Here is a 41,936-nt window from a genome sequence, read left to right on the forward strand (position 1 = left end):
GGGTGGGGGTGGACAGGGCAGGGGGCATGGGTGCTCCTTCCCGATGGGGTGTGACGGAGCATCGACCATAATCATAAACCGAGTGCTCGGTCTAATAATGGCCGTTGGGTAAGGTGTTGCCCTGAGCTTCGATCAGGAAGGATGCGATGAGGAAGGTCGACCCGGCCAAGCACCAGGCACGTCGACGGCACATTCTGGGTGTCGCGGCCGGCCTGTTCGCCGCGAAAGGGTACGAGCGCACCACGACTGCCGAGATCTGCAAGGCGGCAGGCATGAGCGCGGGCAACCTGTTCCACTACTTCCCCAACAAGCGGGCGATCTTCCTCGCCGTGTTCGAGGACGACGAGGAAGGTAAAGCCGAACGTCTGGCGCAGGCGCAGGCCGCCGCCGACCCGTGGGAAGCGCTGTTGGAGCTCGTGGATTTCCTCGCCGCCCCGGCGGCGGAACCGCTGGCCCCACCGCTGGTGATGGAGGCGATGGTCCAGGCGTACCGCGACGCCGAACTCGAAGCGCTGCTGAGCCGCGGCAACGCCCACGAGCACGCGGCGATCGCGGCACTGCTGTCGAAGGCCTCCGATGCCGGTCGGATCGACCCCGGCCTGGACCCGGACGACACCGCGACATGGGTCCTGGCCCTGATCGGCCTGCTCTACACCAGTGCGGCCACGAGCCCGGCATTCAAGCCGACCGAGCAGTTGCCCACCCTCCGCCTCATCTTGCAGCGGTACCTCCGGGCCGAGCAGCCTGACAGCTGACCTGAGGGCCGTCCCAGGGTGTCAGCTTGAAGACGCGTGAGCCGCGGCCGACGTGATCACAGAGGCCGGCCGGCTCCACGTCAATCCTCTGCCTCGGATGCAGCACTTTCCCGAGGTCAGTTCCGCTGTCGACGGGCCTGCTTCACCTCGCGGTCGAGGGCCCAGGCGTCCGCGACCGGCCCGATGTGGCCGAGCTTGTCGGGGTTGATCACCGTGCGGATGGTCTGAATCTGCCCGTCGAGTACGTCGAGGGCCAGGGCGAAGAGCACCTTTCCGTCCCGGTCGCGGAAGATCGCGCCGGGCTGGCCGTTGACCTCGTGCAGCTCGAACGACACGTCGACGCGGCTCATCAAGGGGAAGACCGTGCCCAGCACCCGGGCCACGTTCTCCGTGCCCATGATGGCCCTGGCCAGCTGCGGCGCCTTGCCGCCGCCGTCCCCGACCAACTGCACATCGGCGGCCAGTAGATGCTGCAACCCGCCCACATCGCCGTCCTTCAGCGCGTCCAAGAACCGCGTCGCCAGCTCCTGCCGCTCCTGCCGGTCCGCTGCGAACCGTGGTCGCCCGGCCTCCATGTGCTGCCGCGCCCGCACCAGCAACTGCCGGCATGCCGCCTCCGAACGCCCCACCGCCGCCGCGACCTCGTCGAACCCGAAGGCGAACACCTCCCGCAGCACGAACACCGCCCGCTCCAGCGGGCTGAGCCGCTCCAACAGCAGCAGCGCCGCCATCGATACCGAGTCGGCCAGCTCCACCGCCCGCGCCGGATCCTGATACGGATCGCTCAGCAGCGGCTCGGGAAACCAGGGGCCCACGTACTCCTCCCGCCGTACCCGCGCGGAGCGCAGCACATCGATCGAGATCCGTGTCACCGCGGCCGACAGGTAGGCCTTGGTCGACGTGGGCCGGGTCGCCGAGCCGTCAAAGCGCAGCCATGTCTCCTGCACCGCGTCCTCGGCCTCGCCCACGCTGCCCAGAATCCGATAGGCGATCGAGAACAGCAGTGGCCGCAGCTCCTCGAACTCCTCGACTTTGCCCACGCCGAACCCCCTTGCCGTGCATGCCTTCACACCCGGCCGCACCCGTCGGCGCAGGCATCTTCCGTTGATCATCCGCTGACGGGACACAGTAACGCCCCGAACCCGGCGGCCCGGAGCCCGCAGCAGGGCCCCGAGCCTGGTGCAGATGCCGGTATCGCCTCCCCACCTCTCAGTGGAACTGCCCGACCTCGTAGTCACCGGCCGGCTGCTGGGAGATGATGTTCAGCCGGTTCACCGCGTTCATGAAGGAGACCAGGACTACCAGGGCGGTGAGCTGCTCCTCGTCGTAATGCTTGGCGGCGTGCGCCCACACCTCGTCGCTGACCCCACGGGCCGCATCCGCCACCCGCGTCCCCTCCTCCGCCAGTTCCAGCGCGGCACGCTCGGCCTCGGTGAAGACCGTGGCCTCCCGCCACGCCGCGACCAGGTTCAGCCGCACCGGGGTCTCGCCGGCAGCGGCGGCTTCCTTGGTGTGCATGTCGATGCAGACCGCGCAGCCGTTGATCTGGCTCACGCGCAGCGCCACCAGCTCCTGCGTCGCGGCCGGCAGCGGCGAGTCCTTGAGTGTCTTACCGGCCGACATGAAGTGCTTGAGCGTCTTGCCGGCGGTCGGGCTCGCGAAGTAGTTCAGCCGGGCGTTCATGGTGTGCTCCTCTGTGTTCGTCCGTGGCTACACCTCCTGAGACGAGGTAGCCCGGCCTCCTGTGACATGGACGAATGTGACCTGCGTCTCCCGGTCGTCGGTGCGCGTCAGCCGACGAAGTGCTCCAGTGCCCGGAGGGGAGGTGACAGCCCTCGGCAGTCGAGCGGCAGTGCCGTCCGTCGCGTTGATGACGGGGGCTGCGGGCAACCGCGTGCGGGAGACGAGGCGGGCCGTTGGGTCTGTCAGTTCGAACAGCCGGTGCAGCGAGGCGCTGGCGGAAGCGACAGGCTCTGTCCTATCGTGAGGTGTCTTCACCGTGAGGCACCTCCGCTGAACATCGGAGCCCGCGATCACCGTCGGACAACACCCTGGAGAGGAAGCCGGTGACCCGCCATGGTCCAACCGATTCTCCGTCGCCCCGTGTTCGCCCGGTACTACGCCGCGGTCGCAGGACCCGCCCTGGAGAAGGCTGGCATCACCCAGTACCGCAGGAAACTCCTCGCCGGCCTGTCCGGCCAGGTCATTGAGATCGGTGCGGGCAACGGACTGAACTTCCCGCACTATTCGCCCGAGGTGAAACGGATTCTGGCCATCGAGCCGGAGCCGCGGCTGCGTGCCCTGGCCGAACAGGCGGCCCGGACCGTCCCCGCCGAGGTGCAGGTCGTTGATGGCCGTGCCGAGCAACTCCCCACGCCCGACGCCTCGTTCGACGCGGCCGTGGTCTGCCTCACCCTGTGCTCAGTGGCCGACCAGGCCGCGGCACTCGCCGAGATCCGCCGCGTCCTGCGGCCCGGCGGCCACTTGCGTTTCTTCGAGCACGTGCAGGCGGACACGCCGGGCATGCGCCGCGTCCAGCGGGCTGTGGACGCGACCGTCTGGCCGCTGCTGTGCGGCGGCTGCCACACCGGCCGCGACACCCAAACCGCCATCATTGCAGCCGGGTTCACTCTCACACAGATGGAGAAGTTCGCCTTCCCTCCCACCCGAATCCCCTTCCCGGCCGCCACCCACATCCTCGGTACTGCCGAGCGCCCTCAGGAAGCAGATCCCCGATGAGCGGTACCGACGAGACGAACGCACCCGTCCCACCCAGGGATCCCACCGCGGACCACGCCTCCGTCACCCTGATGGAACGGCTGGCTGAGAAGCTCGGCGGCCGTGCGTCGGTGACCGCCGTGTACGGCGAACCGGTCACCCAGGACGGCATCACCGTCATCCCCGTCGCCCGCGTCGGCTTCGGATTCTGCGGCGGCGCCGGACGCGAGACCGGCACCGCCAAAAACACCGAGGGCGGAGGCGGCGGAGGCGGTGTCGGAGCCAGGCCGCTCGGCTTCATCGAGATCAAGGACGGCACAGCCGTCTACAAGCCCATCCGCGGCCCCTGGAAAGGTGTCGCGCTCCCAATAGCGGTACTCCTGGCCGGAATCATGGGATCCAAGTCAGTGCGCGCTTTGTTCCGGGGCAAGCAGCCCCGCCGCTGACTGCGCCGCTCATGGCACGGTGTGAAGCCGTGCCGGCGCCGTCACCGGACCGAGTCTCCAGGCGGTGTCGAACTCAGCTGTCTGTGCCTTCTCCGCTCGCCCGACGCTCCGCCAACTGCCGAAGGGTCGCCCAGCGTGTCACGGTGTACCTCAGCAGGCCGGTGTACACGGCCGTGAACGCCGCGAATCCCGCCAGGGGGAGACCCGACAGCCCCAGTGCGCCGAGCAGCCGCACCACGGCGACTTGCGAGCGCTTGCGCTACCTCGACCTGCGCACGCTCCCGTCCGCGGCCCGCACCTGGCTGAACACCGCACGCCCCACCTACGACGCCGGCACGGTTTTCAAGAAGGGCACCACCCTCACCATCGGCCAGGCGTACGACGTACTCATCCACCTCCACCAGGTCCGGGAGACCGACAAGCTCTGACTCCGCCGACGGCCAGGCCCCCCTCCGAGAAGCCGATCACCGTGTGACACGGAGCGCCGAAGCGGGGGCCCGTGCCCACCCGGCCGGGGGATATCCCTACCAAGAAGAGCCTGGCTGACTGTATGGCCGGCGCTTTACTCCCTGATTACCGTCGATGACGCAGTTGACCAGCAAAGGAAGGAACGTCATGGCGTGGCGCCGCGACAGCATGGACACCGAGCGGGACCGGAGCAGGCCCCCTGCGATCGAGCTGCGTGCCGCCACCCGCGCTTATGGGCGAGGCGCTACGGCCGTGCAGGCGCTACGCGGGGTGGATCTGGCGCTGGAGCGGGGCAGCTTCACCGCGGTGATGGGCCCGTCGGGGTCGGGGAAGAGCACGTTCCTGCAGTGTGCCGCCGGTCTGGACCGGCCGACCTCGGGGCAGGTGCTGCTCGGTGGGGAAGAGATCACCCACCTGAGCGAGGACCGGCTGACGAAGCTGCGGCGCACGCGCGTCGGGTTCGTCTTCCAGTCCTTCAACCTTTTGCCGTCCCTGACCGTGCTGCAGAACGTGCTGCTGCCCCAGCGGCTCGCGGGTGAGCGGCAGGACCGGCGGCGGGCACAGCAACTCCTGGCCGAAGTCGGACTCCCAGACCACGGGAGCAGGCGTCCTGGGCAGTTGTCGGGCGGACAGCAGCAGCGCGTGGCCATCGCCCGCGCGCTGATAACGGAGCCGGAGGTGGTGTTCGCGGACGAGCCGACCGGCGCCCTGGACACCCGGACCGCCCGGGAGGTCCTGGGGCTGCTGCGCCGCGCGGTCGACGCGATGGGTGCCACGGTCGTCATGGTCACCCATGACCCGGTGGCCGCGTCCCACGCGGACCAGGTGCTCTTCCTGGCCGATGGGGCGCTGGTGGGGAATCTGTGGCACCCCGACCCGCAGACGGTGGCCGACCGGATGGTGAAACTGACCGCTGAGGCCGATGAGTTCGCGGGGGCGGCGGCGTGACGAACGGTCTCGCGCGGGCCTCCGTGCGCTTCAGGCCCGCGTCCTTCGCGGGCAGCTTCGTCGCATTGCTGCTGGGAGCGTTGATCATCACCGCCTGCGGCACCCTGCTGCAGACCGGCATCACCGCGCACGTGGAGGCCGTGCGCTACGCGGATTCCCCCGTGGTGGTCTCCGGTGATCCCTACGCCCGGTTCAGTTACCAGGAGGGCGGGGAGAGGGCATCGACGCAGATCGCTCTGCCGGAGCGCAGCCGCGTCGACAAGGCACTGGTGGCCAAGATCGCCGCCCGCCCCGCAGTGGCCGCGGTCGTGCCGGATCTGTCCTTCCCCCTCCAGGTGGTGAAGAAGGCGGGCGCGCTGCCCGCGCTGACCGGACGGAACTTCTCGGCAGCCGCCCTCACCGCTGCTGACTCCTCCGCCACGCAGAAGAGGCACGCGCCTGGGGCCGGGGAGGTCGTACTGGAGGAGAGCGCCGCCCGAGCCGCAGGCCTTGCGCCGGGAGACCGGCTCTCGCTGATCGCCCCCGGCGGCAGCGGGAGTTACGTGGTCTCCGGGCTGATCTCCGCGAAGGCTGACGGCCCCAGTGTGTGGTTCGCGGACGGTGTGGCCGAGAAGCTGTCCGGGCACCCCGGGACGGTGGATGCCATCGCCGTGACCCCCCGTGCGGGCGTGACCGTCTCCGCCCTGGCCGGGCAGGTACGTCAGGAAGTGCACGGCCGCGCCAAGGTTGCCACCGGTGACGAGCGTGGAGCCGTGGAAGTGGCGGCTCTCACTGAGGGCAAGGAGGTTCTGACCGGGGTGGGTGGTTCCTTCGGCGGCGTCGCGGCGCTGACCGCCGTGTTCGTGGTCATGGGCACGATCGCTCTGGCCACGGGGCAGCGTGCGCGTGAGTTCGCCATGCTGCGTGCGATCGGCGCGACGCCCCGTCAGATCCGCCGTACCATCGCCACCGAGGCAGTGATCCTCGCACCCGTCGCAGCCGCCCTGGGAGTGCTGCCGGGCCTGGCACTGGCCCGCTGGTGGTTCGGTGAACTCGTCGACCGCGGTGCCGTACCCGAGCAAGTGTCCCTGGACGTCGGTGTGCTGCCGATGGTGGTCGCGGTGGGGGCCTGCTTGCTGGCCGCGCTGACGGCCGGCTGGGTGGCCGCCCGTCGACCCGCGAGGCTTCGCCCCAGCCAGGCGCTCGGGGAAGCCTCCGTGGAGCGCGCCCGGCCCGGCGTGATCCGGATCGTCATGGGGCTGGCCGCCCTCGCGGGTGGTGGTGTACTCGCCAACCTCGCCGCCCGTCTCGGCGGCAGCGACGCCGCCAACACAGCCCTCGGCGTGATCATGTGCTTCCTGCTCGCCGTCGCTCTGCTCGGCCCCCTGCTGGCCCGCCTGTGCGCGAGCGTCCTCGGCCTGCCCCTGCGGGCGGGCGCCGCCGGAGCCGCCGGCTCCCTGGCCGCCGACAACACACGCGCCCAGGCCCGCCGCCTGGCCTCCGCCATCACTCCGATCATCATGGTCACCGCCTTCTGCGGAACGCTGCTCTTCATGCAGAGCACCATCCGCCACGCCTCCGCTGAGAACGTCAAGCGCGCGGTCGTCGCCGACCACGTGCTCGGCTCGACCGGCCCTGGCCTGCCCGCGACCACCGTCGAGCGGGCGGCCCGGGTACCGGGCGTGGATTCCGCGACCGGAGTGCTGCGCACCGGGGCCGTCTACCGGGCCGGCAGCGAACTGAACTCGACGACGGTCCTGGGCGTCTCCGGTGACCCGGGCAGCCTGCCCAAGGTGCTCGACCTCGGCGTGCAGAGCGGGTCGCTGAGCGCACTCGGATCCGGGACGGTCGCGCTGGACACCACGATCGCCAAGGACCTGGACGTGAAAACCGGTGACCGGGTCTCCCTGCGGCTGGGCGACGGCACCAAGGTCCGGCCCATCGTGGTCGCCACCTACGAACGCGGCCTGGGAGTGGGAGGGGCCGTGATGCCCCGTGCCGCGGTCGCCGCGCATGTGACGGCCGCCCTGGACAGCCAGGTGCTCATCGCGGCCACTCCTGGTGCCGACCGGCAGGCCATGGCCCGGCAACTGACCGCACTCGCTCCGGGGGCGACCGTCACCGACGCGGCCGGGTACGGCGCCCAGGCCGACCGGGACCAGGAGCTCAACGCCTGGGCCAATACCGTCATGGCTGCCGTGCTCGGCGGATTCGCCGCCGTCGCCGCCGCCAACACCCTCGTGATGACCGTTCTCGACCGCCGCCGCGAAATCGGCTTGCTCCGCCTCTCCGGCACCACCCGCCGACAAGTGCGGGACATGATGAGCTGGGAAGCCCTCCTCGTCGCCGTATCCGGCCTCGTCGTCGGTGGCGCCATCGCCTGGACCACCCTTGTCCCCATCGCCCGCGGCCTCACCGGAGCCGCCCCGTACATCCCGATCGGCACCGCAGGGCAACTGGTCGCCGGAGCCGTCCTCCTCAGCCTCGCCGCCACCGGCCTGCCCACACTCGCACTGTTGCGCACGCGGCCGATCGAAGCCGGTAGCGCACGGCAGTAGTGCCTGCTCACCGAGCACGCCGGGAGCCGGTCGCGGACGGTCAGAGAGGGGTCGACCGCGACCGGCACCGGCTCGCCGTGGAGAGCTGGACGGTTCTGCGCGCGCTGGGATCGGGTGCCACCGATGAGACAGCCGCGCGGGAACTCGGCATGTCCCTGCGGACCTGCCGTCGCCGGGTCGCCGAACCACTCGACGTCCTCGGCGCGAGTTCGCGATTCCAGGCCGGGGTGCGCGCGGGTGAGCTGGGCCTGAACGGCTGAGGGGAGCCCGGGTCGTTGGCCTTGTCGATGACCCGGCCCGTTCTCCAGAGTGGCCACCGTCGCCCTGCGCGGCGATCAGCCCCGTACAATTTCCCCCTGGCTATATGAGTGGGGATCATGGGTGAAGTGACCGTCACCGACGTCGACATGCTCGCGAAGAGAGCGCATGCCGGACAGGTCGACAAGGTCGGCGTGCAATACGTCGACCACGTCCGCGCCGTCGCCGCAGGACTCGCACCGTTCGGCCCGGACCTGGAGATGGCCGGCCTGCTCCATGACGTCATCGAGGACACCGACTACACGGCCCGACAACTGCGCGCCTTCGGCGTCCTGGATCGAGTCGTCGGCATCGTCGAGGTCGTCACCAACATCCCCGGCGTCCCCTACGAGGAGAAGATCCGGCGCATCACTTCCAGCCGAGACGCCACCCTGGTCAAGATCGCTGACAACGCGCACAACTCCCACCCCGACCGCGCCGCCCAGCTCCCTTCGGAGCAGCGGGCACGCCTCACCGCGAAGTACCGGGCCGCGCGGGACATCCTGTGGCCCGCCGTCGATCCCGAGCAGATCGAGACCGTCATTTCGATCGTCAACCCAGGGCTTCTCGGTGAACTCCGCCAGCGGGCTGGATCATGACCGACCGTCGACGCAGAGATGGCCGACGCCGAGCTGGTCGAGGGTGACATCCTGCCCGTGATCGTCGGCTTCTCAGCTTCGTGATCGCGGGGTGCAGCTCACCCTTTGACATCCGGGTGGGCCCGTCCCTGCCATGACGGCGCGGACGGGCCCGGTGTGCCGGAGCGGGCGGCTCACGCCACGCCGCTCTCCCACCACCACGAGCCGGAGCCGTAAGAGGGGTACTGGACGCGGCTGTCGACGTGCTGCCACGAGTGCGTGTACGCCTCGAGGCCGGAGAAGCCGCAGGTCTCGGCGATCCTGTAGGTCTGCAGGGTGCTGTGGCCGGAGACGACGATGTCCGCGGCGACGCCGTAGAGGTGCATGCTGTTGGACGCGCCGCCCGACGCGGCGTTGTGCGCGATGCTGCGGAAGCCGGAGTTGATCGTGATCGCGCTGTTGCCGGCCTTCATACGCACGGCTTCCAGCTTGTACATCAGCCGGCGTACGTTCTCTTTGACGGTCGCGGACCCGACCTTGCCGTTGTTGAAGCCGGCGCCGTCCTTGGAGTAGAACTCGCTGAAGTTGAAGTGGGCGGTCGACCCGTCGCCGGCTTCGAGGCTGTTCAGCACACTCTGGGTCTGCGGGCCGACGATGCCGTCCGCGCTCAGGCCGTAGACGGACTGGAAGCGTTGGACGGCGGCGGCCGTGGCCGGGCCGAAGGCGCCGTCCCAGGAGACAAAGGTCTGCTGGGCGCTGGACGCGGCCCAGCCGCCGACGCGGATCTGCAGTTCCACCACGTCGGAGCCGGACGCACCCTGCTGAAGGGTACGGGTCCAGCCGTAGGCCGAGGCTCTGCCCGCCGTTCCGAGGCTGACGGTCGCCGCCAGGCCGAGCGTGGTCGTGAGCCCCGCCGCTCCCCGGAGCAGGGCGCGGCGGTCGATACCGGGACTGGAGTGTCGTGCCGGATTCATGGAAGTCTCCTCCTTTGGTGATGACGCGCCGACGGTCAAGCGACCAGGGCCTGCCAGGTGTTGGAACCGACGATGCCGTCGACGGTGAGACTGTGCGCGGACTGGAACGAACGCACCGCGGAGTCGGTCGCGGGCCCGAACGAGAGGGACGCTGCGATGCGCTCGGGCCGGGGTGGCCGTGGTGGGGTCATCGACGGTCGGTAGTGGGGGCGTCGGAACTGTGAGCGGTTGGTGAGTGCCGGTCGCGGTCGGGTGGTCAGTAGGTACCGGCAATGCCATCAACTCTTCAGCGTGCCAGTCGAGTTGACGCGCGTAAACATAAAGGATGCATTGACATGCCCGCAACATACCCTTGGTTGCAGGAAGTTGAATCCCAGCGGGCCCCGCCCGGATCGGACCTGAGGTTTCTGCGTTCTCGGCGGCCGAGGAACGGGCGACCAGAACCGGCCACGCGAGGATCCGCGTGGTGATTCTGGAGTGGTACGGGCGGAAACCCGGCAGAAAATCCTGGGAGCCGGTTGGCGGTGAATTGTTCACCTACGGCTCGCCGGGGTGTCACCGAGATTATTCAGCGCATTGGGCGATCAATCGCACGCTGGCCGTCGACATTCTCCCTATCGCAAGGAGCAGTTGTCATGCGCATCGGATCTCCGTCCCGCCGGGCCTCGGTCCTCGGGGTGGCCCTCGCCGTCACCGGGGCCGGCGTTGCCGCACTGGCGCCGGTCGCTGTAGCCGCACCTGGTGCTCCGGGCATCCGGCCGTCGTTCTGCGGCCACGACAACCGCAGTACGCCGTTCGCGAGTTACCTCTGTGCCGAGCCCGGTGACCTGCTCGACGTCCGCATCGGAGACGTGCACCCGACCCAGCCGTCGCTCGGCTATGACGAGGTGTACTACAAGCTCGGCCGCTACACCCTCGGCAAGGACGGGATCAACAAGAAGTTCGACGATTGGTGCGAGGCCGACGGGCGGACAGCGGCGGCGACCGTGCCGCCCGGCGCGCGCCTGGACGACCCGTCGTCGTTCACCTGTGAACTCCCCGTCGGGGCGGAGACGGCGGACAGCGTCGCCCTCATGAAGACCGTCGTCATCGGCCCCGGTGGCGAACCGTTCCTCACCGACGGGCACCACACACTCACATCCTTCTACGAGACCCCCGACGGCGGGGCCAGCCTGCACGTTCGGCTGCGGGTGCAGGCCAACTTGAGCAACCTTCCCCGCCAGACCTTCTGGGACGAGATGAAGGCACACAAGTGGGTGTACCTTCGCGACCCCGAGGGCAACCAGGTCGCTGTGAACAAGCTGCCGACCAGCCTGGGCCTGGCCAACTTCGCCGACGACAGGTACCGCAGCCTGCTCTACTTCGGCCGTGACATCGGGTACGCACAGAACGGGCTGCCGTTCCAGGAGTTCTACTGGGGCAGCTGGGCCCGTGACGCCGAGCCGATCGACCTTGCCGACTGGAACCCGAACGACCTCGACAACTACCTGGCCACCGTCAAGTCGCTGACCGAGGCGATGACGGCGTTGCCCAAGGCCGCCGTCGTCGCCAGCGGCTTCACCGCCGCCGATCTCGGCGCGCTGGATCAGTGGAACGACGGCAGTGCGGCAGACAAGGGTGAGTTCAACAAGCTGAGCAAGCCGTATTCCAACGCCAAGCCCGGGAAGCTCGCCTACGCGCTGGAGTACAAGCGCGCGCACGGCCTGGGCTGAGATGCCCCCAACCGGCGGGACCGCGATCCTCGGCGACGTCGGCGGCCGACGCGGTCTCGTCGCTGCCGGCGTCGCCGGTCGAACCTCCCTGTCGGCCCTGCCGGACCCGGGGTTCGCAGGGATCGGGCCGTTCATGACCACGGCGCCGCTCTGCATCGTCGCCTTTCTGGTGACGGCACCCGCCGAGTGGGCCTCCTCGTTCGACCGGCTGAGCCCCTTGATCTTCTCCGTCCGCGCGGCCCTGTCCGGGCTGTTCAACGCTGTGCTGTTCGGCCTGCCGGCACGCAGGCTGCGGGCACGGGATGCGCCCGGCCGCCTGAAGGAGGCGCATGCGTCGCGACCTTCCGGTTACCGGTCGCGCCGGGTGCGCCGGGCCGTCGAGGACGGAGCGCGCCCGGCCCAGCCCTCACCGGGTGTGCAGCCCGTCAGCCAGGTGGTCGTGGCTGTGCCGCCAGCCGTTCGGTATCCGTACCGCGCCCACCAGGTGGGGGTGACCGTCGTGCAGGTCGGTGTGCTCGTGCTCGACGACCCTCCGCTCCCTCGCCGGCCACAGACGCACCGCCAGAAGGCCGGCCGCCAGAGCGATCGCGCCCAGCGTGACCACCGCCGACTGCAGGCCCGCCGCCGCGCCGAGCCAGCCGGCCAGCGGATATGTCAGCAGCCAGCAACTGTGCGAGAGGGAGAACTGCGCGGCGAACGCCGACACACGCTCTTGCGGCGGCGCGCAGCGGCGGATCAGACGCCCGCTCGGCGTGAGCACCATCGAGCACGCGGCGCCGAAGGCCGCCCAGGTCAGCAGCAGCGCAGGCCGGCGCCAACCGCCGCTCCCGGCCGCCGTGACGGCGCCGAGCGCGGCGAAGACCGGCGTGAGCAGCAGGGCGCCACGCAGCATCACTGCGCGGTCGCAGACGCGGTCGAGGACACGGGGTAGCAGCAACGCCGCGATCACCGAACCGCCGCCGTACGCACCCAGCGCCAGCGACACGTCCGCCGCGCTTCCCCCCATCCGGTCGCGGACGTACACCACGCTGTTGACTGTCACCATGGCGCTCGCCGCCGCCACCGCGAGGTTGAGCGCGAGCAGGGCACGCAGTTGCGGGGTGGCGAGGAAGAGGCGGGTGCCGGCGGTGGCCTTGGCGTACGCGCTGCCGGTGCGTGGAGTGCCGGTGGTGAGCGGCTTGGGCAGGACGGCGCAGACCACCAGGGCGGCCGAGGCCAGGAAGCCGGTCACCGTGCCCAGGAACAGCCAGCTGTACGAGATCACCGAGAGCAGCGCGGCGGCGAGGGCCGGACTGAACAGACTTTCCATGTCATAAGCGAGGCGCGACAGTGTCAGAGCCTGGGTGTAGTCGCGCTCCTTGGGCAGCACGTCGGGAATGACGGCCTGGAAGGTGGGCGTGAACGCGGCCGACGCCGACTGGAGCAGGAAGACGAGGACGTACACCTGCCACACCTGGTCCACGAACGGCAGCATTACCGCCACCGCGGCCCGGGTCAGGTCCGCGCCCACCATCAGCGCGCGGCGCGGCAACCGATCGGCAATCGCGCCGATGGCCGGGGCGATCGCGACGTACGCCACCATCTTGATCGCCAGCGCCGTGCCGAGCACAGAGCCGGCGCCGGCGCCCGCGATGTCGTACGCCAGCAGGCCGAGCGCGACCGTGGCCAGACCCGTACCGATCAGGGCGATGATCTGGGCGGTGAAGAGGTGACGGTAGGTGCGATTGCGTAGAACGGAGAGCATGCGGCGATCCGTTGGACGGGTAACGGGACCCTCGAGAGCCCACGATACCTATAGGTGCGCATGTGTGCACATGTTGATGCTTGGGTTCGGTATGCGGCGACTGACTGCGCGCCGCGTGCGGGTTCTACGCTGTCCCTATGCCCGCCCGCGAAACGTTGCTACCTGCTACCAATGCGCATGTGCACGCGCCCAACACCGCTCGCCTCGTCGAGGCGACCGAAGTTTTCGCGCTGCTGGCAGATGTGACCCGGCTGCATCTGCTGTGGCTGCTCACGCAGGGCGAGTCGGACGTCGGCTCGCTGGCCGAGCGATGCCAGGCCTCGCGCACGGGCGTGAGCCAGCATCTGGCGAAACTGCGGCTGGCAGGGCTGGTGGAGACGCGCCGCGAGGGGCGCCACGTCTACTACAGCCTGCGCGACGGGCACTTGCGCCGACTGGTGACGGAGGCGCTCGGCCATGCAGACCACCGGGTGAGTGGGCAGGCTTCGCACGGCTGAGCGCTGCCCGCCCCCGCGGGCTGCCGGTGCGGAACCCCCAGATCACCACTTGAACTGCTCACGCAGCCGCCCTGGGTATGGGCCGAACCTGTAATACGGCCAGCCGCGGGGGTCGGTGGCGCTAGGGGGCTGCCCATACTCCCGCCCGTGCTGCGGCTGATGCCGCTTGGGCGGCGCGTTGGGCGTCTTGCTCTGTGAGGGGTCTGCCGGTGTTGAGGAAGGCGTAGTAGAGCGGGGCGGAGACGGCGGCGATGACGGCGTGCGCGTCGGTGTCGGCCGCAAGTTCGCCGCGCGTGACCGCGTCGGCGACGCAGCCGGCCCACTCGTTGACGCGGACCGTGTAGAAGCGGTGCAGGGCCTCGGCGGTCTGCGCGTCGCAGAGTGAGGCGGCGATGAGCGCTCTGAAGAGGCGGCCCTGTTGGGGGTCGGTGAGGGTTTTGACGACGAGTCGGGCGTTGGCGAGGAGGTCGTCGTCGAGGCTCCCGGTGTCGGTGCGCGGGAGAGATTGCTCCGCCATGTCCTCGAGCAGGTCTGCGGCGAGAGCTGCCGGGGTTCCCCAGCGGCGGTAGACGGTTGTCTTGCCGACCTCTGCGCGCCGTGCGATCTCGGCCAGGTCGAGTGCGGCGAAGCCCTCCTGTGCGAGAGCGTCTCCGGCCGCGCGGAGCACGGCCTGGCGCACGCGAGCTGTCCGTCCTCCTGGCCGCACAGTGCCGGGAGCTGCGGTGACGGGCATAGCTCCTCCTTCTTCATCCCTGGTCTGACGATGCCACACACCACTCTAACGGAATCGCAGTTCCTTTATGGCGAGAGAGGTGCTACCTTCAGCGCAGTAACGGAACTGTAGACCCATTACGACTGGTGTCTCTCTTACTTCCTCCTCCCGCCCTCCAGTACCCCCTCACGGCGTGCGTGGCGGCCGAATCCGGAAAAGGAATGATCTGACATGTCCACTATTAAGCCGCTCGCGCAGTCCGCCGGGCGGACGGCGGCCGACGACGTCGCCCCGGCGCCCACCCCGCAACGGCTCACCGGACGGCTCAAGCTGGTACTCGCCGTCCTGCTGGTCGCTCAGTTCATGCTGGCGGTCGACTTCTCGATCCTGAACGTCGCGCTGCCCGCGATCGGGGACGGCCTCGGCTTCTCGCTCGCCAACCTCCAGTGGATCGCCACCGCCTTCGCACTGTCCGCGGCCGGCTTCACCCTCATCTTCGGGCGGATCGGTGACCTCGTCGGACGCAAGAAGATCTTCCTGGGCAGCCTCGGGCTGCTCGGTACGGCCTCCCTCCTCGGCGGTCTGGCCACGAGCCCCACGGTCCTGATCGTCGCCCGCGTGGCCCAGGGTCTTGCCACAGCGGCGGCTACCCCGGCCGGGCTGTCGCTGTTGACCACCTCGTTCCCCGAGGGGCCGCTGCGGCAGAAGGCGCTCGGTATCAACGGCGCCCTGATGTCCGCCGGTTTCACCACCGGCGCGATCCTCGGGGGCGTCCTCACCGACCTGCTCTCCTGGCGCTGGGCCTTCTTCGTCAACGTCCCCGTCGCCCTCGCCGTCCTCGTCATTGCCCCGGCGGTCATCAAGGAGTCGAAGCCGACGGTGCGCCCGAAGCCGGACCTGCCCGGCGCCCTTTCCGTCACCCTCGGTCTGCTCAGCCTCGTCTACGGGCTCACCCAGGCCGGAGAGTACGGCTGGACCGACGCCCACGCGCTGACCGGCCTGATCGGCGGAGTCGTACTGCTCGTCGCCTTCTTCCTGATCGAGCGCAAGGTCTACCAGCCGCTCGTCCCGCCACGGGTGCTTCGCCGCCGCGGTGTGGCCTTCGGCAACATCCTGGGCCTGCTCGCCTTCGTGACCGAGACCTCGCTCGTCTACCTGCTGACCCTCTACCTCCAGAAGACCCTCGGATTCTCGCCACTGGCTGCCGGTGTCTCCTTCGGCGTCCTGGGCCTTGGCACGGTGGTGGGCGGCCTCATGGCACCCAAAGTCATCGCACGCACCTCGACCCTGGCTGCGCTCGTCGCCGGCGGACTGATCCAGACCGTCTTCACCGCCGCGCTGCTCTTCCTCGGTACCACGAGTGGCGCCGCACTCGGCCTACTGCTTCCGGCCACCTTCTTCGGCGGCATCGGCAACATGCTCGTCATCGTCGGCTTCATGGTGACCGCCACCAGCGGCCTGCCCGACGCCGAGCAAGGCCTCGCCACCGGTCTCGCCTCGATGTCCCAGCAGGTCGGCATCACGATGGGCACCCCGATCATGTCGGCCGTCGTCACCGCGAGCACGGCGGGCGCCACCACCGCCTCCGCCATCCACCACGGAGTCACCGTCGCCATCGCGGTCAACGCGGCCCTGGTCCTGCTGGGCGTTCTGATCGCCGGAACCTTCCTGCGACCCCGCCGTGAGACCCCGACACTCCACTGAGGCCACCGACCCCCAGCCGCGCGAGCAATGATGCCGGTCGGCCGAACTCCCTTCCGTCCCCAACGCGATGGCGCCGTGGCCCGCCCCGGGGAACGGCTCCGCCGCTTTACGAAAGGACCGCCGCCGATGCCCGGCTGGGCTTGATCTGCTGTGGCGGGCATTCGAGATCAGCCCCATGGCGCGTGCCCCTGACGGCGTGACGCTCCAATCGGCCCCGTTTGAGGCCGCGTCTTCCGTACTCGGGTTGTGGAGTGTTCTGGTGGGTGGTGTGTGGGACGGGTGGTGGGTTGTCGGGTTTCTGACATGCCGGTTTCGGACAGTGAAGATCCATTCAATAATGGGTAGTTGGGCTTACAGACTGGGCGGCGCCTGCGGGTGCCTTACCGGGCACCCTTGAAAGGAGTCCCCTGTGACGCCGAACGTGTTCGACGCCGACTCCTTCGCCTACAGCGAGAAGGACGACCCGGAGCCGCTGGGTATCTCCGACCGGATCATCATGGGTGACGGCATCCTGCAGGGCATGACCGCGGTGGGCCTGGGCGATGTCGCGCCGCGGGGCATTCTGGGTCACGAGTTCGGTCACCACGTGCAGTACCAGGGCAATCTCTTCGAGAGTGACCTGAGGGGTCCGGAGGCCACCCGCCGTACCGAGCTGATGGCTGACGCGCTGGGCACCTACTACCTGACCCACGCCCGTGGCGAGTCCCTGAACGCGGCCCGGGTGCTGAAGTCGGAGAAGTCGTTCTACCAGGTCGGTGACTGCAGCTTCACCAGCTCCGGCCACCACGGCACGCCCAACCAGCGGTTCAACTCCTCCAGTTGGGCGGCGGGCGTGGCCACCGACGCGGCGAACCAGGGGCACATCCTGCCCTCGCTGAAGTAAGGCCAAGCTTCCCGACCTGGTCAAGCCCGACGCCAAGTAGCCATTACCACTGTCATCCCACCACAACCGCAAGGGCGTTGAACGTTCGAGCGGATGAAGACCGCGCAAGGCGTTGAGCGTCTGAGCGGATGAAGACCGCGCAAGGCGTTGAGCGTGTGAGTGGATGAAGACCGCGCAAGGCGTTGAGCGTGTGAGTGGATGAAGACCGCGCAAGGGCGTTGAGCGTGTGAGCGGATGAAGACCGCGCAAGGGCGTTGAGCGTCTGAGCGGCCGAAGACCGCGCGGGGCGGGCCGGATCACCGGCCCGCCTCGTGCGCCCATAGGCGGACCCGGTCTGGGGTGGTGGTCTACAGCCAGCCGCGGCGGCTGGCCTGGACCCCGAGCTGGAAGCGGGTCTTGGCGCCGAGGTTCTCCTGCAGGCGGGCGATACGGCGTGCGACGGTCCGCTCGCTGACCCCGAGTTCACGGGCGATCGATTCATCGGTCAGCCCGGCACTGAGGAAACTCAGCAGCTGCCGGCCCTCGGCAGGGGCCTCGCCCCCAACGGCTTCACCGGCCGCGGGCAGCGGCACGGCGATGCGCCAGTACGACTCGAAGACACCGATGAGCCCTTCCAGGAGCCCCGAGGGCTGGACGATGATGCTGTGGTGTCCCGTGCGGTCGGGCGCGGTGACGGACACCACAGCGAAGCGGTCGTCGCAGACCAGGACGTTCAACGCGACATCGGGAAAGACCCGCGCCTGCTCGCCGCGGGCGACGCATTCGTGGGCGACTTCCAGGGCTTTGGGGTCCTGGAGGATGTTGGCGCTGTAGACGACCCGGTAGGCGATGCCGCGCTCGAGCGCGTCCAGTGTTCCCGGGCCGACCTCCAGGACGCGGTCGCCTCCGCCGACCGGTCCTATGGACAGTGCGCGTACTTGTGTCATGGCTTCGTTCTTGACGCGTAGTTGGAGCGTCTCGCGTCTTTCGGAGGTGTCGATGACCTCGACGTAGCTGGATCCGGCGGTGTGGTCGAGCCAGATCCGGGACAGGACGGTGGCGCTTTCGTAGGCGGTGCGGGCTTCGCGTGCGCGTCGTTCGGCGACGGCCTCGAGCATGGCGCGGGGCGGCTGGGCGGTCAGTTTGTCGTTGGTGCGTGAGACCAGACCGATGTCGCTGAGTTCGGTGAGCGCGTGCTGGAGGCCGGTGCGGGGTGATCCGGCCAGTGCCGGGTGGTGGGTGAGCTCGGCCAGGGTCTGTGGGCCGTGTTCCACGAGTGCGAGGTAGGCGGCCTCCGCTGTCGCGGACAGACCAAGGGCCTGTAGCGGGCGCGGTGTGCGCATGTCCCCCCAACCCGGCGGTCCTGTATGGCACCGCCCACTGACTCCAATCCTACGGTCACCGTCCGTCTGCTGAAGATCGTTACCCTAACACCACATGATCACGTACGGGGGAACAGAAAGACGTAGGCGGTGGCGGCCACACAACGAGCCCTTCGGGAAAGCACACCTGTTCCGGTGAACGCGTGCGAGCCAGTGCCTGAACTGCACGGGTTCAGGCCTTAGATGTCCGCGGCGAGGCCGCAGACAGGCCGCCGCGCTCGGGGTCCACGGTGGGAGACCGGCGCGGGCCCAATCAAGACTTCGGCCGGGAGATCACCCGCCTGTTGCGCAAGAAGGCGTGACGGATATCGCCGGCGTCCGAATGGGGAAGCGGGAGCATACCGGGGGACACGTGGTCAGCCCTACCGCCCTTCATTCCGCAGCCGGACTTGCTTCCCGGAAGGTCCTCCAGTACTGACGTCGTTTCTCGTCCCTCACCACGACGCCGAGACGGGCCAGTTCCTCGCGCAGCTCCCGAACGTCGTCATCGGAGGGGCCCTTCTTTTCCAGCGACTCCTGGCGGGCCTTGAGGATGGCGTTCGCGCCCGGCGGGAGTCCGGGAGTATTCGGAACCCAGCGGCGGAACTCGTTCTTGTGCGGATCGGCATCCGCCCACGTGTGGCCATGCTCGGTGAAGGCGTCGGCGACGCGGTCGGTGTCCAGGCTGCACTCCTGCCGAGCGAGTTCGCCACCGTCGTGGCCGAGCAGGACGAGTTGCTTGCCGTCCCGGAACACTGTGGCGATGGCGTCGTGCGGGAACTCCTGCTCCCGTCCCTTGTATGTGAGCACAACGCGATCGTCCGACAGACGAATCACCAACTGTTCGTGCTGGGCGACAAGTCCGAGAGCCAGCCCTGCGACCGAACCCGCGACGGGCAGTGCCGGCGACGGGATCGACGTGGCAAGCTCGGCCGGTCCCTGCAGTGGTGCCCAGGGCAGTGTCACCAGCCAGTCGGCCAGGAAGTCGACGAGCCAGCCGGCGCCCGCACCCATCAGCGCGAAAACGATGTACACGCACACGGTGCTCAAGATCGGTTCGCCGAGTGCCGTGAGCCGATTCCCCTGTGACTCCGGCCCGGTTCGCTTGCGCATGTCCATGATCCCCCTCGCTCCTTGCGTCACGTAATAATAGACCGAGCGCTCGATCTATTATTACGCATCCGAGGACCGGAGCCGTGAGCCGGTCGGCGGTGACAAGTGGCGCGCTGATCCGTGACAACTACCGTGCCTCGCCCACGTAAAACCACAGCGCATCATCGGACTTGGTGACAACGGACGTGCTTCGGCACACGACGTGAGTCGAAGCACGTCCGTTGTCACCAACGCAGGCTTGTTGTCGCCGAGTTCGACGGCCGAGCGCTGAGCGGTGGCGGTTCGGTCAGTGGCGTTCGGAGAGCAGCGCGTTGAGTTCAGGGAAGGCGATGCCGTCCGTGAGCGAGTCGTAGTCACCGGTGTCGAAGAGCTCTTGTGCGGCGCTGCGGGCGGCAGCGTACGCGGCCTGTGCTACGCCCGAGCCGAGGCTGACGCGGGCCACGCCGAGGGTGCCCAGCTCGGCAACGGTCGGGGCGCCGGGGCCGGCCATGACGTTCAGCGGTACGGAGATCTCTTTGGCCAGTGCCGCGATCGTGGTGGTGTCGGTGACACCGGGGACGAAGATGCCGTCCGCGCCGGCGTCGACGTACAGGCGCGCCCGGGACAGGGTCTCTTCGAGCCGGGTGTCCGGGTCTCCGAGGCCGAACAGATACGTGTCGATACGGGCGTTGAGGAAGAGGTCCGCGCCCTCGCGGTCAGCGGTCTGCCGGGCGACGGTCAGCCGCATCGCGAGCTCAGCCGGTGGCCGGGTGCCGTCCTCGATGTTGACGCCGACGGCGCCCGCCGCGAGCACCCCGGTGATGGTTTCGGCGACGTCGGCCGCGTCCTGCCCGTACCCGCCCTCGATGTCGGCGGTGACCGGAACCGAGACCGCGGCGGTGATTCGGGAAATCAGCTCCAGCGCTTGATCGCGGGTGAGGGCGTCGCCGTCCGGGGAGCCCAGCGACCAGGCGACACCGGCACTGGTGGTGGCGATCGCGGGGGCGCCCGCGGCCTCGATGACGCGGGCGCTTGCGACGTCCCAGGCGTTGGCGAGCGCGAGGGGTCCGGCGAGGGTGTGCAGGGAGCGGAAGAGGCGGGCATTGGTCAGCTGCTCGGTGGTCATGCGGTTAGTCAAGCATTGCAGGATGGCCATCCTCTGGCAGGAATCCGACATCGGCGTCGACCTTGATACGGTCCGCCCGTCGGGACACCAGGGCCTGTCGTCAAATCAGCAGGATTGAGGGTGTGTCAGTCCCTGACCCAGTAGTACGACCTAGGTCGGGTCTTACGCCTGCAGCCTGTTACGCCGCCCTGGCGCCCCGCCTACCGTCTTTGCCATGGATTCGACAGGAACACTGGACGAGGCGCTCCAACGACTGCACAACTCAGGGCCGGAGCGGCTCGGACGGCTCACCAATCACGCGCCGATGGCCGTCGAGGCCCTCGCTGCTCACGGACAAGCACGTTGGGTGCACCGCTGGCTCGATCTGTACGCACGCAAGTTGGAGGAGTTCCCTTCCGGCATCGAGCCGGTCACGGACTCCAACTGGCGTTCCGCACTTGGTGATCCGCGCCGCGTAACTGACTGGATCGGCTACTTCGAGTGCGAGATCGCCAAACGCTCCTGGCGGGAGGTGCTCACGCAGTGGTGGCCTCGTCTTCTGCCCGGTATGTGCGGCGGCTCGACACACCCGGTGATTCGGGTGGGCCATGCCGTGCGCACTCTCCTGTCCGGCGAGAGCACCGAACCCCGTCTGGCCGAACTCGCCCACGGCCTTGGCTACTGGGCCGCCCGTCACCGTCCCGTCGCGAACCTTGCCCCGCTGCCTGGCGCCGACGGCGCGGCCGCCGCTCTCGACGCGGTAACGCCCGTCACTGCACAGGATGGTGGTTTCCCTGCACGGCTGGACCGCCTCACGGGGCTGCCGGTGTGGGCGCCCGCGGTCACAGACCCGAGCGACGCGCTCAGCCGCCTCACCGAACTGGTCAGGGCGGCTACTCACCGGTATGCCACCCACGGCCACGGCGAGGAGACGATGCTGGTCCACGCGGCCACAGCTCCCAACGCCGTCCTGCGCATCCTGCCCGCGCTCCCGCACGCCCTGTGGGAACCCAGCCTGCGGGCCGCCTGGACGGCCTCCGCCGCGGTGACAGCCATGTACGCACCCGACGCCCCGGTCGGATACACCCTGCCGGGCACCTTCACCCCTGAGGAAGTCTTCGAAGGGGCCTTGGCGCACGGTGACGAACATGTCATCAAACTGACGGACACGGCTCTCGACATCGGTGACGAACCCGCCCTGGCAGCGGCTCTGCGCTGCATCGAGCTGAGCGAACCGCTCCGATAGGTGCTTCGTACTGAATGTCACGTCCACATGAGCAGCGCAGCGAGGGGGCCGAAGGCGCTGCCAAGTGATGTCCAGGGCGTGATCGCGGACGGAGGATCACGGTGAGGGGAGCCGGGACATCGCCGTCATGAACACGGTGAACGGCGTGATACCCAGTGCCGGCGGAATGGCCCGCGGGATGGTCTGGGCGGGGTCGCGCACTTCCTCGCCCAGGGTGGCGATGCGCACGTATCCGGCGAACGCGAAGAACAGCAGGCCACCGGCCTGCAACACCCCGCTGAAGGAGGCGTCCGCACGTACGCGCAGCCGGGTCGTGTCCGGCGCGGAGGAGGTGAGAGTGGCGACGACCACCGCAGCGAGCACCGCTTCCTCGCCAGAGAGTTCAGCGACCGCTTCGACGGCTTCTCCATCGGCAGCAATCACAAGCCGCGTCAGAGGGCCAGGCGGTCCTTCAACCGGGACCCTCCGGCCCTTCGCCTGCCAGCCGGGCCGCGAGCGATGATGGGACGGGGAGAGATCTGCCCATGCGGGCTTCGTGCCCGGGAGAACCTGGGGAGTGAGGCAGAAATGATGTTCTGGTATGGCCCTGGCATGAACGGCTGGGGCTGGTTCGCGATGTCGGTCGGCACGCTGCTCTTCTGGGTTCTGATCATCGTTGTCGGTGTTCTGTTGTTCCGGGCCCTGGCGCGCCCCACGCCGCCCGGTGGAGAGCACCCCACCTGGTCGAAGACGCCTCCGGGCAGCGGTCCCGAGCAGATCCTCGCCGAGCGGTACGCGCGAGGCGAGATCGACGACGAGGAATACCACCGCCGTCTGGCCACCCTCAGAGGCTCAACAACGGGCACATCCAAGCCCTCCGCCTCGTAGCGGTCCACCCAGCGCTGCCGCAGGCGGCGGAGTTCGCCGTGCTCACCGTGTGGCGCATTCCCGTTGTCTGCCGTGCCGATGCGCACGGGATCGGGCTCCGGCTCCCGCGCGGGCTGTCCGGTGGCCTGGACCGCGGCGATGAGGTCGGCAACGGTGAGATCTTCACCGAAGGTGACCTTGGCTGGTCACAGGCGGCCCGATTCGCGGGGCGATATGGAGACACGCAACATGGAAAAGAACCCGAATGCCGTCGTTTCGCGGAGGTGAACCGCGATGACTCTGCCTGTACACCACCACCACGGCCGACCCCTGGAACGGCCGTTCCCGGCCCTGAGCTGGGGCCAGCCGATCACCGCCGAGTTCGACGACCTCTTCGAGCGGATAAACCGGTTCCTGGAGGCAACCGCCGGCACCGCGCCCGCCGTCGGGGCCTGGTCGCCACCGGCCGACCTGCACGAGACGGACGACGCCTACGTGGTCGAGGCCGAGCTGCCCGGGATCAAGCGAGAGGACATCGACGTCGAGGTCAGCAACCGGGAGCTGAGCATCACCGGCGAGTACAAAGAACGCGAGCGAGAAGGCGTGCTGCGCCGCAGCACCCGGCGCACCGGCCGCTTCGAATGCCAGGCGCTGCTGCCGACCGACGTCAGAGCCGAGCACATCACAGCGACACTGGCCGACGGGGTACTGACCGTCACCGTCCCCAAGGTCCAGGCAGTCAAGCCGCGCCACATCGAGATCACCGAAGGCTGAAGCAGTAGCGGTGGTGGGGTCGGGCGCCCGACCCCACCACCTGTAACAGCACGAGGGAACCTTGGTGCACCCGGCTGCGACGGGGCCGGCCAGACGCTGTCCAGAGGTACTGACCGCCGTGCTCGACGACCTCGGGCCCGGGGCCGCACCCTTCAGGTCCAACTGCCGGTGCGGCAACCTGACGTGATCGCCGACGCCGCCCTGCTCACCCGGGTGCGGCACACCTGAGCCAACGATCAGATGATCCGAACGAAACGGCCCAGGGGTGATGCCCGGCATGCGCGCGGGCAAGTCGCGGTTGCAGGCCGCTCGCGCGCGTGGATGGGCGGGTACTCCCCGGCGGTTCCGTCACGAACTCAACTGGACGGCGTGACCGGGGACCGCATGCCGAGCCACTGCTCGGCGCCCCATGCCTCGAACCGCTCTACCTCGGTGAACCCCAGCTTTGCCGCGAGGCGCATCGAGCCGACGTTGGCGGTCTGGGTGGTGAGCACCACCGGCTCGCCGGGAACGACGCCGTCGAACCAGCCGAGTGCCGCCGCGCACGCCTCGGCGGCGTACCCCAATCCCCACGCCCGCGGCAGGAACAGGTAGCCGAGATCGGCCTTCCCCACGGCAGCCGGGCGACGGTGCCCGGTTGCTCTCCGCAGCAGGATCTGGCCGATCATCGCCCCGTCGAGATCAACGACGAAACTCCCGGGCCACCGCTCGGGCACCTCAGGCGTCTCGCGCTCAAGCTCGTCACGCGGGCGGGGACCGCCGAGGTAGGTGTTCACCTCTGGCGAGGCGAGCAGATCGATGAACGCCGCTCGGTCCCGCGCCTCGGGCTCACGGAGCACGAGCCGCTCGGTCCTGATCGGCTCAGACGGCCAAGCCACGAGTCCCAGATCTTCCATCCGCGCACGCTAACAGATGGTCAAACCAACCGAACGGGAAACGCTTGGCTTCCCCGCCCGCGGGGGCGGCCTCGCACCCGGCCCGATGCGGTCCTGGCCGAGAGGGCGTATTCCTCACGCGCCATCCGCGAACACCTGCGCGAACGCCGCATCCGGGCGGTCAGGGGGCGTCATACCGCGGCGGGCCGATCCGCGATGAAGCCGCCTTCCACGGGCCGCATCTCGACACCGCCGCCCTCCTGGGTGGCGGGATTGGCTCGAGCGATCATCCTTGCCGATCACGTCGGTTCAGGCCCGGCTGCGGTCCTCGGCCTGTGAGTCCGCCCCGGAGGGGTGGTTGGGGTCCGGGGGAGACGAACACAGACGGAAGGCGCCCCTATGGGCGCCTTCCGGAACTACGTCGAGGGCGAGGAGAGCGACGGAGCTAATGCTCAGAGAATTAGTCTGTAGAAGGAAGCTCCGTTCATGGCCTCGCTACGGCCAACCGTAGCAGTCAGTCCGGGATCAGGTCGCGCAAATTTTCCAGGGTGATGATCCGGGACTGCGGGTGCAGGCCGTCGGGGCGTTCCAGGCCGATGTAGGTGACGGGCTTGTCGGGGATCGTCTCGCCGTCCCACAGCGCCATGCCGGCAGCATGGTCGGCCATCAGGTCGGTGAGGTACCGCACGGTCAGCTGGTCGCGCTCGAGGATGCCGCGCAGCAGCCGTGCGACGGACACCTGGTTGTCCTCGACGCGGTTGGCCGTCGGGGCGCCTTTGAGGTACAGGTGCAGCCACTTGGCGCGCCACCGGCCATCGTCTCCGCGCAAGAACACCAGCGGCAGCGCGACCTTGCCCGGACCGCGCAGCTCCGACTTCATACGCACGGTGCGCGGTTCGAACGGGCGGCCCCGCTGCTCGGTCTCGCGCAGCATGAACCCGAAGAACGACTCCGCGACCTCCTCGAACCCCTCCCCGGAGAAGATGTTGACCTGCGGCACGATGAACGGCGGGCGCACGGCGCCCAAGCGCAAGTTGATGAACTCCGAGGCGCCGTCGGGCGCGTCCGTGATGTCACCGGAGTGCTCGCCCTCGACCTCGGTGAGCGACGTGTACGACAGCCAGAAGGCAGTCGTGCAGTCGGCGTTCAGCATCAGCGCCGACAGGTCGTAGTCGGTGCGGTGGCGGCTCTGCTTCCAGTACACGAAGAAGCGCAGCAGTTCGCCGTCGACCGGGGACACCGAGCCGCGCGGCAGCACACCCAGGCCGGACGAGGTCGCCTTGCCGCTGAGCGGGAGCGCGACGTCGAGGACGTCCGGATCGATCAGCAGATGGCCCGCAGCGGGCAGACGGCGGCGTATCTCGGCGTCGAGCGCGGCGATGAGTCGCTTGACTTCGTCAGCCGGCACGGGCGGGCGGTTGTCGGGCGTGACCCAGGCGCGGCCGAGTCGGTTGATGAAGACGCGGCGTTCGCCGGTGTCTTCGACCCGGTTGTGGAAGTGCTCGCGGACCGACAGCACGACCCGTCCGGAGACTCGGGTCGCGACCTCTTCGACGGCGGCCACGACCGCCTCCCGCTCGCCGTCGGTGGACGCCGTGCGCAGCAGGCGGTCCAAGGCGCGCAGCAGTTTGCCGGGGGCCGACTTCAGCAGCTGTGCGGCGCCGATGACATCGCCTGTGCGGAGCAGTTCCTCGACCCGGCTGTCGAAGGATTACGCCCGCTTCTCGCCACGCGCGACCGCGAACACGTCGGCGGCGTAAGGCCATTGCGGGTACTCGTGCGGGTGGAGCCCCTCGCCGAGACGCTTCCAGGCTTCGCGGTGGGGATGGACATCGGCGAGCTTGGCCGGGGCCGCGGCGACGACGGTGTCGAGACCCGCGAGCAGGGCGCGGCGGAAGCGGCGGGACAGCGCCCTGAACCGCGTCGGCTCTCTCAGGGACACGTCACCGCCCGACAGCGCGCAGGCCAGGCGCAGCACATCGGTGACAGTGTCCAGCAGCGGCTGTGTACCGGCTTTCAAACGAGCGTGGTTGACGAACGCGCGGTTCTCCCGGATCGGGATCGCCTCCGGCTGAGGACCGTGCACGCAGTGTCCGGCGAGAGCCTTGAGGTCGTCGAGGTCGTCCTCGCTGGGCGGTGTGCTGCTGCCGGCCAGGGCAACGTAGAGGGCGGTGACCTCGCGGTCCAGGTTCTCGCCCAGGTGCAGCACCGTCAGGCGGTTGCCCGCCGCCGCGATCAGCTCGTCGTGGTGGGTGAGCATCTCGGCATACGTGTGGCGGTAGTTGCCGTACGACGGCAGCGTCAGCAGATCCACTACACCGGTACTGAGCTGGTCGAGCGTGCCGACGCGGGACGCGTCGTCGGTGAGGGCCTCGGAGATACACCGCATCCAGAAGTCGAACGTTTCGGGCACGTTCGCCGGGAAGTCGATGAAGTAGACGTTGTGCCGGACGTGGTCGCCGACCATCTCGCGGACTGTGGCCAACGTGCGCACGGCGGTGTCGACGACCGCGCCCTCGGACAGCTTGGACAGGTGCGACAGCAGGTCTGCCGAGAGTTTGAAGCCCACGGACATCAGCACGGCGTCGAACTGCCGTGCCGCGACGCCGCCTTCCCCGGCGGGACCCGCGGGTGAAGGGAGGCGGTGGGTGTGCCGGATGACCAGCGATTCGAAACTCTGACCCATGCCGGAATGATCCCAGGACCGGGCGCACCGGTGCATTCGAGTTTCGAGCAAGGACGCCGGGACAGGACACTCCGCGGCAGTTCGTGAAGCGCCAGTCGGCGTAACGTGTGCCTGCCACCGGGTGGTTTACGGCGTTCCCTGCCGAGCATGAGCCGGTCCACCAGGTGAAATCGAATCATGAACATTCGTCGTATCTCCGCCGCGCTGGGAGCGGTCACCGCCGCAGCCGTCCTCGGTATTGCGCTCCCCACCTCGACCCAAGCCGCCGAAGGCGTTCTGATCATCAACGACCAGGTACACGTCAACCCCCACGGCTGCTTCTCGCTCCACCACCAGGTCAGACCGGCGCGAGTCCTGAACGAGACCACCCGGGAAGCGTTCGTCTTCGCCGGGTACGACTGCAGCGGCCCCATTGTTCGGGTGGTCCCCGAGTTCCGCGGCGCAGTCATCGAGTTCGGGCACTCCCTGTTCGTTGAGTGACTCCCGCACCACCGTCCGTCCAAGCCCCCGGGTTCCGGCCCGGGGGCGCTGGTTTTCTCACGGACAACAGGCCAGGGGCAACGGCTCCCGGGCTGCCCTCATCGCCTGCCCTGATGGTGACCGGACTCTGGCGAGATGACAGGTACCCCGAACAGCCCGTGAGCCCGGACCGGTTGGTCCGGGCTCGCCGCGTTTCCGCGGGGGCGGACGTTCGTGCACGCGATGCTGTGCTCAACGCTCAACACGCATGAGGCCGCGCGCTGTTGATGCTCGTTGCAAGTCCCCGCCTTACGCACGGACTTCCTCAGCCCTCCTCGTCGTGAGGGCGTGGGACGGGACGGCTCGGCACGCCAGCGGGGACGAGTTGCGGGCGCTTGGCGGTGCGTCCATCACCGGAGGAACGGCCGCGAAGGCGCCGGGTGAGCCAGGGGCCGAGGAAGTCGGCGGCCCATCGGAGTTCGCCGGTGGCGGCGCGCCATCCGGTGGGTGTGGGTGTCGTCGGCGGCGGCAGAGGGTGGGTCCAGGTCTCGTCGGCGCCGGGCGGGTTGAGGGCGTGGGCGAGGGCAGCCGCGATGCGCTGGTGGCCGAGAGGGCTGGCGTGGAGGCGGTCGGGGCTCCACAGGCGGGGGTCAGTGACGACGGGGTGGTGGCTCGTTTCGGCGACGGTGACGCCGTGGCGGCGGGCGGCTTCACGAATGCGCTGGTTGAGGGCGGTGACGCGCGAGTTGAGGGGGCGGGCGAGCGGGGTGATGCGGGCCGGGTCGGGAAAGGTGAGCGTGGCGACGTGGGCGCCCTGAGCGGTGAGGGCGGAGAACATCGCTTCCAGGTGGCCGGCTACGCGGTCGGCGTCGAAGCGGGGGCGGAGGAGGTCGTTGACGCCGACGACCACGGTGGCCAAGTCGGGGCGCAGTGCCAGGGCGGGCGCGAGCTGTTCGGCGTGGATCTGCGCGGCGAGGCGACCTCGTACGGCGAGGTTGGCGTAGGCGAGGCCGGGGTTCTCGCGTGCGAGGTGTTCGGCGAGGCGGTCGGCGAAGCCGCGCAGGCCGGTGGTGTCGTCGCCGTCGCCCATACCCTCGGTCTGGCTGTCGCCCAGCGCGACGTAGCGGCTGTACGCGGCGTCAGTGGCGGGCATGGGTCTGCCGCCTCTCCTGCAAGACCCTGATCGCGCGCCGGCACCAGTCGTGATTGCCCTGTTCGAAGGCCAGGCCGCGCATGACGGCGCCCCGGAGACGATGCTCCGGGGTGCCGTCGCGTCCGGCCTCACGACTTATGTCGCCGTGGGATCCTCTCCGGCCACAGCCTGCGTCCTACCAGCTGCCGCCCCAGACGGCCCGTGTTCCAGCAGGGCAGGTCAGCCGGAAGTTCCACTGCCCCGAGAAGGTCTCGGGGAACAGGTGGCGGCCGTTCGTGCAGTCCACATACACGTGGTACGACCTGGCCCTGCACGTCATGAAGAAGTTGCGGCCACCGCTCGTGCGTCCGTTCCAGCAATTCGCGGCTGCGAGCTCAGGCTTGGCGGAACTCGATGCGCGCTGGACCGGGGTGTTCGCAAAGAGCGACGACGACAGTCCCGCGGTGCTGGTCTTGCTCTGCCCATCAGTGCTGGTCGCTTGAGCTTCGGCGGTCTTCGGCGCCGGGTCGGCGCCGGCTGGCGCGGCGAGTCCGGCGAGCGTCGTGATCGCGATCGCTGCGGCAGCCGCAGCGTTCCTCAGGAACGTCATGCTCTCCTCCGAGTGGGCTAGTTGAGCGGTGCACGGGACTTTGATGCTGGCCGTGCTGTTCCGACCGGCGGTGACACCGCTGGAACCGTGCATACGCCGCTTTTGACGCCTGCGCCCAGTACGGCCACTTCACCAATCGGGACATATCTACTGACGCTTCCTCAACGAGCCGGAACCGCCCACGTCACCCAACAGTCGCTGCGGTCCGCCTGACGCCCGCTGCAGCATCGCGACCTCTTCCATCTGTCTCGCAAGCACCATTCGCCGAAGGCGCTCAACGGCGCCTGTCCCCGGAGAGATACGCAAGGGTCCGTGCCGACTGCCCCCGGCGCGGACCCTTTGTGTAGCCCGTCTGTATAGGGGCAATTCTTTGCGAGGTTGACATTGTCCCGCGGTCGGCCGCGACGTCCGCCCTCGGGGCAGACCGCCGCGCCGCATTCGGAGGGATCCTCCGCGCGGCGCAACTCGGTGAGCAGGACGGCGTGCAGACGTGGCCAGACTCCGGCCTCGGTCCAGCCCCGAAGCCGGCGCCAAGCCGTGACTCCGTAGCAGCCCACGGCTTTCGTCGGGATGTCGTGCCAGGCGACCCCGGTTCGCAGCACGTACATGACGTCAGCGCGGGCCGCTCGGCCGGGAACGTCCAGTCGCCCGGGGTAGCGGTGGCGCCGCTCGGGGGGCGGGTGGCAGCAGCGGAGCCACCCGCTCCCACAGGCCGTCCGGCACAAGAACAGCACGCACCCGGACACCCTGCCCACCGTGACCGCCAACGGGAGATCCTCAACTCGACTTGGTCCCTGTGGGATTCCGGTGGTGAGTCGGCGGGGCGCGAATCGGATCAGTTCAGCTGCGGTGGGACCCAGGCGTGGTGTCGAAGGATCATGCGTGTTGCGGCGCGGGAGGGTGTCAGCCGCATCGCCGTGTTGCGCAGGGCGACGGCCAGTGGGTGGGAGAGCTGCTGCCCCATCCGCCCGGCCTGCCGGGCGGCCCGCGCGACCTCCTGGCTGCGCGGCCGGCGCTCGGCGTCGTAGCGAGCGAGCGCGGCTTCGACGGTGGGCTCGGAGGCGAGCGCGGCGGCCAAGGTGACCGCGTCCTCCAGCGCCTGGCAGGCGCCCTGTCCGAGATTGGGAGTCATCGCGTGTGCCGCGTCGCCGAGCAGCGCGATCCGGCCGACCGTGAACGAGGGGAGCGGCGTGCGGATTTCGTTGACGTCGTGGTGCAGCACGGCGGCGGGCCGGGTCGCGTCGAACAGGGCGGGGATCGGGTCGTGCCAGTTGCGGAACCGTCGGCGCAGTTCGGCCAGTGGGTCGGCGAACCGCGTCCCGGCGGGCAGGTTGAGGACGGCGTGCCACTCGGCCCGCCCGTCGCAGAAGGCGATGTGCCCGAACTCGGCCCCCTGCCCCCAGGTCAGCTCGAAGTCGGTGCGCAGTTCGACCGCGTGCTCGGTGATGGCGCGCAGCACCGTCGAGCCGCTGTAGACCGGGCCGGGGTGGGCTGGGAAGAGAAGGCTGCGCACCTTGCTGCCGATGCCGTCGGCCGCCACCACCAGATCGGTGTCCAGGGTCGTGTCGCCGCAGCCGACTCGAACCGTCCCCGGGCCGATCTGCCGGACCGAGCCGGCCGCGGAGCCGATCAGCAGTGCCTCGGCGGGCAGGAACTCGCGAAGCAGCCGGTGCAAGGTGGAGCGAGGGATGCCCATGATCGGTGTGCCCACCGCCTTCTCCAGCACCGCGCCGTCCATCCGGGCCAGCCAACCACCCTCTGGCGTGCGGGTGCCGCCGCTGTACTGGCCTCGCGAGGCATCCCGTACAGCCTCGCCGACGCCGAGTTCGTCCAGCGCCCGCAGGCCGTTGGCGGCCAGTGAGATGCCCGCCCCGGCGTCCTCGAGCATGGACGCGCGCTCGACGACCGTCACTTCCCATCCGATGCGGCGCAGGCCGATCGCGGCGGCCAGCCCGCCGATGCCCCCTCCGACCACCACTGCCGTGTTGCCCATGTCGAAGCTCCAATTCTTCTACACCTGTAGAAGGCAACGCTATCTGAGGCTCCAGAGGTGTAGAAAGGGGCCATGGCTTCGGATCGGCGCACCCTCCTCGCGGACGCGGCTCTCGACGTACTCGCCGACGAAGGGATCCGCGGCCTGACCCACCGGGCAGTCGACCGTCAAGCAGCCCTGCCGCCCGGCACCACGTCGGCGTACTTTCGCACCCGAGCCGCGCTGCTCATCGGACTCGTCACTCGCCTCGTCCAACTCGACCAGGTGGAACTGCAAACGATGGCCGAGCATCTTCCGCCCATCCGCACCGCCGAGGAACTGGTCGACGGCATGGTGCTGCTCACCCGACAGCGACTCACCGGAGAGGGCCGCCGCCGCTCGCTCGCCCGTTACGCCTGTGCCGTCGAGAGCGTGCGCGACCCTGAGCTGCGCGAGATCCTCGTCCCCCGCGAGAACGCCGGCCGCGAGGCCGTCCGACTGTTCCTCGCCGGTCAGGGTGTAACGGATGTCGAGAATCGCACTCACACGCTGCTGACCTGCATCGACGGGCTGGTCTTCGACCGGCTGGTGAGCGGCGGCGAAGTGCCGCGCGAGGCCCTCGAAGGCATCGCCACCGCCGCCCTGCGTTAGGACCCGGCCGCCCACGGCTCCGGCCCGAGCAGCGTGCCCTCGACCAGAGGGCACGCCTCCGCCCCGTTCAAACGCTCGGTATCCGCTTTCGCGTGGCGGACGACCGCACCTGGGGCGAGGGGCGAGGGACGCGGGTGCGGGTAGAGCGCGAACCGGGCGCAACGACCGAGGCGGGCGAGGCCGGGTGGCGCCCATGCAGAGTGCTCCTGGTGCCGACGCCTCTACGAAGCCTGCGGCCAGTCGAGTTCCTTGCGCGGGAGACGAAGCGGAACTACGCCACGGACATTCGGATCCTCCTGACATTCCTGTCGTCGCGCGGGATCGACCGGCGCCGGGCCTCCGAGCAGGACCTGCTGAACTACAGGACCTGGCGCTGCGATGCTCCGCAGAATCCCGAGCGAATCAGCGGGTCGAAATGGAACCGTGAGGCCGCTGCCTTCACACGCCTTTTCAAGTGGGCGAGGGTGAGCCCGCGGCCGGTGGACGCGTCCCGGCGGGAGGACCGTGCGGCTGACTCGGCCAGTGCCCGGGTGTCGTGGCTGACACCGCGTACGTGGAGCTTGTGGTCGGACGTCGGCCTGCGCGGTCACGGCCGCGACGGGGTGCCGAGTTGGGGATGGGATGCGCGGACCGAGGCCCGTAACACCTCGTTTGTGCAGTTCATCTTGAGCTCGGGGCTTCGGCGACAGGAAGGCGGGTCGCTTTTGACGTTCGAGCTGCCCGCTCAGCGATTGCAGCACGGGCGCTACCAGCACGGCCAGCTCGCCGGGGCGGTGACCCGATCGAAGAACGGCCGTACCTTCTACACCTCGCTGGATGCCCTGCGGCAGGTCGAAACCTATGTGCAGTCGGAGCGTGCTTGGGCGGTGAAGCGCGCTCAGCAGATGGGCCGCTACGAGCGGGTTGAGCAGATGCGCCTGGTCACGAAGGTGACCCGCGGCCGGGCACCGAGAGTCTTCTGGGTGGACCGAAATGGTGTCGAAGGCCATCAGTACTTGACCCATCTGGGCTGGCGGGAACGGCAGTGGTTGTTCGTTGAGGGCCCGGAGGGGCCGGAACCTGCGTGGCTGTGGCTGACCGAGCAGGGCTTGCCGATGCTTCCCGACCGCTGGAACACGGTGTTCACCACGGCGAACCTGCGCTGCGAAGAGGTGCTGTTGTCCCCCGCCGAGCGGGAGGTGAGCCGGAACCTCCGAGCCGCGGAGGTCCGGGGCCTGACTCCGTACGCGACCCCGCACTCCACGCGTCACTCCTTCGCGCTCTACATGCTCATCGTGCTGAACCAGCTGATGGAGACGCGCTTCGGATTGACCGCGGCGGATCGCCGGGATTTCGCGATGCTGTTCGGCGATCCCTGGTGGCTGGTCAAGACCCTCCTCGGGCACGCGGACGTCGAGACGACCAAGCGCCATTACCTGGCTCCCGTCGCGCACCTGCAGATGGAGTCGATCCTGGCGACGGCCGAGGCCGACGAACCCGACTGCAAGGTCGAGGACATCGACGGCGTGTTCGCGCGGCTCGCGAAGGAGTCGGCCGGGATCCAGGACATCGACGTCATCGTCGACCGGCTGCCGGTGGCCGGCCAATGAGCCGCCGCGGGCGTCGGGCAGTCCTGCCTCCGACCGACTTCACTACGGAGCCAGCGCTTGCCGCAAACGGACTGGTGGTCACCGTCGTCAACAAGGCTGGCCACGGGAAGGACTTCGCCTTCCCCGGCCTGCCAGTCCCGGAGCCGATGCAGCGCTCCCTGGCAACGGTGTTCGCTGCCCAGCAGGTGAGGTGGACCAGCCATTACAGCGCCACAGCCGCCTGGAACAGGCTGATGCCTGAACACAGATGGCACCAGCGCTGGTACGCGCACTGGCAGCGGCTCGACGACCTGGCGGACAAGGTCGGCCGCCCGTCCTGGGCTGCCGCTCGGGTACGGGCCAGCGACACCGACCGCACCCTGGTCGATCTTCTGCTGAAGGGACAACTTGCCTCATGAGCCTCCCTCTTGCCTCGGAGAGCGACCCCTATCTGCTGCCGCCCCCCACCCCGGACAGCCCGGTCGTCCTTCCTCGGTGGATCAGCTCCGGAAACGTCAACCCCAACGGTCGTTACCAGGAGCAGGTCTGGCCGCTCGGGCCGTTCATCGACCGTCCCGGCGCCAGCCTGATCAAGATCCACTGGAGAAACTGCCCCGCGTCGATGACGGGGCAGATCAAGCAGGTGACCTGGACGGCCAGCTGCGGCCCACCTACCTCCAAAGCCGAGGGGTTCGGGCCCGTTCCAGGGGCTCCGCCAATGAAATGCGTGAAACCTGCTACGAGTGGATGCGACTCGGCCGCTGGCTGGACACCGCTGGCGTCAAAGATCTGCGTGGCTGCACAGACGACCACTGGATTGCTTACGTCACGGACCGTTTCCGTGCCAATCCGACCCGGCACCACGCTGAGGAAACTCTGAGTCGCCTCACTGATCTGTGGGCATTTGACCAGCTCTGCACTCAGTCCACCGGCGTCACGCAACCGCCTTGGGAAAGGGAAGGCGTCGACAACTATCTCCCATCCGCTACCCCGCAGGACACCGGCGAGAACACAACCGAGCCGCTGGATCCGAGCGTGGTGAGCCCGCTACTGATGTGGTCGATCCGCATGGTCGACGATCTCGCGGACGACATCCTGGCCGCCTGGGTGGTATGGCGCCGCATGCAGCAGTTGGCCATCACCAACCCGAGCTCGCCCGCAGGACTGGCCGCGCTTGATGACTACCTTTTGCCCCGACTCTCCGCGGGCACGGGCCTGCCGACCACCGAGTGGCGCGGCAAGACTGTCCTGGCCGCCACATTCATCGCGGCCACCGTCGGCTGCAGCGTCAACCAGGTCAGTGGCTTTCGACAGCGTCACGAGCTCAGAACGCTGCAGCCAGGGCCCTGCCCGCTCCCGGTAGCTGTGACCGGGCAGATCAACGGCAGGCCCTGGCGCGAGCACCTCGACTTCAACGAGGTCTCGACCTTGATGAGGCAGTTGGCCACCGCCGCGATGATCGTCTGTCTCTACCTGACCGGCATGCGGCCGCAGGAAGTACAAGGTCTGCGGTCCGGATGCTGCCCCGATCCTGAGGACAGCGGCCGCCATCTCATCCGCAGTCACCACTACAAGAACGTCACCGACGACGACGGCCAGCACGTCTCGGCCGGTGAGGAACGGGAGGTCCCCTGGGTCGCCATTACCCCGGTCGTCCGTGCGATCCGAGTCCTTGAACGCATGGTCCCCGAGGGCGAACTGCTCTTCAGCTCTGCCCATCACGACTTTGCCCGTGGCCGCCAGCGCGGCGGCGCCTTGAAGAACAGCAGCATGAATCGGCGGATCGAAGACTTCATTGCCTGGATCAACCGGGAGACCGAATCCCATGGGCTGCAGGACCAGGGCGTCCCCCAGGACCCTCACGGCGCCATCGGGCTCGGGCGGTTCCGCCGGACCCTGGCGTGGCACATCGCCCGCAGACCTGGCGGACTCGTCGCGCTCGCGATCCAGTACGGCCACATGCGCACCGTCCTCGACGCCCGTACCTCCAGCGGCTACGGCAGCCGAAGCCGCCGCGGCGTCCACAGCGTCCTCGACGTCGAGACCGCCCTGGCCGCTGCCGACACCGCCGCACGGCTGCGGGACCGCCTCGCCGCCGGCGAGAAGGTTTCCGGGCCCGCCGCCCGACGAGCCCTCACCGCCGCCGTCCAGGCGCCACGATTCGAGGGCCGTACCGTCACCCAGAAGTTCGCCAAACAGGCCGCCGACTACCTGGCCCGCGACGGCCTGGTCCTCTTCGACAACCCGGACGCTTCGCTGATCTGCGTCTTCAAACGCGACAACGCGCTCTGCGAACCAGGCCCCGACGCAACCGCCCCGAACCAGTTCGACTGCCGCCCCGGCTGTGGGAACGCCGTCCGCCTTGACAGCCACGCGACCGAACTGCTGAAAGAGACCGACCGCATCAACAAACTCGCGGCCCTCTCCCCTCAGCCGCTGGCCAGGCGTCTCCGCATCGCCGCCGAGCAATACCGCGCCACCGCCGACATTCACCACGCCACCGCCCAACCTGCCGAGGACCTGTCGTGACCGAGCGATACACCGACGAGCGGACACGCATCCGTGCCGCCATGGACCGGCTCCTCGCCGGCCGACCGACAGCCTCCGACGGCGCACTGACCGTCGTCGCTCTCGCGGCCGAGGCCGGTGTTCACCGCATGGCCCTCCAAAAGCGTCATGCGGACCTGAAGCACGAGTTCTACGAACGCGTCCGCACCGAGACGAAGCAACCCCCGGAATCGGAAAAGCGGCTCCGCAGGACTGTGTCCGACCTGAAGGAAACCGTTGCCGCGCAGAAGGCTGAAATCACGGCACTCCGGCACCAAGTCACTCAGCTCGCACTCGCCAACGCCGTCCTCACTCGCCAGGGCCACAATCTGCGCGAGAGCCCGGCGGAGGCACCAGGCAATGTCGTACCCCTCCATCCGAAGGGAGAATGACCGGACGGGCACCCCCGACCGCAGGTCTGGGTCATCTCTCTAACGATGGCACCTGGGCGGCGAAATTCAGGAGCCATTCGGTGACGTTCCAGGCAGGATGCCCCTGTGAACCACGTTCTGTGCGGGCTTGCCGCCAACGCAAACCTGCCGTCCGAGCTGGTCGACCGGCTGATCGCGGTCGCAGACGCCGAGATCGCTGCGGACCTCGCGCATCGAGCCGACCTCAGCCACGCGCAAGCGGTGGTGCTGGCCGCTCGTGTCGAGGAAGGCGCTGTGTCGCTTGCGTATGCAGGCCTGCTGACCGCCGCAGACGTTGATCCCGCGATGCAACCGGACGTCGCGCTCGCCCTGCTGGCCGAGCGTGCGGGACGCCCGGAGTGGGCACGTCTCCTCGCGGAAGATCCAGTCGTCGAGCGCCGGGAGAAGCTGGCCGCCTGCTCCGGCCTTCCGCTCGATGTGGTGAAGATGCTGGCCACCGACTCGGACATACACGTCGTTGCGGAGCTCGCATTGTGGACGACACCGGAGATGGCCACCAGACTTGCAGCGCATCCGCATGCCGAGGTCCGTCGCGCGGTGGCGGCCAACGAGGCGACGCCACCGGCCGTACTGGCGGCCCTGCTCACCAGCGAGGGGCTGCCTCCCGCGCAGCAGTGCCTGGTCTGCGACCGTGAAGCGGTGCCGTTCGTGCACGATCCGCAATGCTCGCGACTTGACTGCGATCTGCCGTCCGGCGCCTCCTGCGACGGCTCCCACGAGTCCACCAGGCACGACATGCAGCAGATGGCGATTCGGAACCCGGCCACACCCACTGAAGCCGTCGCTGGCTTCGTCGGCCACCCGTCGCTGCTGCTGCGCTGGGCGCTCGCCGGCCGCTCTGATCTGCCTTCGGAGGTCTGCGCTCGGCTCGCCGTGGATTCGAATCCCGGTGTTCGAGCTGACCTCGCTGAGAATCCGGCGATCGACGACGCCCTGATCCGCGTACTGGCCACCGATCGTGACCACGAAGTGCGGCGCAGGCTTGCCCACAACCCGCTCGTACCGCTCGACGTCCTGACCCGCCTGGCCAGCGCTACCAGGATCGGCACCACTCTGCTGCCGCGGATCGCCTCGGCATCCCCCGACGAGGTCGAGAAGCTGGCCGAATCACCTAACCCAGCCGCGCGGATGCTCATAGCCCAGCGCCGTGATCTGCCACCCGCTATACGCGACGCGCTGGCCGCAGACTCCGACGCAAAAGTGGTCAAGTCCATCGCTCCACACCCGGGCCTCTCGGAAGGCCAACTGCGCACCATGGTCGACCGGCACGGAGTCCAGGTCGTCGCCAAGGTGGCCGCCAATCCGGACGCGACTCCGGGACTTCTGGAAGACCTTGCCCGGCACGAACCATCGGTGCAGAAGGCGTTCCGCGAGATCGCCCGGCATCGCCATGCGTCGGCACCGGCGCTGCTCGCCTGCCTGGCAGACGCACAGGCGAGGCCTATAGCCGCCAGGCACGCGGCACTTCCACCGCCGATCATCGAAGAGCTACTCACCGACGCCGAATGGCAGGTGGTGGAGGCGGCAGCCGTCAATCCTTCGCTGCCCGTCGCTGTCATGTCGGATCTGATACCCCGGCTGTAAGCCCTGGCCGCCAACTGAACTCTTTGCCCTGCCAGTCACATCCTGGGAGACCCTTCGAAGAACCTCTTACTCTTGAACACAAGAACTTGACTGGGAACACCACTCTGTGGGGTAGTTGACCAGGCTGGCAGCGGTAAGCGCCGTGCCCAAGATGTCCCGACGAGAGCGGGCCTTGCCGCTGATGTTGTCGGCCTGCGTGTAACAGGCGCCCACGCTCTCCTCGGGAGTCGCGTTCATACGCGTGCCCATGTCGAGTTCACGGTCGTCGGCATCTGCGAGAGTCAGGTCAACGGCCGCCCCAGCGCTGTGCGGTGCGACCTCAGGGGGAGACACGTAACGACTGGCTGCCGAACGAACCTGCTCGACGGACCAGTCCGGATGATCGGCCCGCAGCTGATCTCCGTATTCGTCGAAGTAGTGACGTTGCAGGGACGGCGGGCGATACCCCTCGACGAACAGCAGCCGTATCCCTGGAGGCAGCTGTGCCTGGGCCTTGAGGAGTCGATCGAGCACTCCTTCCCGAAGGTGGGCAAAGGCGCCGGCGGAGTCCTGCCACTTCCGCTCGTCGACCAGCAGGGGACTGTCTCGTCGCACATCCATGAGCCGTTCACCGCACTCCTGAACAGGCACCGCTGCGACCTTCGGGTCGGACATCAGAATGATCCCAGTCATGACGCGATCATCTCGCGAGCCTGTGTAGTCGCAGCCAGTTTCGGATTCCCGCTCTCCGGTGAGCATCGGATCGACAACAACTCCCTGCGGACCGTACGAAACCTCTCCTCCGTCGTGCATGTCGCCGTGACGCTCCCCGATGGCCGCGACCTCCTCATGCCGCTCCACCCCGCGCGCGATCCCAACGTCGAAGGTCGGAGTCGGACCGTCGTGTGCCGCGCCGATGCCCAGGTCGGCCACCCGGGCCGCCCAGTACGGCTGGTCCACTGGGGTACCACCACCTGAGGCGTGCCGGCCAGAGCGGCCGTCGTCGTGGTGCCGGCCCCGCCGTGGTGCACGACGGCGGCCACCCGGCCGAACAGTGCCTGATTTCTACCGACTGCTGCAAGGCGCAACGACAAGGGACGTGTAGCTCTGCGCCCCGGACGGCGCGCTGCACCGCGTGAGCCGTCGTCGACACGACCGACACCAGCCGCATTGAGTCTGCTTGGATGTCGGGGATGACGAATAGTTCCCCGGTTCCCCGTGCAGTCGACGCCGATTCCAGCCGCCTGGCCACCTTGCTGGACCGTGCCGCCACCGGTCGGGGCAGTCAGGTCTGGAGCGACCTATGGACGGAGCTGTATCACAACGGATCCCTCGAAGTGCCCCATCCGCTGGTGCTGCCTGCCCGGCCGGGAGCGGGAGAACCCGGATAACGGCCCTGCCCTGTCAGGGAGCGAGGTCGGCTTGGCGGAGGCCGCGGAACACTGTGGGGGTCGCCCAGCCACGCAGGGCAGCGTGAATCGCCGATCGGAAGGCGGCCTCGGCGGTGCGGGCATCGAGGGCTTCAGCCAGCTCGAGCGTCACAAGGCCGTGCAGGGTGACCCACAGTGAGAGAGCGATCGACGTTGCTTCGCCTGCGAGGACGGAACTTGTCACGGCCCGGTCGATCGCCGCGATGAGCGGCCGGATGGGGTCACGGGTGCCGACCGCGCCCGACGGTTCGAAGGTTTGTGCCCCTCCGAACAGCACCGTGTACAGGTGGCTGTGTCCGCATCCCCATCGCCGGTATGCGATGGCCAGGGCATAGAGGTCGGCGAGGGGATCCTCAGAGCTCGGCACCGCCGACAGGTCCTGGAACAGGCCGGCGACAGCCCTGTCGCGTACCGCTCCGATCAGTCCGTCCTTGCCGCCGAACAGGGAGTACACGGCCGTCGTCGACGCGCCGGCGGCAGCTGCCACGGCGCGGACCGTGACCGACTCCCGCGAACCCGTGGCGAACATCTCGGTCGCACACGCCACAAGCCGCTCTTTGACCGCCTCGTCGTTCGTCCTCGGTCTGCCCATGACGAGAAGCCTACCCCTTCTGATAACGTCGTTTTGAAACAGCGTTCTGAAACTTGGGGGTAACCGTGGCTGCATTCGCCATACGCCTTGTCCGCTTCACCGGACGCTTACTGCTGGCGCTGACTGCCGTCGTGACGCCGGCTGTTGTCTTTCTCGTGTTGATCGTCCTCACGGATGGGGCCGGCTCGGGACTCCCCGCTTGGCTGACGACCCTCGGAGTTGCTTCTGCCGCCGCGCTGTGGCGGAGCCGGCGCCGTACCGGGGCGGCACAACTCGTGCCGTTCGTACCGGTGGTTGTCGCGGCAGTGCTGACGGCGACGGTCTGCGTCCCGACCGTGCCCAGGACCCGGCAACACCCGCCCGCCCTGCCCTTCGTGGCTACACAGCACTGGAGTCTGAACACCGGCAGTAGGGTCGCTGTGTATCACTACCCGCCCGCAGACCCTGGGACCCGACACCCGATCCCGCTCGTGTACCTCAACGGGGGGCCGGTCCGCGGCATATCGGTACTCGACCACCGATTCCTGCAACTCCTGGCAGGCCGGGGCTACGACGTCTACACCTACGAACAGGCCGGCGGCGGGCGCAGCGACCTGCTCCCCATGGACCAGTACACGATCTCCAGATCGGTCCGTGACCTCAACGCCTTCATCCACCGTCTGGGCAAAGGCAAGGCCGACGTCCTCGGCTTCTCGTCAGGCGCGGTCGTGCTCACCCGAGCACTCGCCGACCCCTCCGTCACCACACAACTGCACCGCGCGATCATCGCCGAGCCCGGCCCGATGGACGGTCCCACATCAAGGATCACCGGGCACACGGGACGTCCGTCCGCGCGCGACCTCGCACCGAGCATGACCGGACCGCGATCAACGCACATCCCCCGCTACGCCGTTGCTTTCGGCCTCATGCGACTCGGACTCCTCACCCCCGACTCCAAACTGATCGGACAGGCCGAAGGCGACAACGCATTCACCGCCGCCGACCTCGGCAGCGATACCGCATCCGCCTACTGCGCGCGCGACGCGCACCGCATCCCGTCCGAAGACACGCCACAGAACTTCTCCTTCAGCCCCGCCGCCAGCCTCCGCATGCAGCAGACGGTGAAGGAGTCCCCGTCCATCGCCCCGCAACTGAGGCGCTCAAAGACGCCCACCATGCTGATGATCGCCGAGTGCTCCTCCCAGATTCGCCAGTGGGAGACCACCGTCCTCGCCAGTGACCCCGCCATCCAGCGCACGCAGTACATGCCCGGAGTCGGGCATCACATGTGGAACGGCCTGGACGACAACAACGACCGAGCCGCCTCCGTTGTCACCGCGTTCCTCCAAGGCGAGCCGACACCTCTGCCGAACTACCCCACTCGCGAGGAGATCCCCGCATTCCTGCGTAATCGCGAGTGACGCCCGTGCAGCCCGTCACCGGCATGGGCTGGCGAAGCTCGGAGATACGGTGTTCCGCGACATGTATGCCGCAGAGCGCCATGGGGCCGCGCCGCAGGTGGGTGATCCCGGTCAAGACAGATCCGGTGAGTGGTTTATCAGGCCGGGTCCTTGCACAACTCGTCAATGCGGCCCGTGCGGCGTCGAGCCCGATCACGGTCGTCAGGATTTCCCTGACAGGCTCGCCGTCGCGCTGCCCGTGCCGTACCTCTCCGTCGAATCCCAACTCCGCCTCCCTCGCCCGCTGTCGATCACACTGGCGGCCAGCATGCCACCGGCCACTGACAAGCGGTCCGGACCTGCCCTCGGACCGGACCGCTCACCGCGTGCTACTCCTCGCTAGTGCTTGGCCGGAAAGGTCTGCCGGAAAGCTCGCGGCGTCCGGTGCTGGGGGCACCTCCCACGCCCTTCAGGCAGTGGGGGAACATCGCAAGGCGGAGCATCACCCGCGTACCGGATGTACTCGGGTGATGCGACAACGCGGCGAGCCGTGCCGGGCGTCGCGAGCCGGTGAACCCTTCCGGTCACACTGGTGCCCCGGCAGGCAACGTTTGCCCGTCAAGGAGCGGCGAAGTGGGGGTACCCCCTGCTCGAAGAGCTTGGGG

36 protein-coding genes and 8 pseudogenes are annotated in these 41,936 nt (G+C 68.6%); 25 read left to right on the top strand and 19 right to left on the bottom strand.

All coding sequences use genetic code 11. The annotated features are described in order from the left end of the window. Positions 1-146: 146 nt before the first annotated feature. Entirely contained in the window at positions 147-755 is a 609-nt protein-coding gene (locus BIV24_RS23875; protein WP_071368481.1) for a TetR/AcrR family transcriptional regulator, read from the top strand. A 116-nt stretch (positions 756-871) separates the two neighbouring features. On the opposite strand, the gene BIV24_RS23880 is transcribed toward BIV24_RS23875, so the two are convergent. Continuing rightward, the gene (locus BIV24_RS23880) at positions 872-1,795 is read right to left on the bottom strand and encodes an RNA polymerase sigma-70 factor (protein ID WP_071368482.1); all 924 of its coding nucleotides are present in this window, start codon (positions 1,793-1,795) and stop codon (positions 872-874) included. A 169-nt stretch (positions 1,796-1,964) separates the two neighbouring features. Next, positions 1,965-2,438 carry a carboxymuconolactone decarboxylase family protein gene (locus BIV24_RS23885; protein ID WP_071368483.1) on the bottom strand — a complete coding sequence of 158 codons (474 nt, stop codon included), beginning with the start codon at positions 2,436-2,438 and terminating at the stop codon, positions 1,965-1,967. A gap of 393 nt (positions 2,439-2,831) precedes the next feature. On the opposite strand from BIV24_RS23885, the gene BIV24_RS23890 reads away from it, so the two are divergent. From BIV24_RS23890 to BIV24_RS23915, 7 genes and pseudogenes are all read left to right on the top strand, one after another. Next, positions 2,832-3,494: a class I SAM-dependent methyltransferase gene (locus BIV24_RS23890; RefSeq protein WP_071368484.1), complete on the top strand. Its 663-nt coding sequence runs from the start codon at positions 2,832-2,834 to the stop codon at positions 3,492-3,494. Then, positions 3,491-3,919 (top strand): GerW family sporulation protein, encoded by a 429-nt coding sequence (locus tag BIV24_RS23895; protein ID WP_071368485.1) that lies wholly within the window; start codon positions 3,491-3,493, stop codon positions 3,917-3,919. The genes BIV24_RS23890 and BIV24_RS23895 overlap by 4 nt, the downstream gene beginning before the upstream one ends. Before the next feature lie 143 nt (positions 3,920-4,062). Continuing rightward, entirely contained in the window at positions 4,063-4,347 is a 285-nt protein-coding gene (locus BIV24_RS34555; RefSeq protein ID WP_177198804.1) for a hypothetical protein, read from the top strand. A 187-nt stretch (positions 4,348-4,534) separates the two neighbouring features. Further along, a complete protein-coding gene (locus BIV24_RS23900) occupies positions 4,535-5,335 on the top strand; it encodes an ABC transporter ATP-binding protein (protein WP_071368486.1) in 801 nt (266 codons plus the stop codon). Next, positions 5,332-7,872, top strand: a complete 2,541-nt coding sequence (locus BIV24_RS23905) for an ABC transporter permease (RefSeq protein WP_071368487.1) — start codon at positions 5,332-5,334, stop codon at positions 7,870-7,872. Before BIV24_RS23900 ends, BIV24_RS23905 begins: the two co-directional genes overlap by 4 nt. A gap of 89 nt (positions 7,873-7,961) precedes the next feature. Further along, positions 7,962-8,132 (top strand): annotated as a pseudogene (locus tag BIV24_RS23910) (helix-turn-helix domain-containing protein); the annotation flags it as partial. A 117-nt stretch (positions 8,133-8,249) separates the two neighbouring features. Further along, entirely contained in the window at positions 8,250-8,768 is a 519-nt protein-coding gene (locus tag BIV24_RS23915; RefSeq protein ID WP_071368489.1) for an HD domain-containing protein, read from the top strand. A 173-nt stretch (positions 8,769-8,941) separates the two neighbouring features. On the opposite strand, the gene BIV24_RS23920 is transcribed toward BIV24_RS23915, so the two are convergent. After that, entirely contained in the window at positions 8,942-9,721 is a 780-nt protein-coding gene (locus tag BIV24_RS23920) for a D-Ala-D-Ala carboxypeptidase family metallohydrolase (protein WP_107459669.1), read from the bottom strand. 35 nt (positions 9,722-9,756) lie between these two features. Then, a complete protein-coding gene (locus BIV24_RS32390) occupies positions 9,757-9,912 on the bottom strand; it encodes a peptidoglycan-binding domain-containing protein (protein ID WP_079168483.1) in 156 nt (51 codons plus the stop codon). A 444-nt stretch (positions 9,913-10,356) separates the two neighbouring features. Between BIV24_RS32390 and BIV24_RS23925 the strand changes: the two genes are divergently transcribed. Continuing rightward, positions 10,357-11,433, top strand: coding sequence for a ParB/Srx family N-terminal domain-containing protein (locus BIV24_RS23925; RefSeq protein WP_071368490.1), 1,077 nt, complete (start codon positions 10,357-10,359; stop codon positions 11,431-11,433). Position 11,434: 1 nt separating this feature from the next. Next, positions 11,435-11,725, top strand: a pseudogene (locus BIV24_RS36545) (SCO4225 family membrane protein); the annotation flags it as partial. 114 nt (positions 11,726-11,839) lie between these two features. On the opposite strand, the gene BIV24_RS23930 reads toward BIV24_RS36545, so the two are convergent. Then, positions 11,840-13,177: an MFS transporter gene (locus tag BIV24_RS23930; protein ID WP_071368491.1), complete on the bottom strand. Its 1,338-nt coding sequence runs from the start codon at positions 13,175-13,177 to the stop codon at positions 11,840-11,842. Positions 13,178-13,314: 137 nt separating this feature from the next. Here BIV24_RS23930 and BIV24_RS23935 point away from each other — a divergent pair, with 137 nt between their 5' ends. After that, positions 13,315-13,674 carry an ArsR/SmtB family transcription factor gene (locus tag BIV24_RS23935; protein ID WP_079168484.1) on the top strand — a complete coding sequence of 120 codons (360 nt, stop codon included), beginning with the start codon at positions 13,315-13,317 and terminating at the stop codon, positions 13,672-13,674. Between the two features lie 121 nt (positions 13,675-13,795). On the opposite strand, the gene BIV24_RS23940 is transcribed toward BIV24_RS23935, so the two are convergent. Further along, complete coding sequence (locus BIV24_RS23940) at positions 13,796-14,407, bottom strand: TetR/AcrR family transcriptional regulator (protein WP_071368492.1); 612 nt, start codon at positions 14,405-14,407, stop codon at positions 13,796-13,798. Positions 14,408-14,617: 210 nt separating this feature from the next. Between BIV24_RS23940 and BIV24_RS23945 the strand changes: the two genes are divergently transcribed. Together BIV24_RS23945 and BIV24_RS23950 are read left to right on the top strand one after the other, a co-directional pair. Further along, on the top strand, positions 14,618-16,090 hold the full coding sequence (locus tag BIV24_RS23945) for an MFS transporter (RefSeq protein ID WP_071368493.1): 1,473 nt from the start codon (positions 14,618-14,620) through the stop codon (positions 16,088-16,090). 409 nt (positions 16,091-16,499) lie between these two features. Next, entirely contained in the window at positions 16,500-16,973 is a 474-nt protein-coding gene (locus tag BIV24_RS23950) for a M48 family metalloprotease (RefSeq protein WP_071368494.1), read from the top strand. A 347-nt stretch (positions 16,974-17,320) separates the two neighbouring features. Here BIV24_RS23950 and BIV24_RS23955 read toward each other — a convergent pair whose 3' ends face one another. From BIV24_RS23955 to BIV24_RS23965, 3 genes are all read right to left on the bottom strand, one after another. Next, the gene (locus BIV24_RS23955) at positions 17,321-18,295 is read right to left on the bottom strand and encodes a helix-turn-helix transcriptional regulator (protein WP_071368495.1); all 975 of its coding nucleotides are present in this window, start codon (positions 18,293-18,295) and stop codon (positions 17,321-17,323) included. A gap of 411 nt (positions 18,296-18,706) precedes the next feature. Further along, positions 18,707-19,432 carry a YqeB family protein gene (locus tag BIV24_RS23960; protein WP_071368496.1) on the bottom strand — a complete coding sequence of 242 codons (726 nt, stop codon included), beginning with the start codon at positions 19,430-19,432 and terminating at the stop codon, positions 18,707-18,709. Positions 19,433-19,712: 280 nt separating this feature from the next. After that, positions 19,713-20,531, bottom strand: a complete 819-nt coding sequence (locus BIV24_RS23965; RefSeq protein ID WP_071368497.1) for an isocitrate lyase/PEP mutase family protein — start codon at positions 20,529-20,531, stop codon at positions 19,713-19,715. Between the two features lie 214 nt (positions 20,532-20,745). Between BIV24_RS23965 and BIV24_RS23970 the strand changes: the two genes are divergently transcribed. After that, the gene (locus BIV24_RS23970; protein WP_071368498.1) at positions 20,746-21,756 is read left to right on the top strand and encodes a questin oxidase family protein; all 1,011 of its coding nucleotides are present in this window, start codon (positions 20,746-20,748) and stop codon (positions 21,754-21,756) included. 144 nt (positions 21,757-21,900) lie between these two features. On the opposite strand, the pseudogene BIV24_RS35640 reads toward BIV24_RS23970, so the two are convergent. Beyond that, positions 21,901-22,122 (bottom strand): annotated as a pseudogene (locus tag BIV24_RS35640) (amino acid permease); the annotation flags it as partial. Between the two features lie 201 nt (positions 22,123-22,323). Between BIV24_RS35640 and BIV24_RS23980 the strand changes: the two are divergent. Both BIV24_RS23980 and BIV24_RS23985 read left to right on the top strand, forming a co-directional pair. After that, positions 22,324-22,623, top strand: a complete 300-nt coding sequence (locus tag BIV24_RS23980; RefSeq protein ID WP_177198805.1) for an SHOCT domain-containing protein — start codon at positions 22,324-22,326, stop codon at positions 22,621-22,623. A gap of 273 nt (positions 22,624-22,896) precedes the next feature. Then, complete coding sequence (locus BIV24_RS23985) at positions 22,897-23,376, top strand: Hsp20/alpha crystallin family protein (protein ID WP_071368500.1); 480 nt, start codon at positions 22,897-22,899, stop codon at positions 23,374-23,376. Between the two features lie 356 nt (positions 23,377-23,732). Here BIV24_RS23985 and BIV24_RS23990 read toward each other — a convergent pair whose 3' ends face one another. Beyond that, complete coding sequence (locus BIV24_RS23990; protein ID WP_071368501.1) at positions 23,733-24,272, bottom strand: GNAT family N-acetyltransferase; 540 nt, start codon at positions 24,270-24,272, stop codon at positions 23,733-23,735. 63 nt (positions 24,273-24,335) lie between these two features. Between BIV24_RS23990 and BIV24_RS33580 the strand changes: the two are divergent. After that, positions 24,336-24,434 (top strand): annotated as a pseudogene (locus BIV24_RS33580) (IS5/IS1182 family transposase); the annotation flags it as partial. A 331-nt stretch (positions 24,435-24,765) separates the two neighbouring features. On the opposite strand, the pseudogene BIV24_RS23995 reads toward BIV24_RS33580, so the two are convergent. Further along, a pseudogene (locus BIV24_RS23995) lies at positions 24,766-26,937 on the bottom strand (TerD family protein). 177 nt (positions 26,938-27,114) lie between these two features. Between BIV24_RS23995 and BIV24_RS24000 the strand changes: the two are divergent. Next, a complete protein-coding gene (locus BIV24_RS24000; RefSeq protein ID WP_071368502.1) occupies positions 27,115-27,417 on the top strand; it encodes a hypothetical protein in 303 nt (100 codons plus the stop codon). 304 nt (positions 27,418-27,721) lie between these two features. Here the strand turns inward: BIV24_RS24000 and BIV24_RS24005 are convergent, their stop codons facing one another. The 4 genes and pseudogenes from BIV24_RS24005 to BIV24_RS24015 form a co-directional block, all read right to left on the bottom strand. Beyond that, complete coding sequence (locus BIV24_RS24005; protein WP_071368503.1) at positions 27,722-28,549, bottom strand: SGNH/GDSL hydrolase family protein; 828 nt, start codon at positions 28,547-28,549, stop codon at positions 27,722-27,724. Between the two features lie 175 nt (positions 28,550-28,724). After that, positions 28,725-29,138: a hypothetical protein gene (locus BIV24_RS24010; RefSeq protein WP_071368504.1), complete on the bottom strand. Its 414-nt coding sequence runs from the start codon at positions 29,136-29,138 to the stop codon at positions 28,725-28,727. Between the two features lie 392 nt (positions 29,139-29,530). After that, positions 29,531-29,876 (bottom strand): annotated as a pseudogene (locus BIV24_RS32395) (transposase); the annotation flags it as partial. Positions 29,877-29,973: 97 nt separating this feature from the next. Beyond that, positions 29,974-31,131: an FAD-dependent monooxygenase gene (locus BIV24_RS24015; protein WP_071368505.1), complete on the bottom strand. Its 1,158-nt coding sequence runs from the start codon at positions 31,129-31,131 to the stop codon at positions 29,974-29,976. 72 nt (positions 31,132-31,203) lie between these two features. Here BIV24_RS24015 and BIV24_RS24020 point away from each other — a divergent pair, with 72 nt between their 5' ends. The 6 genes from BIV24_RS24020 (at position 31,204) to BIV24_RS24045 (ending at position 37,891) form a co-directional block, all read left to right on the top strand. Next, positions 31,204-31,761 (top strand): TetR/AcrR family transcriptional regulator, encoded by a 558-nt coding sequence (locus BIV24_RS24020; protein WP_071368506.1) that lies wholly within the window; start codon positions 31,204-31,206, stop codon positions 31,759-31,761. A 200-nt stretch (positions 31,762-31,961) separates the two neighbouring features. Beyond that, positions 31,962-33,350: an integrase gene (locus BIV24_RS24025; protein ID WP_218149331.1), complete on the top strand. Its 1,389-nt coding sequence runs from the start codon at positions 31,962-31,964 to the stop codon at positions 33,348-33,350. A 233-nt stretch (positions 33,351-33,583) separates the two neighbouring features. Then, positions 33,584-33,748 carry a hypothetical protein gene (locus BIV24_RS34560; RefSeq protein WP_157858017.1) on the top strand — a complete coding sequence of 55 codons (165 nt, stop codon included), beginning with the start codon at positions 33,584-33,586 and terminating at the stop codon, positions 33,746-33,748. A gap of 616 nt (positions 33,749-34,364) precedes the next feature. Beyond that, the gene (locus tag BIV24_RS24035) at positions 34,365-35,858 is read left to right on the top strand and encodes an integrase (protein WP_342745268.1); all 1,494 of its coding nucleotides are present in this window, start codon (positions 34,365-34,367) and stop codon (positions 35,856-35,858) included. Then, positions 35,855-36,268: a hypothetical protein gene (locus tag BIV24_RS24040; RefSeq protein WP_107459673.1), complete on the top strand. Its 414-nt coding sequence runs from the start codon at positions 35,855-35,857 to the stop codon at positions 36,266-36,268. Before BIV24_RS24035 ends, BIV24_RS24040 begins: the two co-directional genes overlap by 4 nt. 105 nt (positions 36,269-36,373) lie before the next feature. Beyond that, entirely contained in the window at positions 36,374-37,891 is a 1,518-nt protein-coding gene (locus BIV24_RS24045; protein ID WP_071368508.1) for a hypothetical protein, read from the top strand. A gap of 99 nt (positions 37,892-37,990) precedes the next feature. Here BIV24_RS24045 and BIV24_RS32400 read toward each other — a convergent pair. From BIV24_RS32400 to BIV24_RS24055, 3 genes and pseudogenes are all read right to left on the bottom strand, one after another. After that, positions 37,991-38,563, bottom strand: a pseudogene (locus BIV24_RS32400) (M15 family metallopeptidase); the annotation flags it as partial. 186 nt (positions 38,564-38,749) lie between these two features. After that, positions 38,750-38,934 (bottom strand): annotated as a pseudogene (locus BIV24_RS33585) (nucleotide disphospho-sugar-binding domain-containing protein); the annotation flags it as partial. Positions 38,935-39,274: 340 nt separating this feature from the next. Beyond that, positions 39,275-39,892 carry a TetR/AcrR family transcriptional regulator gene (locus BIV24_RS24055; protein ID WP_071368510.1) on the bottom strand — a complete coding sequence of 206 codons (618 nt, stop codon included), beginning with the start codon at positions 39,890-39,892 and terminating at the stop codon, positions 39,275-39,277. Between the two features lie 470 nt (positions 39,893-40,362). Here BIV24_RS24055 and BIV24_RS24060 point away from each other — a divergent pair, with 470 nt between their 5' ends. Next, positions 40,363-41,292: an alpha/beta fold hydrolase gene (locus BIV24_RS24060; protein ID WP_245766919.1), complete on the top strand. Its 930-nt coding sequence runs from the start codon at positions 40,363-40,365 to the stop codon at positions 41,290-41,292. Positions 41,293-41,936 lie beyond the last annotated feature (644 nt).

The organism is Streptomyces colonosanans (assembly GCF_001866645.1).
Lineage (GTDB): Bacteria > Actinomycetota > Actinomycetes > Streptomycetales > Streptomycetaceae > Streptomyces > Streptomyces colonosanans.

Bases quoted from the DNA above. Each gene is read 5' to 3' on its own strand.
- BIV24_RS23900 (WP_071368486.1), top strand. From the start codon at position 4,535: ATGGCGTGGCGCCGCGACAGCATGGACACCGAGCGGGACCGGAGCAGG.
- BIV24_RS23990 (WP_071368501.1), bottom strand. From the start codon at position 24,272: ATGGAAGATCTGGGACTCGTGGCTTGGCCGTCTGAGCCGATCAGGACC.
- BIV24_RS24020 (WP_071368506.1), top strand. From the start codon at position 31,204: ATGGCTTCGGATCGGCGCACCCTCCTCGCGGACGCGGCTCTCGACGTA.
- BIV24_RS23980 (WP_177198805.1), top strand. From the start codon at position 22,324: ATGATGTTCTGGTATGGCCCTGGCATGAACGGCTGGGGCTGGTTCGCG.
- BIV24_RS32390 (WP_079168483.1), bottom strand. From the start codon at position 9,912: ATGACCCCACCACGGCCACCCCGGCCCGAGCGCATCGCAGCGTCCCTC.
- BIV24_RS23940 (WP_071368492.1), bottom strand. From the start codon at position 14,407: ATGCCCGTCACCGCAGCTCCCGGCACTGTGCGGCCAGGAGGACGGACA.
- BIV24_RS23895 (WP_071368485.1), top strand. From the start codon at position 3,491: ATGAGCGGTACCGACGAGACGAACGCACCCGTCCCACCCAGGGATCCC.
- BIV24_RS23875 (WP_071368481.1), top strand. From the start codon at position 147: ATGAGGAAGGTCGACCCGGCCAAGCACCAGGCACGTCGACGGCACATT.
- BIV24_RS23965 (WP_071368497.1), bottom strand. From the start codon at position 20,531: ATGACCACCGAGCAGCTGACCAATGCCCGCCTCTTCCGCTCCCTGCAC.
- BIV24_RS24005 (WP_071368503.1), bottom strand. From the start codon at position 28,549: ATGCCCGCCACTGACGCCGCGTACAGCCGCTACGTCGCGCTGGGCGAC.
- BIV24_RS23955 (WP_071368495.1), bottom strand. From the start codon at position 18,295: ATGCGCACACCGCGCCCGCTACAGGCCCTTGGTCTGTCCGCGACAGCG.
- BIV24_RS24055 (WP_071368510.1), bottom strand. From the start codon at position 39,892: ATGGGCAGACCGAGGACGAACGACGAGGCGGTCAAAGAGCGGCTTGTG.
- BIV24_RS23890 (WP_071368484.1), top strand. From the start codon at position 2,832: ATGGTCCAACCGATTCTCCGTCGCCCCGTGTTCGCCCGGTACTACGCC.
- BIV24_RS23960 (WP_071368496.1), bottom strand. From the start codon at position 19,432: ATGGACATGCGCAAGCGAACCGGGCCGGAGTCACAGGGGAATCGGCTC.
- BIV24_RS23930 (WP_071368491.1), bottom strand. From the start codon at position 13,177: ATGCTCTCCGTTCTACGCAATCGCACCTACCGTCACCTCTTCACCGCC.
- BIV24_RS23935 (WP_079168484.1), top strand. From the start codon at position 13,315: ATGCCCGCCCGCGAAACGTTGCTACCTGCTACCAATGCGCATGTGCAC.
- BIV24_RS24000 (WP_071368502.1), top strand. From the start codon at position 27,115: ATGAACATTCGTCGTATCTCCGCCGCGCTGGGAGCGGTCACCGCCGCA.
- BIV24_RS34560 (WP_157858017.1), top strand. From the start codon at position 33,584: ATGCCTGAACACAGATGGCACCAGCGCTGGTACGCGCACTGGCAGCGG.
- BIV24_RS23915 (WP_071368489.1), top strand. From the start codon at position 8,250: ATGGGTGAAGTGACCGTCACCGACGTCGACATGCTCGCGAAGAGAGCG.
- BIV24_RS23970 (WP_071368498.1), top strand. From the start codon at position 20,746: ATGGATTCGACAGGAACACTGGACGAGGCGCTCCAACGACTGCACAAC.
- BIV24_RS23885 (WP_071368483.1), bottom strand. From the start codon at position 2,438: ATGAACGCCCGGCTGAACTACTTCGCGAGCCCGACCGCCGGCAAGACG.
- BIV24_RS24010 (WP_071368504.1), bottom strand. From the start codon at position 29,138: ATGACGTTCCTGAGGAACGCTGCGGCTGCCGCAGCGATCGCGATCACG.
- BIV24_RS23920 (WP_107459669.1), bottom strand. From the start codon at position 9,721: ATGAATCCGGCACGACACTCCAGTCCCGGTATCGACCGCCGCGCCCTG.
- BIV24_RS23945 (WP_071368493.1), top strand. From the start codon at position 14,618: ATGTCCACTATTAAGCCGCTCGCGCAGTCCGCCGGGCGGACGGCGGCC.
- BIV24_RS23925 (WP_071368490.1), top strand. From the start codon at position 10,357: ATGCGCATCGGATCTCCGTCCCGCCGGGCCTCGGTCCTCGGGGTGGCC.
- BIV24_RS23985 (WP_071368500.1), top strand. From the start codon at position 22,897: ATGACTCTGCCTGTACACCACCACCACGGCCGACCCCTGGAACGGCCG.
- BIV24_RS24015 (WP_071368505.1), bottom strand. From the start codon at position 31,131: ATGGGCAACACGGCAGTGGTGGTCGGAGGGGGCATCGGCGGGCTGGCC.